General features: G+C 60.2%; 56 protein-coding genes and 2 pseudogenes (1 of these 58 running past the window's edge). 10 read left to right on the top strand and 48 right to left on the bottom strand.

Annotation, left to right across the window (positions count from 1 at the left end):
• Positions 1 to 364 precede the first annotated feature (364 nt).
• The 10 genes from JCM12178_RS04290 to JCM12178_RS04330 form a co-directional block, all read right to left on the bottom strand.
• A complete protein-coding gene (locus JCM12178_RS04290) occupies positions 365 to 718 on the bottom strand; it encodes a NirD/YgiW/YdeI family stress tolerance protein (RefSeq protein WP_054649068.1) in 354 nt (117 codons plus the stop codon).
• A 319-nt stretch (positions 719 to 1037) separates the two neighbouring features.
• Positions 1038 to 1475: a BLUF domain-containing protein gene (locus JCM12178_RS04295; RefSeq protein WP_054649070.1), complete on the bottom strand. Its 438-nt coding sequence runs from the start codon at positions 1473 to 1475 to the stop codon at positions 1038 to 1040.
• A gap of 28 nt (positions 1476 to 1503) precedes the next feature.
• A complete protein-coding gene (locus tag JCM12178_RS04300; RefSeq protein WP_054649072.1) occupies positions 1504 to 5577 on the bottom strand; it encodes a PAS domain S-box protein in 4074 nt (1357 codons plus the stop codon).
• A 195-nt stretch (positions 5578 to 5772) separates the two neighbouring features.
• A complete protein-coding gene (locus JCM12178_RS04305) occupies positions 5773 to 6447 on the bottom strand; it encodes an HD-GYP domain-containing protein (protein WP_054649074.1) in 675 nt (224 codons plus the stop codon).
• A 75-nt stretch (positions 6448 to 6522) separates the two neighbouring features.
• Positions 6523 to 7350 (bottom strand): DUF4198 domain-containing protein, encoded by an 828-nt coding sequence (locus tag JCM12178_RS04310; protein ID WP_054649076.1) that lies wholly within the window; start codon positions 7348 to 7350, stop codon positions 6523 to 6525.
• A 90-nt stretch (positions 7351 to 7440) separates the two neighbouring features.
• Positions 7441 to 7758 (bottom strand): hypothetical protein, encoded by a 318-nt coding sequence (locus tag JCM12178_RS04315; RefSeq protein WP_054649078.1) that lies wholly within the window; start codon positions 7756 to 7758, stop codon positions 7441 to 7443.
• Between the two features lies 1 nt (position 7759).
• Entirely contained in the window at positions 7760 to 9445 is a 1686-nt protein-coding gene (locus JCM12178_RS04320; RefSeq protein WP_369404455.1) for a nucleoside recognition domain-containing protein, read from the bottom strand.
• Positions 9385 to 10272 (bottom strand): FeoB small GTPase domain-containing protein, encoded by an 888-nt coding sequence (locus tag JCM12178_RS20650; RefSeq protein WP_369404456.1) that lies wholly within the window; start codon positions 10270 to 10272, stop codon positions 9385 to 9387. Before JCM12178_RS20650 ends, JCM12178_RS04320 begins: the two co-directional genes overlap by 61 nt.
• Entirely contained in the window at positions 10269 to 10460 is a 192-nt protein-coding gene (locus JCM12178_RS04325) for a FeoA family protein (RefSeq protein WP_245628608.1), read from the bottom strand. Before JCM12178_RS04325 ends, JCM12178_RS20650 begins: the two co-directional genes overlap by 4 nt.
• Positions 10461 to 10544: 84 nt before the next feature.
• The gene (locus JCM12178_RS04330) at positions 10545 to 10769 is read right to left on the bottom strand and encodes a FeoA family protein (RefSeq protein WP_054649080.1); all 225 of its coding nucleotides are present in this window, start codon (positions 10767 to 10769) and stop codon (positions 10545 to 10547) included.
• Between the two features lie 248 nt (positions 10770 to 11017).
• Between JCM12178_RS04330 and JCM12178_RS04335 the strand changes: the two genes are divergently transcribed.
• From JCM12178_RS04335 to JCM12178_RS04345, 3 genes are all read left to right on the top strand, one after another.
• Positions 11018 to 11503: a Fur family transcriptional regulator gene (locus JCM12178_RS04335; RefSeq protein ID WP_054649082.1), complete on the top strand. Its 486-nt coding sequence runs from the start codon at positions 11018 to 11020 to the stop codon at positions 11501 to 11503.
• 33 nt (positions 11504 to 11536) lie between these two features.
• On the top strand, positions 11537 to 12373 hold the full coding sequence (locus JCM12178_RS04340) for a DUF4198 domain-containing protein (RefSeq protein WP_054649084.1): 837 nt from the start codon (positions 11537 to 11539) through the stop codon (positions 12371 to 12373).
• Between the two features lie 91 nt (positions 12374 to 12464).
• A complete protein-coding gene (locus tag JCM12178_RS04345) occupies positions 12465 to 12704 on the top strand; it encodes a hypothetical protein (RefSeq protein WP_054649086.1) in 240 nt (79 codons plus the stop codon).
• Positions 12705 to 12780: 76 nt separating this feature from the next.
• On the opposite strand, the pseudogene JCM12178_RS04350 reads toward JCM12178_RS04345, so the two are convergent.
• From JCM12178_RS04350 to JCM12178_RS04435, 18 genes and pseudogenes are all read right to left on the bottom strand, one after another.
• Positions 12781 to 14855, bottom strand: a pseudogene (locus JCM12178_RS04350) (heavy metal translocating P-type ATPase).
• Positions 14855 to 15271: a Fur family transcriptional regulator gene (locus JCM12178_RS04360; RefSeq protein WP_245628609.1), complete on the bottom strand. Its 417-nt coding sequence runs from the start codon at positions 15269 to 15271 to the stop codon at positions 14855 to 14857. Before JCM12178_RS04360 ends, JCM12178_RS04350 begins: the two are co-directional and overlap by 1 nt.
• A 45-nt stretch (positions 15272 to 15316) precedes the next feature.
• Positions 15317 to 15958: a FeoA family protein gene (locus JCM12178_RS04365; protein ID WP_157054740.1), complete on the bottom strand. Its 642-nt coding sequence runs from the start codon at positions 15956 to 15958 to the stop codon at positions 15317 to 15319.
• 67 nt (positions 15959 to 16025) lie between these two features.
• Positions 16026 to 17933 (bottom strand): heavy metal translocating P-type ATPase, encoded by a 1908-nt coding sequence (locus tag JCM12178_RS04370; RefSeq protein WP_245628610.1) that lies wholly within the window; start codon positions 17931 to 17933, stop codon positions 16026 to 16028.
• Positions 17914 to 18174: a hypothetical protein gene (locus JCM12178_RS19290; protein ID WP_245628611.1), complete on the bottom strand. Its 261-nt coding sequence runs from the start codon at positions 18172 to 18174 to the stop codon at positions 17914 to 17916. The genes JCM12178_RS04370 and JCM12178_RS19290 overlap by 20 nt, the downstream gene beginning before the upstream one ends.
• Entirely contained in the window at positions 18171 to 18416 is a 246-nt protein-coding gene (locus JCM12178_RS04375) for a hypothetical protein (protein ID WP_054649094.1), read from the bottom strand. Before JCM12178_RS04375 ends, JCM12178_RS19290 begins: the two co-directional genes overlap by 4 nt.
• Before the next feature lie 2 nt (positions 18417 to 18418).
• The gene (locus tag JCM12178_RS04380; protein WP_157054742.1) at positions 18419 to 18817 is read right to left on the bottom strand and encodes a YtxH domain-containing protein; all 399 of its coding nucleotides are present in this window, start codon (positions 18815 to 18817) and stop codon (positions 18419 to 18421) included.
• A 12-nt stretch (positions 18818 to 18829) separates the two neighbouring features.
• Complete coding sequence (locus JCM12178_RS18930; protein ID WP_054649096.1) at positions 18830 to 19342, bottom strand: magnetosome protein MamC family protein; 513 nt, start codon at positions 19340 to 19342, stop codon at positions 18830 to 18832.
• Between the two features lie 22 nt (positions 19343 to 19364).
• Positions 19365 to 19907, bottom strand: a complete 543-nt coding sequence (locus JCM12178_RS04390) for a hypothetical protein (RefSeq protein WP_054649098.1) — start codon at positions 19905 to 19907, stop codon at positions 19365 to 19367.
• An 11-nt stretch (positions 19908 to 19918) separates the two neighbouring features.
• On the bottom strand, positions 19919 to 20242 hold the full coding sequence (locus JCM12178_RS04395; RefSeq protein ID WP_054649100.1) for a hypothetical protein: 324 nt from the start codon (positions 20240 to 20242) through the stop codon (positions 19919 to 19921).
• Between the two features lie 12 nt (positions 20243 to 20254).
• Complete coding sequence (locus JCM12178_RS04400) at positions 20255 to 22453, bottom strand: heavy metal translocating P-type ATPase (protein WP_054649102.1); 2199 nt, start codon at positions 22451 to 22453, stop codon at positions 20255 to 20257.
• Positions 22454 to 22592: 139 nt separating this feature from the next.
• The gene (locus tag JCM12178_RS04405) at positions 22593 to 23954 is read right to left on the bottom strand and encodes a methyl-accepting chemotaxis protein (protein WP_054649104.1); all 1362 of its coding nucleotides are present in this window, start codon (positions 23952 to 23954) and stop codon (positions 22593 to 22595) included.
• 23 nt (positions 23955 to 23977) lie between these two features.
• Complete coding sequence (locus tag JCM12178_RS04410) at positions 23978 to 24364, bottom strand: DUF1987 domain-containing protein (protein WP_054649106.1); 387 nt, start codon at positions 24362 to 24364, stop codon at positions 23978 to 23980.
• An 11-nt stretch (positions 24365 to 24375) separates the two neighbouring features.
• Positions 24376 to 24924, bottom strand: a complete 549-nt coding sequence (locus tag JCM12178_RS04415) for a SiaB family protein kinase (RefSeq protein ID WP_054649108.1) — start codon at positions 24922 to 24924, stop codon at positions 24376 to 24378.
• Between the two features lie 11 nt (positions 24925 to 24935).
• Positions 24936 to 25685 carry a PP2C family protein-serine/threonine phosphatase gene (locus JCM12178_RS19295; RefSeq protein WP_054649110.1) on the bottom strand — a complete coding sequence of 250 codons (750 nt, stop codon included), beginning with the start codon at positions 25683 to 25685 and terminating at the stop codon, positions 24936 to 24938.
• Entirely contained in the window at positions 25685 to 26113 is a 429-nt protein-coding gene (locus JCM12178_RS19300; RefSeq protein WP_054649112.1) for a hypothetical protein, read from the bottom strand. Before JCM12178_RS19300 ends, JCM12178_RS19295 begins: the two co-directional genes overlap by 1 nt.
• Positions 26114 to 26166: 53 nt before the next feature.
• A complete protein-coding gene (locus JCM12178_RS04430) occupies positions 26167 to 26715 on the bottom strand; it encodes a GGDEF domain-containing protein (protein ID WP_157054743.1) in 549 nt (182 codons plus the stop codon).
• Entirely contained in the window at positions 26712 to 27329 is a 618-nt protein-coding gene (locus tag JCM12178_RS04435) for a PAS domain S-box protein (RefSeq protein ID WP_172677067.1), read from the bottom strand. The genes JCM12178_RS04430 and JCM12178_RS04435 overlap by 4 nt, the downstream gene beginning before the upstream one ends.
• A gap of 203 nt (positions 27330 to 27532) precedes the next feature.
• On the opposite strand from JCM12178_RS04435, the gene JCM12178_RS04440 reads away from it, so the two are divergent.
• Genes JCM12178_RS04440 through JCM12178_RS04450 form a run of 3 tightly spaced genes read left to right on the top strand, consistent with a single transcriptional unit; the run spans position 27533 to position 30357 of the window.
• Entirely contained in the window at positions 27533 to 28417 is an 885-nt protein-coding gene (locus JCM12178_RS04440; RefSeq protein WP_054649118.1) for an ABC transporter ATP-binding protein, read from the top strand.
• A gap of 9 nt (positions 28418 to 28426) precedes the next feature.
• Positions 28427 to 29095 carry a hypothetical protein gene (locus tag JCM12178_RS18595; protein WP_054649120.1) on the top strand — a complete coding sequence of 223 codons (669 nt, stop codon included), beginning with the start codon at positions 28427 to 28429 and terminating at the stop codon, positions 29093 to 29095.
• Entirely contained in the window at positions 29095 to 30357 is a 1263-nt protein-coding gene (locus JCM12178_RS04450) for a DUF4857 domain-containing protein (RefSeq protein ID WP_054649122.1), read from the top strand. Before JCM12178_RS18595 ends, JCM12178_RS04450 begins: the two co-directional genes overlap by 1 nt.
• A gap of 83 nt (positions 30358 to 30440) precedes the next feature.
• On the opposite strand, the gene JCM12178_RS04455 is transcribed toward JCM12178_RS04450, so the two are convergent.
• The 9 genes from JCM12178_RS04455 to phnF all read right to left on the bottom strand — a co-directional run bounded on the left by JCM12178_RS04455 (position 30441) and on the right by phnF (position 40058).
• Positions 30441 to 31625, bottom strand: a complete 1185-nt coding sequence (locus JCM12178_RS04455) for a saccharopine dehydrogenase family protein (RefSeq protein WP_054649124.1) — start codon at positions 31623 to 31625, stop codon at positions 30441 to 30443.
• 2 nt (positions 31626 to 31627) lie between these two features.
• Entirely contained in the window at positions 31628 to 32740 is a 1113-nt protein-coding gene (gene phnW / locus JCM12178_RS04460; protein ID WP_245628615.1) for a 2-aminoethylphosphonate--pyruvate transaminase, read from the bottom strand.
• Positions 32625 to 33470: an aminotransferase class III-fold pyridoxal phosphate-dependent enzyme gene (locus tag JCM12178_RS20200; RefSeq protein WP_250635931.1), complete on the bottom strand. Its 846-nt coding sequence runs from the start codon at positions 33468 to 33470 to the stop codon at positions 32625 to 32627. Before JCM12178_RS20200 ends, phnW begins: the two co-directional genes overlap by 116 nt.
• Positions 33407 to 34096 carry an aminotransferase class III-fold pyridoxal phosphate-dependent enzyme gene (locus JCM12178_RS20205; protein WP_218185626.1) on the bottom strand — a complete coding sequence of 230 codons (690 nt, stop codon included), beginning with the start codon at positions 34094 to 34096 and terminating at the stop codon, positions 33407 to 33409. The genes JCM12178_RS20200 and JCM12178_RS20205 overlap by 64 nt, the downstream gene beginning before the upstream one ends.
• Positions 34097 to 34141: 45 nt before the next feature.
• Positions 34142 to 34981: a phosphonoacetaldehyde hydrolase gene (gene phnX, locus JCM12178_RS04470; protein ID WP_054649128.1), complete on the bottom strand. Its 840-nt coding sequence runs from the start codon at positions 34979 to 34981 to the stop codon at positions 34142 to 34144.
• Between the two features lie 178 nt (positions 34982 to 35159).
• Positions 35160 to 36905, bottom strand: coding sequence for a putative 2-aminoethylphosphonate ABC transporter permease subunit (locus tag JCM12178_RS04475; protein ID WP_083465730.1), 1746 nt, complete (start codon positions 36903 to 36905; stop codon positions 35160 to 35162).
• Between the two features lie 2 nt (positions 36906 to 36907).
• Positions 36908 to 38005 (bottom strand): putative 2-aminoethylphosphonate ABC transporter ATP-binding protein, encoded by a 1098-nt coding sequence (locus JCM12178_RS04480; RefSeq protein ID WP_054649130.1) that lies wholly within the window; start codon positions 38003 to 38005, stop codon positions 36908 to 36910.
• A gap of 255 nt (positions 38006 to 38260) precedes the next feature.
• A complete protein-coding gene (locus JCM12178_RS04485) occupies positions 38261 to 39100 on the bottom strand; it encodes an extracellular solute-binding protein (RefSeq protein ID WP_218185627.1) in 840 nt (279 codons plus the stop codon).
• Positions 39101 to 39332: 232 nt separating this feature from the next.
• Positions 39333 to 40058: a phosphonate metabolism transcriptional regulator PhnF gene (gene phnF, locus JCM12178_RS04490; RefSeq protein WP_054649132.1), complete on the bottom strand. Its 726-nt coding sequence runs from the start codon at positions 40056 to 40058 to the stop codon at positions 39333 to 39335.
• Positions 40059 to 40207: 149 nt separating this feature from the next.
• Here phnF and JCM12178_RS04495 point away from each other — a divergent pair, with 149 nt between their 5' ends.
• A complete protein-coding gene (locus tag JCM12178_RS04495; protein ID WP_054649134.1) occupies positions 40208 to 41356 on the top strand; it encodes an alpha-D-ribose 1-methylphosphonate 5-triphosphate diphosphatase in 1149 nt (382 codons plus the stop codon).
• A gap of 101 nt (positions 41357 to 41457) precedes the next feature.
• Here the strand turns inward: JCM12178_RS04495 and JCM12178_RS19310 are convergent, their stop codons facing one another.
• Positions 41458 to 43425: a methyl-accepting chemotaxis protein gene (locus tag JCM12178_RS19310; RefSeq protein ID WP_245628612.1), complete on the bottom strand. Its 1968-nt coding sequence runs from the start codon at positions 43423 to 43425 to the stop codon at positions 41458 to 41460.
• 438 nt (positions 43426 to 43863) lie between these two features.
• On the opposite strand from JCM12178_RS19310, the gene JCM12178_RS04505 reads away from it, so the two are divergent.
• Genes JCM12178_RS04505 through JCM12178_RS04515 form a run of 3 tightly spaced genes read left to right on the top strand, consistent with a single transcriptional unit; the run spans position 43864 to position 45123 of the window.
• On the top strand, positions 43864 to 44490 hold the full coding sequence (locus JCM12178_RS04505; RefSeq protein ID WP_054649138.1) for a cysteine hydrolase family protein: 627 nt from the start codon (positions 43864 to 43866) through the stop codon (positions 44488 to 44490).
• The gene (locus JCM12178_RS04510) at positions 44490 to 44942 is read left to right on the top strand and encodes a MarR family winged helix-turn-helix transcriptional regulator (RefSeq protein ID WP_054649140.1); all 453 of its coding nucleotides are present in this window, start codon (positions 44490 to 44492) and stop codon (positions 44940 to 44942) included. The genes JCM12178_RS04505 and JCM12178_RS04510 overlap by 1 nt, the downstream gene beginning before the upstream one ends.
• Entirely contained in the window at positions 44932 to 45123 is a 192-nt protein-coding gene (locus JCM12178_RS04515; protein WP_054649142.1) for a hypothetical protein, read from the top strand. Before JCM12178_RS04510 ends, JCM12178_RS04515 begins: the two co-directional genes overlap by 11 nt.
• 166 nt (positions 45124 to 45289) lie before the next feature.
• Here the strand turns inward: JCM12178_RS04515 and glgP are convergent, their stop codons facing one another.
• From glgP to JCM12178_RS04545, 10 genes and pseudogenes are all read right to left on the bottom strand, one after another.
• Positions 45290 to 47710, bottom strand: a complete 2421-nt coding sequence (gene glgP / locus JCM12178_RS19315) for an alpha-glucan family phosphorylase (protein WP_245628613.1) — start codon at positions 47708 to 47710, stop codon at positions 45290 to 45292.
• On the bottom strand, positions 47635 to 48390 hold the full coding sequence (locus JCM12178_RS19320; protein ID WP_369404458.1) for a hypothetical protein: 756 nt from the start codon (positions 48388 to 48390) through the stop codon (positions 47635 to 47637). The genes glgP and JCM12178_RS19320 overlap by 76 nt, the downstream gene beginning before the upstream one ends.
• Positions 48288 to 48731 (bottom strand): hypothetical protein, encoded by a 444-nt coding sequence (locus JCM12178_RS20210; protein ID WP_369404457.1) that lies wholly within the window; start codon positions 48729 to 48731, stop codon positions 48288 to 48290. The genes JCM12178_RS19320 and JCM12178_RS20210 overlap by 103 nt, the downstream gene beginning before the upstream one ends.
• 80 nt (positions 48732 to 48811) lie before the next feature.
• Positions 48812 to 49528 (bottom strand): annotated as a pseudogene (locus JCM12178_RS20215) (glycogen/starch synthase); the annotation flags it as partial.
• A 9-nt stretch (positions 49529 to 49537) separates the two neighbouring features.
• Entirely contained in the window at positions 49538 to 50740 is a 1203-nt protein-coding gene (locus JCM12178_RS04525; protein WP_054649144.1) for a glycoside hydrolase family 57 protein, read from the bottom strand.
• Positions 50737 to 52023, bottom strand: coding sequence for a glycosyltransferase family 4 protein (locus JCM12178_RS04530; protein WP_054649147.1), 1287 nt, complete (start codon positions 52021 to 52023; stop codon positions 50737 to 50739). The genes JCM12178_RS04525 and JCM12178_RS04530 overlap by 4 nt, the downstream gene beginning before the upstream one ends.
• Positions 52024 to 52025: 2 nt before the next feature.
• The gene (locus JCM12178_RS19330; RefSeq protein ID WP_245628617.1) at positions 52026 to 53129 is read right to left on the bottom strand and encodes an amylo-alpha-1,6-glucosidase; all 1104 of its coding nucleotides are present in this window, start codon (positions 53127 to 53129) and stop codon (positions 52026 to 52028) included.
• Complete coding sequence (locus tag JCM12178_RS19335) at positions 53054 to 53980, bottom strand: glycogen debranching enzyme N-terminal domain-containing protein (protein WP_245628614.1); 927 nt, start codon at positions 53978 to 53980, stop codon at positions 53054 to 53056. Before JCM12178_RS19335 ends, JCM12178_RS19330 begins: the two co-directional genes overlap by 76 nt.
• A 776-nt stretch (positions 53981 to 54756) precedes the next feature.
• Complete coding sequence (locus JCM12178_RS04540; RefSeq protein WP_054649149.1) at positions 54757 to 56082, bottom strand: TolC family outer membrane protein; 1326 nt, start codon at positions 56080 to 56082, stop codon at positions 54757 to 54759.
• 116 nt (positions 56083 to 56198) lie between these two features.
• Positions 56199 to 56804: the end of a calcium-binding protein gene (locus JCM12178_RS04545; RefSeq protein ID WP_054649151.1), read on the bottom strand. Its footprint extends 1209 nt past the window's final position; the window shows 606 of its 1815 coding nt (coding positions 1210-1815); its start codon lies beyond the right edge, outside the window; it ends in the stop codon at positions 56199 to 56201.

The following is a 56804-nucleotide window of genomic DNA, read 5'->3' on the forward strand; positions in this document are numbered from 1 at the left end:
CCAAACGTTACCAGACGCTGCAATACCTCGCCGCAGCCGACTACTTCACGCCCGAGGCGCATGAGCCGAAAGCCGGAGAAGTTGCTGAAGAGGCTTGCACCACGGTCGATACGCCCGAGCACGCCCGCCCGGACGGAGGCGAACCCTGCGACGACGGACGCGCCGGGAAATAGCATGAAGAAAGCAAGAGGTCCGGCTGTTTAGAACCGCAACAATGTTGATCCCAGCCACAAAGGATACCGGACCTCATGCAGGGCTTCCCGCTTCGGCGGGAAGCCCGTCATCCCGGAGTCGGATTCCGGGATGCCATAAAAAAGGGGAGCCTCGACGAGGCTCCCCTTTTTACGTGCGCTATACGAATCGGTTAGCGAAGAACCACGGCCTTGGCCTTCACTTCGGTAACCATGAAGGTCTCGGCGATGGTGCCGATAACCTGCACCTGGGCGTCCTTCATTTCGCCGTTCATCAGCGGCTTGGTGTCGGTCAGGACAACCAGTTCGCCGGTGCCGTCGGTGAAGAGGAACTTGCTGTCGCTCATGACGCGCACCACGCGGCCGCTCAGGGCCACATTGGTGTCAACGCCGGAGGCGTCAGCATCGGCGACGGTGGTTGCTGTGTACGGCGTGGCGGCTGCCACCTGATAGTCGGCCTTTTCGGCGGAGACCGCAGCCGTGGCAACAGTCAGCATGAGAACCAGAACGAGTGCAATCTGTTTCATGACAAATATCCTTATTGGGGTGTTTTCTAATTATTGAACCGAACCCCTCTGCTCGGCTCACGGCGGCTTGATAGCACACTCTCCAGAAATGTCCAGAATTTCACAATCTCGCATATGCTTATAATAATTTATTTTTTAAAAAAAGTTGAAATTTATTTTGATTGGTCAATCAATCAAGAACCGTTGTCATTCCTGCATCTCCGGCTGTTACAAAAGAGAAAGCGGACCATCTTCGAAGATCCGCTTTTCGTGTGGAAATTCCACTTGTGTATGACGTAAGAACTCTCTGGCCTGCGCCCAGCCTCCGGAAAGGCACAAATCAATCAATCGTTCGCCGCCACTTGCCTTGCTTGAAGCCGGAAAGAAGCTGCTTCACCCGTTCGTTGTCGCCCTCCAGATCGGAGAATCGGCTGCCTGACTGCACAAGATCAAAAAAGCCTTCGAGCTCGCGCCGCTTTCTTCCGGCATTGACATACCCCATGGCCCAGTCCCCGAAGGCTCGTTCATCCACGAAGCGCCTCAGTAAAAGCACCACCTTGCCGTGCCGTTGGTCGAGGGAGATGCGTTCGTACAACTCCTCTACGGCGCTCCTCGCTCCTTCAAGCACCTGAAGGAAGGAGCCTTCCATAAAGAGGAGCACACCCGTAACCCCTTCTTTGGCATTGTTTTCCCGGCTTATTGCGAGGAGATCACGAAGCTCCTCGTCGCTGAAATTCACACTCGCCGCGCTTGCGTAGACGAGTTGCAGGTAGGCCATGCCGACACGCTCCCCTGTTTTCGCTTAGCTATTGTAAGGCTTGTTCCTCACCAAAGACTTCGGCCACGGCGTTCAGCAGCCTGATGCGCTCCACGGGCTTGGACAGATAGGCGTCCATACCCGATTCAAGCATCATGGCTTCGTCTTCAGGCAAGGCATAGGCGGTCAGGGCGATGATTGGGGTCGCCTTTCGGTCCTCGCCAGCCTTGCCCTCCCGTATGGCGATGGTGGCGGCAAGACCATCCATCACCGGCATCTGGATATCCATGAGAATCAAATCCACCGGGGCATTCTTGAGGGCTCCCAAAACCTCGCGCCCGTTTTCAGCCGTGAGGACTTCGTAACCAACATGGGTCAGAATCCTGCGGATGGCGAACAGGTTCACTTCATCGTCCTCGGCAACAAGCACCCGCTTGCCGTCCGGATTGACCTCAACCAGAGGGCAGACGCTCTCTACCGGCTCCTGTTCTTCAGCAGCAACCTTGAGCGGCAGATGGAAGTCGAAACTGGTGCCCTTGCCGGGCTCGCTTTCGACCTCGATGTTACCGCCCATCATCTCCGCAAGTTCCTTGCAAATGGTCAGGCCGAGTCCGGCACCTTCGAACTGGCGCGTATACCCGCCGCTGACCTGCGAAAACGGAGCAAAAATATGCTCGATATCTTCTCCGGGAATACCAATACCGGTGTCGCTGACCCTTATGTGTAGCCGCTTTTCGCCGGTTTCCTCCGACTTCACTGAAGCAGACACGTCCACCCGGCCCTCGAACGTATACTTGACCGCATTGCCCACAAGATTGCCGACAAGCTGGCGGACCCGGTTCGGATCGAACACCACTCGTCCGGGCACGTCTTCGGCAATGGCGAACCCGAGCGATATGTCCTTCTGCTTGGCCGCTCCCCGGTAAAGCCCTTGCAGGTGACTGAAAATATCATGCAGACTGGAGGGCTTCTCATCCAGACAGAGGCTTCCCGCCTCAATGCGGGAGTGGTCCAGAATGTCACACAGCAGGGTAGTGAGACGACGCGAGGACTGGATGGCCGCATCCACGAGTTCCCGCTGGTCGCTGTCCAACCCGGTTGCCTCCATGAGCTGCAGCATTCCGAGAATGCCGTTGAGCGGGGTGCGAATCTCATGACTCATGTTCGCAAGGAAATCCGACTTCACCCGACTGGCCGTTTCCGCCTCGCGCCGGGCCTCCACCAAGGCCGTCTCGTAGCGTTTCTGCTCGGTGACGTCGGTGACGATGGTGGCGAACTGTCCCGGCGCGTTACGGAACGCGGTGACGAGGAAATGGCTGTCCAGCTCTCTGGAGTAGCTGTCAAAGGAATCCGGCTCACCGGTCTTCACGACCCGCCCGTAGCGTTCGATCCAATTCTGCTCGGTACCGGGCAGGAGCTCCAGCACGGTTTTGCCGATGATGTCCTCGGCCGACATGTGAAGAAAATCCTCGAAAGACGGATTCACCGCAATGAACCTGTAATCCACAGGTCGTCCCTGATCATCGGTGATGAGCTCATGGATGGCGACGCCTTCAAGCATCTGCCGGAAGAGTTCCCTGTAATCCTGCGAGAGTCGCTGACGCTCGGCCTCGGCCGCCTTGCGCTGGGAGATATCACGGGCCACGCTCAGAACAAACGTTCGGCCCCGGTTCTCAAAGGTCCGGCTGGAAACTTCCACGGGAATAACCTTGCCATCCTTTGTCACATGCTCCACCTCGACAAGGCTGGAGCCCTTGCTCAACAGGTCGCGAAGGGCAATGCGCGCGTTTTCCCTTCCACCTTCGGTATTGATGTCCATGGGCCCCATGCTCAACAGTTCGTCGCAGGTATAGCCCAGCCGTTTACACGCCACGTCGTTGACGTCACTGAACTTCTGGAACCCCTCGCTACTGAGCGGGTGCACAAAAATCGCGTCTGTGCCGCTGTTGAAGAGCAGTCTGTACCGGTCCTTGCTCTCCTTGAGTTCCGCCTCGGCTCTGGCGTATTCGGAAATATCCTCGAGAATGGATACGAGGAAGCTGTTCTCGCCAATATGAACCAGTTCCCCGCTGTAGATCATATCGACGCTTGCGCCGCTTGCGTTCTCAATCGGCAGACGGAACGGCCCACTCTTCCCGCCGTGCTCGATTTCATCAAGAATTCTTGCACGCTGGGCCTCGGTCATCCATCCAATGTCTTCAGGAGTCTTGCCTATGAGTTCACTTTTTGCCTGCCCCGTGAGCAGCTCGAACCTGTCGTTCACATCCACGATCCGCCCGCTTTCATATTCCGAAAGCGTCATGACGGCCGGAGCGAGGCGGAAAACGGTCTCGAACTTGCCCTCGCTCTCGCGCATGGCCTGATGTGCCCGCTGCGTATCGGCAATGAAGCGCGCCTGCTGGACGTTCTGATAGGCCATGGCTGAAATCTGCGCGGCAAACGTCTTTACGGCCTCGGCCACGGCATCGAACTGCCGGCGGGACATCAAAGGCAACTCGTGAAAGGCTCTGCGGGCAGCAGCGACATCGCACCCGATCGATTCGGCATAGGCCATTGCCGCATCTTCATCCACATTCTCGTCCCGCACCTGCCCGACCATCCATGTGGCGATATGCCGCCCCCCGACCATTATGGGCGACGCAGCGCCAAAAAGCCCGGCATGACGGCAGGTCCACACTTTCTTTTCCGACTCCAAATCTCTGGCCGCCGCGAGCGTTGAGGCATTGCACTTCGCAGCTCCCTCATCGCAGCCGAACATAATATCACCGCAAAAACTCGACACATTGCTCGGAGTGGTTACGAGCGATCCGTCCGGCTTGATGATGAATGACGTGATTCCCATCGCTGCGGCGAAGTCATCCTGCAACTGCTGGAGCTCTTCAATGTTGAAAAGCTCTTCAACATCCAGCCGGGCCTCGTCGCTCAAAGGACGCGTCAGGGCAAGCACCTTTTTGGAAACGGCTTCCTCGGCACGCTTTCTGGCCGACACGTCCCGCGTCGTCCCGACAATGACCGTTGCACCGTCCTCGTCCATCAGCGACGCGCTGCACTCCACCCACAGGATGGAGCCATCCTTTCTCCTTACCTTCATTTCCCTGCTCAACACGCTCTGCTCTTCATGAGCAAATGAACGCAGTGCGGCACGCACCATCTCGTGATGTTCGGGTACGACAAGCTCCCTCCATCCCTTTCCGAGCAACTCTGCGGGCGTGTACCCCAGAACGCGCTCCACGGACGGGGAGAAGAAGGTGAAGTTCATCTGCGAGTCCATGGTCCAGATGAAGTCGGACATGCTGTCCGCAATGAGGCGATACCGTCTCTCGCTCTCCTTAAGGAGTTCGGCCGCCCGCCTCTGCTCGGTAACGTCTTCCACGAAACCGCAGAGATAGCAGTCGTCACAATCCTTCTGTTCAAAAATCGAAAACGTCAGCAGGGCATCGATCTCGCTTCCGTCCTGACAGCGATATCGATTCTCGAAGACCTTCCAGCGCAGACCGTCCGGTTCCACCTGCTCAAGAATCTCTGTCCGCTGGGACGGATCAAGATACAAGACCTCCTGAATCGAGGACTTGTTCACCTCGGCGATCATGCTTTCCGGGGAGTCGTACTTGAGCATCCGGGCCAGAGCCACGTTGACGTATAGCAGCTTGCCTTCGGGCGTGGACTCGAACATGCCGATGGGGACGTTGTCGAACATGCCCCGGATTCTGAGCGTACTCTGCTCAAGGGCTTGCTCGGCACCTCGCCTGTCGGTCACATCGGTAAGGAAATTCAGGGTTGCAGGCTGCCCTTCCCATTCAACCAGCACGCAGGACATCTCGACAATCAACGTTTCCCCTGCGGCGTTTCTTACCCGAAACTCGACACGTTCCGGGGCCGCTTCGCCAGCAAGGCGAGCTGTATGTATCTTTTGTATTTTATCGAGATCTTCAGGGTGGATGAAGCGAGCAATATCCAGAGAACGCATCTCGCCGTCCTCGTAGCCGAGCAGACCGGACAGGGCGGGGTTGAAGAAGCGCACGCGACCATTTTGAAGGATCGCGATGCCCTCGCGGGCGCTCTCGACGATCAATCTGTAGGTTTCCCATTGCGCAGCATGCGCTTCAGGCTTCATTGCGTTCATGCCCCCCTCCAGCCGATATCGTACACTTAATAGTAATCCATACTCGAATAGAATCCTTATTTCCATTATTTTGGTTGGTACATCCAAAAAAGAACCATTGGGCTCAAAAAAGACAGAGGACTTCGACAACGGTCGAAGCCCTCTGTTCCATGGGCGGATGAGCCCCGTAGGGACAAGTCGAAGTTGAATGTGTCGTTAGGCCGCGCCGACTTCCCGCATGGATTGGAGGTAGCCCCTGATGGAATCGCGTGCCTCAAGGAAGGCTGCGACAACCAGAGGATCAAACTGTGTTCCTGCGTTCCTCTCCAGTTCCCGCGCGGCTTCGTCAAAGGTCATGGCCTTGCGGTAGGGCCTGTTCTGAAGCATGGCGGAGAGGCTGTCGGCCACGCAGATGATGCGCGCGCCAAGGGGGATGTCGTGGCCGGAGAGGCCGTGCGGATACCCGCCGCCGTCAAATCGCTCATGATGATGCAGGATCATCTTCACGATGCCGTTGTTTCCGGCAAAGCTCGTCACCGGAGCGATGATCTCGGCCCCGATGACCGGATGACGCTGTATTATCTTGAACTCCGAGCGCGTGAGCGGTCCGCGCTTCTTGAGGATGGCGTCAGGAACGCCGATTTTTCCGATGTCGTGCAGATGCCCCGCAACATGTAGAATATCAGCCTGTCTGGAAGAGAGCCCCAGCTTGATGCCGAGGCACTGGGACACCACGGCCACCTCCTCGGAATGGGACCGCGTGCAGTGGTCCTTGGCATCAATGACGTTGCTGAGTGACTCGGCAAACTGGTGAACCGTCATCTGGACGGCGTCGATGATCTGAAATTCGCAAATGTCGTCCAAAACCAACCGCCCGTCGTTAGTAGCCATGCCTGAGTATCCTTTTCCGAAACGGCGCGGCGGGCACCGAATAAGGCCCGCCGCGCCTGATTACGGAACCCTTTGCTATTTCATGTCAACGGCTTTGACCCACAGAACGGCGTCCTGAGAGAGCTCCTTGCCCTTGTATTCCGTGTCCGGTCCCACACCGAGAGCGGCAAAGCCCCACCAACCGGCCTTGGGAATGCCGAAGGTGATGTAGCCCTGCGCGTCGGAGAAGATGGTCTGGGTCACGAAGGCGTCATGCGGGTACTCGACGGAGGACTTCTCATGCATGGCGTTGGCCTTCATGTCCGGCATGTGGCTGAGGAATTCCACTTCCACTTCTGCGTTTGCCACGGGCTTGCCCTTCGAGAGCACGCGACCCTTGAACACGTTGCCGGTCCACAGGCCGTAAGGCTTGATAAGCGGAACGATTTCGCAAGGCAGGCCTGCGGGTTCGGCCCAGTTTCCGGGGATGCCGCCCACGTTGGCAACGAGCTTGGTGATCTGCTGCATATAGATGCCCTCTTCCTTTTCAAAGTAGTAGCCGGGCTTGAACACGAAGGTGTAGTCGCCCATGGAGCGGACGTCTTTCTTGGGGATCATGGCTTCATAGCCCTTGCCCTTGGAGTGCGGGTTGCTCCAATCGATCTCCTTGAGGTAGTTTTTCAGGTCGATCTTCTTGGCCTTGTTCTCGCCGCGCTGGTACAGGGCGTAAAACTCCTGCACACCGCCGATGTCCATGGTGTGGCCCGCTTCAGCCGGGTGGGTGAAGACGATGCGGAAATCCATCTCGCCACCCTTTTCCTTGGCGATCTCGGGGGTGTACAGCATCATGAAATGCGCGGATGCAGGCAGCGCCATGGCCATGACGGCCAGAAGGCAAAATGCGGCGATAAGTCCTTTTTTCATCTGATTCTCCTTTTTGAATTTGACAATCGATTTCATCTACATGGTTTTAAAAACCGCCGCACGGCAACGCGCCGCACGGCGGTGAATCACTTATTCGACGATGTCGGCGCCCTTGACTTCCACAATGTGGCCTTCACCGGCGTCGAAGTAGACGTTGTACTCGCCTTCGGGCTTGTCGAAGGTGAACTCGCTGAATTCACTCATCTTGCCGTCCAGCAGCACTTTGCCGCCGCCGTCCTTGACGCTCATCTTGACACCGGAGGCCGAGGAGCCGTCCGAGAAACCGCCTTCGCAGGTCACGGTACCGTCGCCATTATCAAAGCAGTCGCACAGCGGGGTGTGGGCAAAGGCCTGTCCGGCGAAGGCAAGCATTGCGGCCAGCGTCATCATCAGCATCAGTCTTTTCATCTTACGCTCCTTCAGGACAGCTGGTGCTGCCCGCTTTCGTTAATTCTTCTCCCTCATCACAAATGCTCCTCTCCGGGATCAACGCCATGACCACCGTTGCGGTAACGCACAGGCCGTAGAAGACCCACATGGTCTGGAAGCCCGACAGGCCCAGAAGGGTTCCGCCGGTGAAGACCAGCGAGGCCACGCCAAGGCCCAGAAGGGTCTGGTAGCCGATGGAGAAAAGCATCCACTTTGTCGAGTTGGACTGCATCCGCACCATGATGGACGTGGGCACGCACGGCGGATACAGGGCCATGAAGAGCATCAATGCCAGCGCGTGAAGCGGCGTAAAACCGACCTCGCCCGCCTTCATGCTCTCCTGCACCGAGGCTTCGTCGCCGTCGATGCCGTAGATGGCGCCCAGCGTGGCCGCGCTGTTTTCCTTGGCCGCAAAGGCCGAGAGCAGCGCGATGTTGATACGCCAGTTGAACCCGGCGAACTGCGTCACCGGCTCCAGCGCCCGCCCTGCCATGCCGAGGAAACTGTTCTCGAAACGCTCGGAACGAATGTCTCGGCGCAGCGCCTTGCGGCTCCGAATGACCGTTTTCAGGGCACGATTGAGCTTGCGACCATCTGCCCCCTTGCGCTTGACAACTGCGTAATACAGGGGATTGGCAGCTTGAAACTCGTCGTTTATGGCGCTTGCCGCAGCCTGATCGCTCACGCCGCGCTTGGCGTCCTTGAGCGCCTCGCCGAAGAGAATCATCGGCGTGATGTCAGCAGGCAGGATCTCGCCACGATACTCCGTCTTTTCCACGGCCTTCATGAACTTCGTGATTTCCGCGTCGCGGCGGGTCTCGTAATGCTTCATGCGCTCCTCGGACAGCCCGGGGAAGTTGATGAGCACAAAGACAACCACGGCCACGGCCACGACCACGGTGACGATCTTCTTGACGAAGAGCCAGACACGCTCCACGGCGCGGCGCAAAACGCCTTGTACCGTAGGCAGGTGGTACGGCGGCATCTCCATGATGAACGGGGCCCTGTCGCACTTCTTCAACACGGTCAGCGTGAGCGCCTTGGCCACCGGAAGGGCCATGAACAGCGTGACCGTGGCAATGAAGAACATGGCCATGCCCGCCTGTTCCGCAAAGTAGGCACCAATGAGCAACAGGTAGAGGGGCACTTTTGCGAGGCAGTTCATCATGGGCGCGATCAGGATGGTCGCCAGCCGCGCCCGTTCGTCCGGAATCGCCTTGGTGGCCATGACCGCCGGGATGGCGCAGCCGCCAACGTACACGCCACCAAGAATGAGCGGCAGCGTGGACTGCCCGTGCAGGCCGAAACGCCGGAACAGCCTGTCCAGAATGAAGGCCATGCGCGGCATGTACCCGCTGTCCTCCAGAATCGCGATCAGCGAGAACAGCAGAAAGAAAATGGGCAGGTAGTTGAGGATCGCGGTGACGCTCTTGACCGTCCATATTCCAAGCGAGCGCAGGAGCGGGTCCTCAAGAAACCCGGCCTGAGGCAGCACGTTGGCGGTAAAGCTCTCAAGGCTGCCCCAGATGGGCCACGCCTTGAGCGCGAGCCAGTTCCCGAAAACGATGGACACCTCATAGAGCACGAAGAGGATGCCGATCAGGATCAGCGGCCGATGAACCGGTTGCAGACATACCTGTCTGCCCGGTCCGAGAGGGTCTTGCACTTCTCCTCGGGATGCTTGACGAACTCACGGGCGATCTCCGCGCAGACACGGTGCCGCGCAAAAGCGACATGCCGTTCGGCCGCAAGCCCGGCTTCCTCCTGAAACTGCCCGCGCAGCTTTTCCACGAGCTTCAGCACGCCGGGCGCGTCGTAATGACTGCGCTTGAGCAGCACATTGGCCTCGGCATCGTCTTCCATCAGCTTCACCGCCATCCATCGGGCCGGATACGTGGCGGCCAGCCGCTGGTCTTCGGCAAGCGCGGCCGAGAGCTCTTCGAGCATGGGCTCCATCGGACCGTAGTCGATGTGAAAGCCCGGGCGCGCCTCGCGGGAGGCGAGGTCGAAGATGGTTTCCTTAAGCGCGTCGCCGCCCACGTTCTGCTTGCCCACGGTCGGCACCACGGCCACGCCGAGGCGCTCGGCCAGCCCTTCCTGATTGATGGTAATGCCGCGGCGCTTGGCCACGTCCATCATGTTCAGGTTGAGCACCATGGGTATTTCCATTTCAAGAAGCTGAAGCGTCAGGTACAGGTTGCGCTTCAGGTTTGAGGCGTCCACCACGTCGATGACCGCGCCGGGGCCGTCGTGCAGCAGGAAATCCCTCGCCACCCGCTCTTCCAGCGAATAGGAGGTCAGGCTGTACGTTCCGGGCAGGTCGACGAGCTCGACGCGCGTCTGGCCTTTCCTGTAATGACCGGTCTTTTTTTCAACGGTCACGCCGGGATAGTTGGCAACGTGCTGCCTGGCCCCGGTGAGCATGTTGAAGACGGTGGACTTTCCGCAGTTGGGCTGACCGGAAAGCGCCACCAAAAGATTGTTGCCGCTCATGCCGCCTCGACCTCCACGTGTTTCGCCTCCTCGTGGCGGATGCTGACATGGTAGCCGTCGAGTTCGAGCTCAACAGGGTCCACGAGCGGCGCGTTGCGCACCACCCGTATCGTCGCCCCGGGGTAAAACCCGAGATCCATCAGTCGCTGGCCGAGCGCCCTGTGGCCCTGAGGTCGCGCATGACGCATGAAGCGCCCGGACCCATTTCATCCAAAGTCATATCCTTATCCCTTCCTTAATGATTACCGTTCGGGCGGCAGCGCCCCGGGCGGCTAGGCCACCAGAACCTTTCCGGCCACGCCCCGTTCCAGCATGAGCCTGCCCTCACCGAGAGAGATGATCAGCGGCCCCCTGCCGTTGTTCAGCACGTCCACCTGAACGCCGGGCATGATACCCAGCGACTCAAGGCGCGCCCTGACCTTCAAACCGCCCTGCACGGCCAGCACCAATGCGGTCTCGCCGCTGGACATGGCTTCAAGTGTTCTGTCTGTCTTCATGGATCCTCCGGGTCACTTGCAACATCCAGTTGCAAATGAAAATGAATTTCGCTATCAGAGATAAACCCCGTCACACGGGGAGTCAACGAAAAGCAAAACTTGAAAACGAGTGTCAATATCGTTCAAAAAACACTGTTTTCCGACCCCGGAAGTGACAGCGAAAGTCAACAAGGGCTGCAAGGGGGCCTCAGCCCCGTCAGAATCCTGCTGAAAACAGGCGTCAACAACCGAAAACAGACTGAATTACAATGAAAGACCCCAGAGACATTTTCAAAACGTACCTGACATCCAACGGCCTGAAGCTGACCTCCCAGCGCAAGCTCATTCTCAACGTGTTCATGACCCTCGACAGGCCGGTCACGTCCGAAGAGCTCTTTCAGGAGGGGCACAGCATGGACGAATCCATCAGCCTCTCAACCGTGTACCGCTCGCTGAAACACTTGCAGAACGCCGGGATTGCCCGCTGCGTCCGCCTGACGGACGGCGTCACCCGCTACGAATGCGTGCGCGGGCATGACAGCCATCTCATCTGTGAACGCTGCGGCAAGCGCATCCCGCTGGACAACCCGTATCTCGACTGCGTGCAGCGCGAGGCGGCCCGGCAGGAAGGCTTCCGCGTGTACCACTGCTGCGTGGAGCTGCACGGCATCTGCCACGACTGCGCCAAAGGATGCGACTGCGCCCGTTGCCACGCTTCGCAAGAAAACTGGCGGGACTTCTCTCCGTCCAGTTGACCACTCACCTTCAACACAAAGGATATGAACGCAATGCTTCGTCGAATCGCCCCGTTGCTGATCGCCCTCGTGCTGTTCCCGGCACAGGCTTCGGCCCACTCGCTGTACATCCAGTCCGGCCGCTATCTGGTCTCGGAAGGCAAACAGTCCCCACTATTCTTCTGCTACGGCCATCACATTCCGGTGGATGATGCGGTGCGAAGAAAGAAACTCGCCTCCGTGAGGGTCATGGACCCGCTAGGGCAGTCCAAAGACATTACCCTGCGCGACGAGAAGTCCCTGCACTCCTACCTCGTGGACTACTCCATGCCCGGCACCTACGTGCTGACCGCCGAAACCACGCCCGGATTCTTCACCATGTGGACTGACAAAAAGGACCGCAAGCGGCACGCCATCAAGCCCATGAGCGCGCTGAGGGACAGGGCCAAGTCCATTGAATCAAGCCTGCGCAGCAGCCAGTGGACCAAGACCTACGTTGTCTGCGAAACGCCCTCGCCCGACTTCCCGGCCCACGTTGGCCTGCCGCTGGAGTTGGTGCCTCAACGCGACCCGGCAACGGTGAAGAAGGGCGAAGTGCTGAAGATGCGGGTCTACAAGGACGGTAAACCCTTTGAGGGAGAAGGCTTCTGGGACGCGACCTACAACGGTTTCTCCACCGAAGCCGAAGACATGTACCACCCTCGGACCGCCGTGACGGACGGGGTCATCACGATGCCGGTGGAGCACACCGGACGCTGGTTCGTGCGCTTCTACTCCAAGACACCCCCGTCTGAACAATTCCGGGACGACTGCCTGCTCGAAAAGCGCACGGCCACCATGGTCTTCGAGGTCCCGAACGAGCGCAGGCGGCCAAAAAACGACAGCCACTAGCCTGCATGAATGATAGCCGTTTTCACGGTTTGCAGCTTTTTCGCGCCAGCGTCATAGACTAGGGAAAAAGCAGAAACCAAGGAGGATCGACATGAGTCTCTACCTGCGCAGCACCACCGCCGCCACGGCCGGCATCGCCCTTGCGGGAGCAGCCGCCTACGGCCTGTACAAGACCGGCGCTCTTCGCCCGGTGGCCGTGGGCGCCATCCGGGGCGGCATGAAGGTCTCCGACTGGGTGAAAACGAAGTATCAGTCGGCAGGCAAGGAGCTGAAGGGGATGATAAAGGAAGCCAAGGCCACTCCGGCACCAGCCGAAAAAGTGACCGAATAGGGCATACCATCCCCAACAGAAAAGAAGGGCCCGGCACATATGCGCCGGGCCCTTCTCCTTTCATGCTTGCAGAAAATCAGGCCGCGTCCTTGGTGGCGAGGGCTGCACCGCCCAGAATGGTAAAGGTGGTCAGATTATGAATGGCCGCCGCGCTGGTGGGCGTCAGCATCCCTGCCCCGGCAGCGAGCAGCAGACCGGTATTCACGGTCACGCCCGTGCGGAAGCAGTTTCCGAGCACCTGCCCGGCCCGCTGTGCGATGCGCCGCACCTGCACCAACCCTTCCAGCCCGTCGCGCATAAGCACGATCTGGGCGGACTCCCGGGCCAGCCCGGTCCCCGTGGACATGCACACGCCCACGTCTGCGGCCACGAATGCTGGCGCGTCGTTGATGCCGTCACCGACCACGGCCACGCGGGAACCGCCCCTTTTGAGATCATGCACGACCCCGGCCTTGTCCTCGGGCATCAATCCGGCGCGGACCTCGTCAACACCCTGCAGCCGCCCGAGCAGATGCGCGGCGGTCTCGGGATGATCGCCGGTCAGGACCACCACCCGTTTCACACCGCGTTCCCGGAGCGCGCCGATGACGCCTTCGGCCTCCTCCCGAACCGTCTCACGAAGCGAAATGACGCCAAGCAGCCGTTCACCGGAGGAGACATACACCAGACTCGTCCCGCCGGCGCGAAGCGACTGGGCGGTTTCAGCCAGCGCGGAGCAGTCCACGCCGCAATCCTCGGCGATATAGTGATGGCTTCCGACCCGCACACGCTCACCGCCCAGCAGCGCGCTCACGCCGTGGGCCACGCTGAAGTCCACTTCGCGCACCGGGACCTGCCGCAGTCCGCGCCGGGAGGCTTCGCGCACGATGGCGCGCCCGACCGGATGACCGTAGCGATCCTCCACGGAAGCGGCCAACCGAAGGAGTTCATCCGATTCCATGTCGGGGCATGGAAAGACTTCGCCCACGGTCAGCGTTCCGGTTGTCAGGGTCCCGGTCTTGTCGAAGACCAGCGTATCCACCTCTGCGAAGGCGTCCAACCCGGAGCCGCTCTTGACCAGCACGCCCTGCTTTGCCGCGGCGTACATGGAGGCCTTGACCACCACGGGCGCCGGAAGCTTGACCGCACAGGCGTAGTCAACGGCGAGGACGGAAAGCGCACGGGCCGCATCCCCTGTGGCGGCATACAGAGCGCCGCCCATGGCAAGGGTGATGGGTGCCAGCATGTCCGCCAGCCGGTCGCTCTTGCGTTCCGGCTCGGACTTCTCGTTCAGCACGGACTCCATGAACCCCGCGATACGGGCCATGACCGTATCCTGTCCGGTCCGCCGGGCCAGAACACGCAGCCGTCCCTCGGTGACGCACGACCCCGACGTGACCTGCTCTCCGGGCTCCACGTGGCGCGGATCGAACTCGCCGGTTATGGAGCTTCGATCCACCATGCTTCTCCGTCAAAGACCTCGCCGTCCACGGAGATCAACTCTCCTGCTCCAACGTGCACCAGATCGCCGGGCCGGACTTCGTCATACTCCATGGCCCGCTCCTCACCGTCACGCTCCACCCAGACCGCACCCACCGGCGCGGCCATGAGGCTTTTGAGCAGCCCGTTGGAGCGGTCCTCGGTCGCTTGGCGCAAATACTCGCCCACAACGATCATGGCCGAGATGGATGATGCCGCCACATAGTCGCCTCGAAGCAGCGAAAAACCGACAGTGGCCATATCCAGCACCCGGACCTTCAGCCCTTCGCGAAAAAGGGTTTCCGCTCCCTGAAGTATGGCTGGCGCCCCCATCGCCGCTGCCACGGGCAGTTGCGCCTGCGGAGGCAGAAACGGCATGGCCCCGGCAAGCCCCCCGTGCACAGCGACGTCCATGAGGCGGCGTCTGGGCGGCGCAGGTTCAGCCCTGCAAAAGGCATTTTCCGGCACTGCACGCATTGCCTTGAATATCTGGTCACGAACACGCTTGATGCCGTTGTATTCAAGGACCATGCTGCACGCTCGCGGATTCACTCTCGCGGAGGTCACGCCGGGCAGTCCCTCGAACCACGCTTCCAGATAATCCGGGGCAAGGTCCGGGCTGAGCAGTCGTCGCCAGCGGAACCGCAACCGATTCGGCGTCTCATGCACCACTTGGGGAGTGCTGGCTGCCATCAGGACTCCTTGCCTTCAAGGCACTGCGGGCAGGTGCCGAACAGGAGCATGCGGTGCCGGGTCAGGGTGAAGCCCTGCTCCTCGGCCAGATCCTCCTGCCGCCGCTCGATGACCTCGTCCACTATCTCGACCTTGCGCCCGCACTTGGTGCAGATGAGGTGGTCGTGATGGGCGTGGCCGTAGCCGTGTTCATAAAGGGCAACGCCTTCGCCAATGTCGAAGGTCTCGGCCAGTCCGGAATCCACCAGCAGCTTGAGCGTGCGATAGACAGTGGCCTGCCCGATGGACGGATCGGCCTTGCGGGCCTTGATGTAAAGCTGTTCCGAAGTGAAGTGCCCTTCCTCGGCCAGAAACGCCTCCACGATCAGGGCGCGCTGCGGAGTCAGGTTCATGTCGCGCTCACGGAGGTAATCCATGAACACTTCCCGTGCCGATTTCAACATGCCGTCCCCCTGTCCGATTCATGTTCCACAATGACCACATCCGCCTGATCGCGCCGGAGAAAGAGACGAAGCTTCGGGGCTTGTGACCACGAACCGCTCTCCCCCGGTCATGCGGTAACTGCGGGCCTTTTCCACGGCCTCCAGCCGCAGCGTGCTGCCATTTTCGATACCGAGCGAGGTTATGGCGCGGATGGCGCGCTTGCCACCCAGCAGCCGGGTCACGGTGAAGTCGGCCCCGGCCTGTGTATTGGCAAACTGGCAAACCACCTCGCCCATGCTCCCGAGAACCTTGGCGGCCGTGCCTTCGGCCATCCGGATGCGCCTGCCGCCGTTGACCAGTACGATGTACTCCATGGCAGGGAGCCGACGAACCAGTTCGATCTCGTCGTCGTTCTTCAGCCCCAGTACGGCAAGTGCTTCAATGAGCGTCTCCCCTGCGGTGATGGCCTCGATGTGTCCGGTCTCGCCGGGTTGCATCTCAGCCACCGGGATCATGCGACCGTCCGGCAGGTGGGCGACCACCTTGCCGCCCATGCCGCCGCCGAGCACGACCTCTCCTTTTGGCCCCCTGAGGCGCACAGCATGCAGCGCCACTTCCTCGTCAAGACGTGTCACAACGCTGTCTGGGAAGATTCCCATGGACGCAAGGCGTAAGCGCATGTGTTCGTCGGCGATGCGCACCACCCGCAGCGGTTGGCCGCAGGCGCATCGGCAAGACTTGAATGCATCAGGCAACCTCCTCGGTCTGCCGTTTGGAACGGATGAATTCCTGTGATTTCGGCACCCTGCCGCCCGATGCGGCGGCGTATCCGAGGATGCCGAGCGTACTGGCGTTGTGCAGAAACGCCGAGGCAACCGGAGAAAGCAGGCCAGCCGAGGCCATGAGCAGCACTGCGGAGTTGATGCCCACCGCGGCCTGAAACGACCGCTTCAGCACCTTCTCGTTCTGTGTCGCGATGTCGCGGGCCACGGCAAGCGCCTTCAGATTGTCCTCCAGAAGCACTACCTGCGCGGCTTCGCGGGCAAGGTCGGCCCCGCCCGGCATGCAGATGCCCACATCGGCGGAAATCAGCGCCGGGGCGTCGTTGACCCCGTCCCCGGCAAAGGCGAGAAAATGCCCGTCCTTCTTCAGCCGGTTCACGATGGCGGCCTTGTCCTCGGGCCGCTGCTCCCAGTGCAGCTCGTCGATGCAGCCGAGCGACTCGGCAATGGCGTTGGCCGTGTCGCGATGGTCGCCGGTAAGCATGACGATCTTGCTGATGCCGCGCTCCTTGAGCAGGCCCATGGCTTCCACGGCTTCGGGCCGCAGCTCGTCGCGCATGGCGATGACCCCAACAAGCAGGCCCTCGCGCGCCACGTACAGGAGCGACTTGCCCTGCGAACGAAGCTCCCTGCCGAGCTTGACCGCCGCAAAGCAGTCCACGTGCTCGTCGTCTTCAAGAAAATGCCTGCTTCCCACAAGCACCCGCTCGCCCTCGACAAAGGCCGAAACGCCGTGCGCCACGATGAAGTCCACCTGACTGATGGGCGGCAGCTCAAGTCCGCGTGATTTCGCTTCGGCAACCACGGCCCGGGCCACCGGATGCGAGTAGTGCTCCTCGGCCCCGGCAGCCAGCGCCAGCAGTTCTTCCCCATCCATGCCGTTCAGGGGGATCAGGTCCGTGACCTTCAGGTCGCCCTTGGTCAGCGTGCCGGTCTTGTCGAAGACCACGGTATCGATACGGGCCAGATTATCCAACGCCTGCCCGCCCTTGAGCAGCACGCCGCAGTGGCCCGCCGCGTACATGCCGGATTTGACCGCAACGGGCGCGGCCACCTTGATGGCGCAGGAGTAGTCCACGGTCAGCACCGAGGCCGCCCGGCGCACGTCACGCGTCAGCGCGAACAGCCCCAGCCCCAGCCCGAAGGTGACGGGCACAAGCTTGTCGGCCAGCTCGTCGCTTCTGGTCTGTGACACGGACTTGGTGCGCAGGGAGTTTTCCAGAAACCGGCCCATGCGTGCCATGCTCGTTTCCGCCCCGACGCTACGGGCCGCAATCTTGAGCCGACCATCCTCGACCACCGTGCCGGAAAGCACGGAGTCGCCGGGCCGAACATGAACAGGCAGGGATTCGCCGGTTATGGAGCTCTGGTTCAGGGCAGCCTCGCCATCGGTAACAACACCGTCCACCGGCATCAGTTCTCCCGCTCCGCAGATGACGATGTCGCCCACGCCGAGCTCCGTAAACGGGATGCTCACTTCGCGGGCATCCCGCTCGACCCAGACCGTCTCTACCTGCGGGCGGAGCAGGTTCTTGAGCAAGTCGTCAGACTTCTGCTCGGTCCACTGCTCCAGATATTCCCCGAGGCCGAGCATGGCCACGATGGCGTTGGCCGTGGCGTAATCACCCCGTGCCAGCGAGAAGCCCACGGCGGCGGCATCGAGCACCGCGACCTTGACCCCTTCGTTCAGAAGCGTTCCCGCACCTTCCAGCATGGTTGGCAATCCGAGCGCCATGCTCAGGGGAGCCTTGACCGGTTCGGGCAGAAACGGCGAGGCAAGCGCGGCCCCGGCTTGTGACAGCACGCTGGGCAGTGTCACCGAGGCCGTGCGGTCTACCTCGGGCAGATAGGCCTCACGAGGGATGTTTTCCAAAAAACGCGAGTACGCGACTGCGTGTCTCCGGCTTGCCGTCATATTCGATGACGATGCAGGAGGCCGCCGTGTTCACCGTGGCTGAATCCACACCGGGGAGCGCCTCGACCACGGCGCGGAGGTAATCGCGGTCAAGGTTCGGGTCATAAAGCCTGCGGCTTCGCAGCCGCAGGCGGCGAGGCAGCTCGTGGACCACGCGGAAGGCATGCTTGCGCCTTGCAGCGCACGCGGCTGCGCTCATGTCCTGTCCCCGCTCTTGGCCGTGGGTGTTTTGTACAGGGAATAATGCCAGTAGGAGAAGCCCACCAGCGCAAACCCCGACCAGAGGTGCAGCTTCTTGATTTCCGGCTCGCGGTCCGTCTCCAGCAGGCTGGTGGCCACGAGCGTACCGAGGGAGGCGGCCATGCCGACCTTGGCCCAGGTCCGTTTGGTCTGCATGTCGAGGCCGCCCTTGACCGGCGTTGTTTTCTTGGCGTCGGCCATGGTTACTCCTGCTGGCTGAGTTCGGCTTTCACGTCCTGAATCTGTTCCTTGATCTCCTCCACCCCGCCCTGCACGCCAGCCCAGAGCTTCACTGCCCCGGAAACAACGGCTTGCTGCACCTTGGGGTTGGTGACGACGAGCGCGACCCCAGCACCGAGCGCAAGGCCCTTGAGATAATTGGGATCGGTAAAATTGACCCATGAAGTCAGCGTGCCGGTGGAGTTCTGCTGCGGCTGGGCCGGAACAGGCTGCCCCGAAACCGGAGCCTGCATGCCGGGCTGCGCGGCTGCGTACTGGTTGCCGTCATGGAAATAGTAGGAGGGCTGCTGCGGATTGCGCATGTACGCGCCTTCCTGAGAAGAGTTGCCGGGGGCGGGCTGGTATTTGTACTGATCGCTCATGATGGTGGTTCCTTATTGCACCGGATCGCTGGAATCGGTGTCGGTTTTCTTGGTGGTCTTTTTCGCGGAATCCTTTGTGGACTTCCTGGCCGAGGTTTTCTCGGCGGGTTTTGCGGAAGCCTTTTTGGATGCATCCTTTGCCGGTTTTTTCCTTGCCGTTTTTGCCGTGGCTTTTGCGGCAACCTTTTCAGGAGCTTGGGCCGGAGCGGGGTTCAGTGCGGAATCGAGCGCATACTTGGTGCCCGTGGCAACGGCAACGATACCCACGAAAGAGAGGATTCCGCCGAGTCCCAGCGCGCCGGCCACGCCCACGGCCGCTCCTGCGGCAATGCCCGTTGTTCCGGCTTCGCGTGCAACGGTCCTTGCGGCCTCCTGTTTTGTCATCTCGCCGGATTTGACCTTGCCGAGAGTGCCCGCGGCTGCCGCGGCTCCGCCAACGACTGCGCCGAAGAGCGTTGCTCCGAGCGCTGCGCCGCCCGCAGCGGCCCGAGGGTTGGGCCGAGGAGTGGTAGAATGCTTTGTCATGTTGTGCTCCTTGTACTTGCGGCTATTCGCCCGCGTCTTCCGTTTCCTCGCCGCCGAGGAAGGCACCGAAGGTTCCGGCCACGGCACCCTTGACCGCGTCGTTGTTCAGAAGAAACACGGCTGCCGCCCCCACGAGCGCGCCTTTCCAGAAATCGCCGCCCGTGCTAGTGAGCATGCCGATCAGTTTTGAGGCGTCGGCCTCACCGTTCATGACGTCGTTGACCATGCCGTAGACCTCACCCATGCGGTTCTGGTCGAACTTGGGTTCAGCCCCTTCGGGCGTGCCGGGAATGCCCGCACCCGGAGCCTGTCCCTGCCCCATGCCCGGCTGGGCCGAAAAGCCCTGTGCGGACTGTTGGCCCTGAGGCTGTCCCTGCGCGGCAACAAAACCGACGCCGGGCTGGTACTGATAATACGCACCGGGCTGCGGCGCGGCCTGCTGGTACCCGTACTGTGGCGGCGCCTGCTGGTATCCCGGCTGCGATCCACCCTGTTCCGCGTATCCCTGATTCTGACCTTGATCCTGTCCGGGCTGGACAAAGTGCATCTGTTCCTGATGGTCCATGAATGTCCTCCTTATACCTGCTCGGGGAGCAGGACTTTCTTCAGTTCTTTTGCAAGTTCTTCAAATCGTGCGTTATCCGAGGTCGTCAGCAATTCGGCCAGCGCATTGGGGTCCACCGCTTCAGGGTCGTATTCGATGACCACCGAACGGCCGAGGGGGTTCAGCCGCGTGCTATAAATAGCCGGGGGCAGATCCCTGGTCCCGGCCTGATCCATTGCCTTTTTGGCTCTCGGGTCGCCAAGAAGCTTCAGGCTGAACTTGACCCGGATGCGTCCCGGCACGTGATGCGCCACGGACAGATATTGCCGAAGCTCCATCAATAACTTGAAATCCATATCTTTCTCCGTTTATTGATCCTCGGCGCCAGTAAGCGCCGGGATGTCGTACCTGAGCAGCCTCGACGAGTTGGCCATGACGCCCAGCGAATGGACGATGTGCAGCAGCCCGGCCATGACCGGCGAGAGGAGCCCGGTCGCGCCGAGCACCACGCCGACAATGTTCGACCCTGTCGCGATCCAGAAGTTCTGGTGCACGACGCTGAGGGTATTGCGGCTGAGGGCATGCACGTAGACGAGGTCGCGCAGGTCGTCGTTGACCAGAGCGATGTCAGCGGCCTCCACGGCCACCTCGGACCCGCCCGCGCCCATGGCCACGCCGACGTCCGCCTCGGTAAGGGCCAGCGCGTCGTTGATGCCGTCGCCGATCATGAGCACGGACGCGCCGCCCTGTTGCAGCCTGTCCACGATCACGGCCTTGTCCTCGGGCATGACCGAAGAGTGGCAGTCACGGATGCCGAGGCGGTCCGCCAGTTCATTGGCAGTATTCTTTTCATCCCCGGTGACGAGCACGGTGTGCTTCACCCCGGAATCCAGGAGACGGGCAACCACGGCCGCGCTTTCGGGCCGGATGGTATTGTCAAAGGCAAGAAGCCCTTCCACATTGCCCTCGCGGGCCACGTAGAGAACGGTCAGCCCGCGCTTCCGAAATGCCGAAACCCGCGAGGAGACACCCCCGACGCGCACCCCGTAACGCTCCATGAGTTTGCGGTTGCCCACGAGCACCTCGGCTCCGGTGATCTCGGCGCGCATGCCCATGCCGAGGAAGTATTCGCAGACGGTATGCGGCACCGGGCTCACGTCCCTGCGGTCCGCCTCCATCTTCACGGCCTGCGCCAGCGGATGGTGGTTGTGGACTTCGGCGGAGACCGCCAGTTGCAGCAGCCGCTCCTCGCCGATTCCGCCCACGGGGACCACGCTTTCCAGCACCGGCTCGGTGGTGGTCAGGGTGCCGGTCTTGTCGAAGCAAACCGTGTCGACCTTGCTCAGTTCCTCAAGATAGCGGCCGCCCTTGATGAGAATGTTTCTGCGGGCAGCCGCGCTCATGGCCGCGCTGATGGCCGTTGATGCAGAGAGCACCGTGGCGCAGGGGCAGGCCATGACCAGCATGACAGTGAATGCGCGCCAGAGGCTGCCGGTGAGCAGCAGGGTTCCGCCGGTGACGACGAAACCGACCTTGATGAGATTCGCGGCCAGCCTGTCTGCCACCCCTTCGATGGGGGCGCGGTTCTCCAGTGAATCCTCCACGAGCTTGAGCACACGGGCCAAGTAGGTCCTGTCGCCCACCTCGCGGGCCCGAACGTAGATGACGCCCTGACGCACGAAGGTTCCGGCCAACACTTCATCGCCAGCCATGCGGGGAATGAAGTCCGGGCGGCCTGTAATGGGCGACTCGTCCAGAAGGGCCTCCCCGTCGACGACCTCGCCATCCACGCAGACCTTTTCCCCGGTATGCAGGACCACTACGTCCCCGACCTTGAGATCACGGACCTCGGCCTCCACTTCCACGCCGTCCACCAGCACGAAGGTGTGATGCCCGGTCTGATGCAGAATCTGCGAAATGGATTTCCGGGACCGTTCGGTAATCCATGCCTTGAGCAGCTCCGCGCCCGAGTTGATCCAGAGGACCTCGAACGCGGTCAACGCTTCGCCCGCCGCGACAGCCGCAACGCAGCTTGCGCCGAGGAACGCCTCCAGCGTGAACCGACGCTGGCGTATCTGCCGCAACGCCTTCTTGAAGAGGGGCACGGACGCGCCGATGGCGATGATCCCGAGGGGGCTCAGGGCAGTCTCGGCTACGGCAAGGCCCAGAACAGACCGCCGCACGAACACGCCGCCCATGACCAGCGAAATGGCCGTGAATCGCCGCAGTGCGGGCCTGACCGGATCGCAGCCGCGCTCCGTGACCTTGCACGCCGTGCATTCGCACAGCGGGGAGGCGCAGGAGGGCGCGGCGATCAGCCGGGGCTTCGCGTTTGAGTCCACAAGCAGCTCGGAAACACGGGCCACCTCAGCTTCATTGGTACGCTCGGAATCGTACCGGACAATCAGGGTCCCGGCCCGCGCGTTGGCCCGCACCAGCTCGACGCCCTCAGACTCTGCCAGCTCCGATTCAAGGCGGGCGGCCAGTTCATCGTTTCGCCGCAAGGAGCGAACAAGGAAACGGACCCGCCCCGGAATGGAGTGTCGTATTTTCAATGTCTTTTTCACGCTGCCTTCTATGTCTTCATGAGCACATTCCCCGCAACCTCGGGAAACGAAAGTCTTTTTCACAACCGAAAACGAAAATGGTCTTCATTTTCAGCGACACCACGCACGCCTCAGGCAGATGGGTCAATACTGTCCGCAACTATGCGGCTCGCCGAAGCGGTTCAGCCTCACGACGCAGCCCGTCAACGAGCCGCTGCAATTCGGTGGCGTCGGCGACCATACGCATGAGCACATCGGACGCGCTCTGCGTGGCACGAACTGTTTCACCGGAAATGTCGCAGGTGCCGCGAATCACATCGCGCGTGGCGTCCGCCGTGACGGCCTGTTCTCCGGCAGATGCGGCGATGACCTCAACAAGCTCCTCGGCAGCGCGGGACAGCTCGACGATTTCGCCCAGCGAAGCCCCGGAGTCACGTACCAGACCAACGAGCCGCTCAAGCGCGTCACCGGCAGAGCGCATTCCCTCTGCGTTCATGTCCGCCACCTTGCGAATGGAGGAGATCATGCCTTCGACTTCACCGGTGGCGTTCATGGTCTTTTCGGCCAGCTTGCGGACCTCGTCGGCCACCACTGCGAACCCCCGCCCTGTTTCACCGGCGCGCGCCGCCTCGATAGCCGCATTGAGCGCCAGAAGGTTGGTCTGGTCCGCGATGTCGTTGATGACGGAAATGACGCTGCCGACGTTTCCGGTTTCCCGTCCGAGCCGGTCCATGTTCCCCGCCAGATTCTCGTAGGACTGCTCCAACCGCTCCATGGCCTCCACGCTCTCTCCGGCCACACGTGCGCCATCGCGGGCGCGCGACGCCGTGGCGTGTGCCGTCTCCCGCGCCTCTTCGGCACCCTTGAGCACCTGTGACGCGGCCTTGCTCATGCCGTCCACAGCCTCGTCAGCCTGCTGAAGGTCCCGCTCCTGAGCCATTGCAGCAGCACCGGAGTCGGCAACCATGGCCTGAACGCTCTCGGCAGTACCTCGGACGGAGGAGACCACCCGCTCCAGCTGCGATGCCGCCTCTTCAAGCCCTTCGGCTCTGGCACGACGGGCGCGCTCCGCCTCTTTCTCAAGACTGCGGACCGCCTTTGCCGCCTTGCGTGATTCCCTGAACGCCTCCTTGCGCATGACATCCGCGCTCTCCATGCGCTCCTTCACGCCGTTGAACACGCTGCCGAGCGCTCCGCTCACCTCGCCCATCTCGTCGGGCGCATCGCAGCTCGGCGGCTGGTCGAAGTCGCCGGAGGCGGCACGATTGCAGGCTTCGCAGATTTCGTTGAGTGGGCGGCAGACATGGCGACGGACCATGAAGGCAGAAACACCGCCGAGCAGCAGTCCCCCGAACACGGCGGTTCCCGCCAACAGCCACGGCGCGTGTGCGATCCCGAAAGACGCCACGGCATGCCCGCCAAACAGCGCCGCCGCAAACAGAACCGCAGCGACGGGTGCGGTCCAGAGCATGATTCTTCGTCCAAGTCCGCTCATGCTGCAAAGAGTGAAAAGGTTGGCCATATCTCCCTCCCCCGGTTAACGGCCTAGCCGGTGATCTCGACCAGATTGAAGCGGACGTTCTGCACGTCTTCCATGAACTCCTCGCCGCACTCCTGCGCGGTCTCGTTGTCCTCGTGGTACCGCCAGTTGACCTCGATGGCCTTGCCGCGTCCCGCGTGATCGTCGAGCATGTCGAAGAGATCCATGAAGGTCTTGGACGTGGAGCTGTTGAAGTAGATCATCTCCATGTTCAGCTCCACGCGCTTGGCATCGGCCTCCGTGAAATACCGGTTGAGCCAGTCAAACATGGGACCGTAGAAGGTCGAGCAGTTTTCCGGGTAGGATTCGCCCCGGATTTCCAGCACGCCGGACTTGGGATCGAACTCTATGCGCGGCGAAGACTTGGTGGGTTGAACTGAGAATTTGGTCATTGTGTCCTCCTTTAGGCAACGACTTTCATGGAAAAAAAGGCGGTCTCGCCGTCCACGGGACGGATGTGATAATCAAGGGGCCCCTCGGCTTTGCGGGCCATCTCGATGAATCCCAGACCCGCGCCCTTGGAGTCCGGGTCCGGCCCCCTGCGGCGGCAGTCCTTGTAATAGCGCTTCAGCTCCTCCTTGTTCATGGAGCTGACACGGTTGAGCTTCTCGCTCAGGCGGTCTCCGTCGGCGGCCGCTATCCTGTTGCCGCAGGCCACGAAGTAGCGGCCATCATCCTCACGCCCGACGATGACCTGCCCGTTGGCGATGCTCTCGCCATCCACATCCACCGGCTCACGCTCTTTCGAGTACCGGACGATGTTCTGCATCTGCTCCACGAGGATGGCAAAGATGCGGTGGGAAAGCTTCATGCCTGCCTCTTCATTGCGCAGGCGCTGGCGCATGAGGTCGGCCACGCCCTCCACTACGCCCTGAGAGACGGGGCCGTTGAAATACAAAATGATTCCATCGCCCATGAGTGATTCGTAGCAGTCGTACATTTTCGGCGTCATGCCGTGTCCTCCTAGATTTCAAACCCGAGTACGGTGATGTCGTCGCGCCGGGGCTCGTCCCCCCGGTAGGCGTCAACGACTCCCTTGAGCATCCGGTCCTGTCCGCGCAGGGAGAGGTCCCCATGCTCGACGATGAATTCCTTGAAGCGACGCTTGCCAAAGGGGAAGCCTTTGGCACCGCCGACCTGATCGATGATGCCGTCCGAGGTCATGAAGAAACGCATGCCGTGGCGATGTTCGATCTCGTGGTCCGTGAAGACGAAATCCCTGTCGGAGCGCACATAGCCGATGCCGCAGCGGTCTCCCTTGACGGTGCGGACCTCACCGGCTTCCAGAATGAAGAGAGGATTGTTGGCCCCGGCGTAGGTCACGGCGGCATTGTTCGTGTCCACGAAGCAGAGGGAGCAGTCCAGACCGTCGTCGGACATGCCGCCCGGCTCATTCTGGCCGAGTGCGTCCTTGACCAGCCGGTTCAGATTGCCCAGCACTTCTGCCGGGCTATTGCCCGCTGCCCTGGAAGCGGCCTCCTCGAAAAGAGAGTGCACGATGAGCGTCATGAACGCGCCGGGAACACCGTGCCCGGTGCAGTCGATCACGGCCACGAAGAAGCCCCCGGAGGTCTCGCGAAACCAGTAGGAGTCGCCCCCGACCTTGTCGCGCTGGTCCCAGAGCAGGCAGTGATCATTGAACATTGCGTCGAACCGTTTTCTATCCGGCAGGAAGGAGCGCTGGATCAGGCTGGCGTAGTCGATGCTCTCCACTATCTGCTTCTGGCGTCGGCAAGACTGTCCATGGCGCGCGACAGGCGCTTCTCGCGGGATGCGATGGCATAGCCCATCCAGTGCAGGTTGCGCTTGAGGAGCATGAAATCGTGCTCTTCGCCGCGCTCGGGCGGCAAATCCTCCAAGGTGTATTCGCCCAGCTTCATGCGCTGGCACTGCTCATCCAGTTCCCTGATGCTGCGCAGAGCCAGCATGTGGCTGAACCCTTTGGATATTGGAACGAACAAAATCACCGAAACAGTGAGGAAGACCACGAGGACGTTGTTGACGGTTCCGGTCCCGCTGGCGTGCCCGACAATGAGCAGCCCGAGCGGCAGGAGCACGAGCACAAGAAAGAGGATGAGGTCCATTTTGCGGCGGATGCTCATGGATTGCATTCGCCCGAAGGTTCCGGCCAGCCGTGTCATGCCGCGCTCCTGTGGATTATGAATTTCATTTTCAACCAACTCCGAAAAAAATATCAGCAGCGATGCTCGCCGCGAAAGACTTCCAGCCGGTCTCGACCATTCTTCTTGGCAGCATAGAGGGCGATGTCGGCCAGCTTGAGCAGCGAGTCCATGCTCTCGGCCCCGCCCTCCCCGGTGGTGACGCCGAGGCTTACGGTCATGGAGAACACATTGTCGCAGCAGCGAATAGGCTTGGCGCGCACGGTTTCAAGAAGCCGCTGGGCAGCGCGGCAGGCTTCCCGGCGGGGGGTGTCCGGCAGCAGGACCACAAACTCCTCGCCCCCGAATCGGGCCACAACGTCCACCTCGCGAAACGTGGTCTCAAGGATTTCCGCCAGCACACGGAGTGCCGTGTCGCCCGCGTCGTGCCCATAGGTGTCGTTCACGTTCTTGAAGTGATCCGCGTCCACCATGAGCAGTGAGAGCGGCCGTTCCATCCTGCGGCTTCGAGCCAGCTCGCGGCGGGCCAGTTCCATGAAGTAGCCCCGGTTCCAGAGTCCGGTCAGGGCATCGGTTCGCGCAAGGCGGCACATGTCCTCCATGGCCTTCCTGCGCTCGGTCACGTCGCAATGACACCGACAACGCCGCTGCAAGCGTCTGCGTCATCGCCGGAATGCAACGGCGTGGCGCTCACCTCGCACCACAGAGCCTCTCCACCCCGAACACGCATCTGCGCCTCCATCCGACGAAGGCCGCCTCGCTCCTCAAGGCCGTGCTCATATGCGGTGGCGACATCCCGGCAGAGAAAGAGGTCCGGGATTCGTTCAACGGTTTTCAGCATGTCCTGCGGCGATTCAAAACCAAGCATCGAGGCCATGGCGGGGTTCACCTCCACAAGACGACCATCAACCACCGTGCGGAAAATGCCCTCGGCAACACGCTCGAAGGTGGTGCGGTATTTTTCCTCATTGACGGCCAGCTCTCGGTTCAGATCGGCAAGGGAGCGCTGCATCCTGTCGCCCATGCCCACCAGTCTGCGGGCCTGTCGAAGCAGTTTTTCATACTCCCGAGTCAGCTCCCCGAACGCACCCTCGTCAGCCCCCGCTTTTGCGAGAGCCTTTCGTGCGCGCTCCAGTATCGCTTCCTCTCTGCTGAAATCCGCTTTTCCCACCACTACCAACCTGTGTTTGTCGTTCGTCGCCAGCCCGGAACACTTGATATTGAAATTCGTTTTCACCGTCAAGTACCAACTACACTTTTCGCGACCTCGAAGCATCCGCTGTTACAATTAAACACGCAAAAACTTGAAATATAATCACAATATCAAAGGATCCGCCTGCAAACCATATTGAGCCGTCCTCCCCTTCCCCGTATTGACACCGAGAAACGACGTGGATAAAAGGTGAGTCTGAAAATCATTATCACTGAGGTCAATCACTCATGGAACACGCCATTGAGGTCTGCGAACTGCGGCATTGCTACGGAAAACGAGTCATCTACGACAACCTCAATTTCAAGGTCCCCTTGGGCAAGGTCTATGGCCTGCTTGGAAAAAACGGTGTCGGCAAGACCACGCTCATCAAGATACTTATGGGGTTTCTGCGTCCTGTCGGCGGGAGCTGCCGCATCCTCGGCGACGACTCCCACACCCTGTCGCCTGAAACTCGGCGGCGCGTGGGACTGCTCTTCGAAGGACATCTGGCCTATGATTTCATGACCATCCAAAGCGCGGAACGATTCTTTGCCCCCTTCTATCCCAAGTGGAACCGCGACTATTACTACGCGCTCACCGACAAGCTCGGCCTGCCCGGGTCGCACCGCATCGGCAACATGTCCGAAGGCCAGCGCTCTCAGGTGGTCCTCGGCCTGCTCATGGCCCAGCAGCCGGACGTGATGATCCTCGACGACTACACCATGGGCCTTGATGCGGGCTACCGACGCCTGTTTCTGGATCATCTGGCAGAATACCTGAAAGACGGTGACAAGACCGTTCTCGTCACCTCCCACATCGTGCAGGACCTCGAACGGTTTGTTGACGACATCGTCTTTTTGGAGCGCGGCGGGCAGACCACACAGGTCTCACTGCGTCATTTCCTCGGCGAATTCAAACTCTTCACCCTACCCAGAAACGGTTCGGGAAACCCCACATCAGGCGGGCCCATCCGCAATGTCGAGATAACGGGCGAGGAATACCAGCTCTACACCTTTGAGGACAGCCGCGCCGTGACCCGCCATCTTGAGTCGCAAGGGTTTGCCTGCGACAAGCTGGAGCACCGGCCCATGAGCTTCGAAGACGCCTTCATCGGCTTTACCGGAAGATACTAGGAACACCTCATGCTGCGATCAATACTGCTCAAGGAATACCTCAAGTTGCGCGGCTCCATGCTTGCGGCGCTGCTGCTCAACCTCGCCGTTGTCGGCTACATCTATACGGCAATGCGAAAGCTCTTTCTCATGGATCATGCGGAAGTGGTCTGGTACCGGGTCATGCACCTCGGCACGCTCTATTACGACCCGTACACGTATGTGCCGGTGCTGACCGGTGCGCTCCTCGCCGCCGCCCAGTTCCTGCCCGAGACCGTCAGCCACCGGTTCCGCATCTCCCTGCACCTGCCGCTGTCACCGCACATGCTCGTGCTCGGCCATATTCTGGTCGGCCTCTCGGCCGTTGCGGCGATCCTCGCCATTGACGCGGCAGTCATCGCTGGAATGACCGCCATGCGCTTCCCGGCCGAAGTTGTCACTCGTACCATGCTGACCATCCTGCCGTGGACACTGGCCGGCGTCACCGCCTACCTCGGCGTAACATTGGTACTGCTGGAACCAACATGGCGGCTTCGCATGGTCAATGCCGCCATCGGCGCGGGGCTGACCAGTCTTCTGCTCTGGCAGGAGGCCCCCGGTGCCTACGAAAGAATCCTCCCGCTCCTCGCGCTCGGCATTCTGGCCTTTGTCCCGTCCGTTCTCTATCCCGCATACCGTTTCCGCTACCGGAGGTCCTGATGACGCGCCTTTCCAGATACGCTCTCGTCCTGGCTGCAATCGTGGTCATGGCCGTCTACGCGCCGCTCCTTTTCGACATGGCCTTTGGAGAAAGGGTCAAGACCACTCACCTGTTCTACAGCCCGGTCATCAAGAAATTCGTCTGGCGCGACAAGCTCCTCGAAATGCCCGATGGCGCCACGGAACACCATGCACGCTATGTGCAGATGGACGAGGACGGCAACCGCTACACCCGCCAGGAATTTGAAAAGCTGCTGCCGTTCATCTACTACCGAAACATGGAGCTCTGGGGCCTGCTGCCGCTTGAACTAAACGGCCAAAACTTCGACAGGGAGACCATCAAGGCCCGGCGTCAGGTGAGCGAATTCAAGCCGGAACAGATCGCCGGACGCTCTCCGCAGGAGCAGCTTCTGCCGCTAATCGAATCGGTCCCGGGGAACGCGCGCCTCGTCTTCCCTGAACAGCGCTTCCGGCTGGGTGACGAATTGGAGTTCATCAACGCCGACTTCAACCGACGCGACCCGGAACTGACAAAGACATACACAAAAGCCCTGAAGCGGAAGGGTTTCGTCTTTCCGGGGCGCATGGCTTTCTCCAAGCCGACCATCCTCAAACCGTTTGACGAAGGCGCGTTCCTTGTGGACGCGGAAGGCTCGGTCTTTCACCTCAAACGCGTGGAAGGCAGACCCAAGGCAGTTAAAACGCCGATCAGTCCGAAAAGCGGCGTGCGCAGCATACGGGTTTCGGAGAATACCCGGCAGGAATACTATGGCCTGCTGCTCGCAAATGACGACACCCTGCACCTCATCGGTTATGACGGGTACAAACTGACCCCGCTGCCGCTGGAGCATTATGATCCGGACACCATGGACTTCAAGATGATCGTCAACCCGCTCTACCGTACTGCGGTATATTCTGATGATGAAATTGTTCGCGCCGTGGTCATGGACCCGAACTACAGGCCGCTCGCCCGTTACGAGCACGTCATGCCCGGTGCCGGAAAGACCTTTGCCGAACGAGTCTTCAACACTGTCACACCGTTCGGGCTGAAGCTCAAGGACGGCACATCAGGCTACCTTTCCCCCGGATTCGTGTTTCATGGCCCGTCCGGATTCATCTCCATTGGCCTTGCGCTGACGACCTATCTGGTCATAGCCCGCAGGAAGGGGCACACCACAGCGAGAACCTGTGCCGACGGGGGGCTCGTGGCCCTGACCGGCATGTATGGTCTTGTGGCAGTGCTACTGTTGCCCGCAGACTGATTCATGACCACACAAAGGCGAACCGCCCCCCCACCGGACGAACGGTGCGGGGGCGGCCGTGTCGAGCCGAGGGGGCAGGCGCGCTAGTCGCCGCCCTTCCAATCGAATTCGTCTATGCGGTCCACCTTCTCGTGAATGTGGATGTCGCGCGCGGCAAGCTCGCTGAACACGTCCTCGGGGTTGAAGGCATATTCAGGGATGACCGCCCCCGTACATTCGGTGCGGCCCTCGGCAATGAGCTTGACGCCGATGCCCATGGGGATGCCCACGTTGCGGGTATAGGCACGCAGCCCTTCCCAGCCCGGAACGGAGCCGTCCGAAGCCGGATGGGTGTGCGTCAGGATGTGGCGGTATTTTTCGCCGTCGCGCTCCCCTTCCACCTCCACATGCAGGGCGTACCCGTAGAGCTCGGTGTTTTTGCCTGCCTCACTCTGCATCAGGTAGCTCCCGATGACGTCCATGACACCTGCTTCGCTGCCGTTCACCGCGACCGGTTCGTTCTTCATGAAGCCCCACTCGTACAGCGCCTTGACGAGCATCATGTTCTTCGGCGGCCATGTCCCGCGCACTTCAATGAGCTGCACGCCCTTGTCCTTGAGGTATTCCGCCAGCGTCACGGTCTCCGAGTGCGGAATAATGTACTGCGGGTGTGTGCCGTACGGTTCTGGCAACGCGATGTCGCGGGGCCGGGCGAACGGCGGCACCTGCTTGAATTCTCCGGCCTCAAAGACAACGCGGCCCGGCAGGTCGGGGTCGTACTCGTAGGTCGTGGTTTCGGTAATGGAGGCCGAGAAGGCGATGGGACGGAACGCCCCGTGGCTCACACGCACGGAGTGGACCGTGTCGAGCCTGTCACACGCGTGCTTGGCCATCATGTTGGTCGTGCCGGGCGTCATGCCGAAACCGGGCACATGGACCTTGCCCTGTTCGCGGAACACCGGATCGTACTCATACTCGTCGCCAAAGCCGTTGAGGTTGATGCCGTGGCACCCGGCCCGGGCAATGCAGCGGGTGGAACGGTCATTGAGCGAGATGGTGGTGCCGTCCATGACCACGTCGTACCCCGAGAGGCATTCAATGGCGGCTTCCTCGTCGAAGAGATCCACCTTCATGAAGTCGGCGCGGCCATCGCCCATGGAAGCAGCCACCTCTCGCCCGGCACTCTCGTCGATGTCGGCGATGGTGAGTTGGAAGTCGGTATGTTCGGCCACGTCGAGCGCGGCTTCGCGGCAGATGCGACCGGCGCCGCCCAGACAGATGATTTTCATGGTTACTCCTTGTGGTTCCAATACATTGACTCACCTACGGCATGGATCAGTTCTCCCATGCCTTGGGGGGTCACATCGCCGATGTTGCCGATGCGGAACGTGTCCGCCGAGGTGACTTTTCCGGGGTATATGACCCAGCCCCGGGACTTCAGCTCCCCGTAAAAACGGCGGAAATCGTACTCCGGATGATCCGGATTCATAAACGAGGTAATGACGGGCGACTGCCACTCGTCCGGCAACAAACAGGAAAAGCCGAGCTTTCGCATCCCGTCCACCAGCGTGCGATGGTTGTCGGTGTAACGCCTGAAACGGGCTTCAACACCGCCCTCCTCCTCCAGCTCGCCAAGCGCCTGTGCAAATGCGCGCACAACGTGCGTCGGCGAGGTGTAGCGCCACTTGCCGTTCTTGTGCTCCATCTCGTGCCACTGATGATAAAGATCAAGACTGAGGGAGCGTGCGTTGCCCTCGCACTTCTCCAGTTCCGCGCGGCGAGCCACCACGAAACCGAAACCCGGCACCCCCTGAATGCACTTGTTGGCGCTGGAAACGAGGTAATCGCAGCCAAGCTCGTCCAAATTCATGGGGATTCCACCGAAGCTGCTCATGGCGTCAATGATGTAGGTCAGGCCGCGGCGCTTGACTTCCGCGCCGATCTCTCGAACCGGATTGAGCATTCCGGTGGTGGTTTCGCAGTGAACCACCGCCACATGAGTGATTGCGGGGTCGGCATCGAGAGCTTCGCCCACGGCGGCGGGTTCGGCGCGACCGACCTCGCCCAGGTCAAGCAGCGCGTGGTTCATGCGCAGCCGTTCGGCGATCTTGGCGATGCGGTCGCCATAGTGACCGTTTGCCACCACCAGCAGTTTTCCGTCCGCAGGCACCACGGTTCCCACGGTGGCCTCCACGGAAAAGGTCCCGCTGCCCTGCATGAGTACGGCGGTATAGTCGCCGCCTCCGGCAAGTTCCACGAGCCGGGCGCGGATCTGCTGAACGATGCCGTTATAGTCGTCGTCCCAGGTACACCAGTCCCGGAGCATGACGGCCTTCACCCCTTTGGAGGTGGACAGCGGGCCGGGGGTCAACAAAACATACGGGTTGTCGGGAAGAGTGTTCATGTCCATGAATCAGTCCTCGTTGCGGTTGATGTCGCGATCCGCCCCGACTTCGGCGAGGGACTCGTCGAGTGCGGCGAGGGCGCGGCGCATTTCGTCGTCGCTGACGGTCAGCGGCGGGGTCAGGGTCAGGAAGTTGCCCGCCCGAGACCTTGAAGCTCAGGCCGCGGCGCAGGCAGGCATAAAGAGCACGGTCAGCCTCGGCCTCGGCGGGCGTGCCGTCCTCGCGCACCAGCTCCAGCCCCATGGCCAGCCCGATGCCGCGAACGTCACCCACCAGCGGATGTCGACGCTTAAGCGCATTCAATGAGTCGAGCGTTCGCGCACCCAGCTCACGGGCGCGCACCAGCAGATCGTGTTCTTCAATGTATTCGATGGCGGCGAGTCCGGCCGCACAGGCCACCGGGCTCTTCTCGTGAGTGTAATGACCGAGGGCCACATCGCCCGCGCAGTCGAGTCCGCGACGGGCCACCACGGCGGCCAGCGGGAAGACACCGCCGCCGAGCCCCTTGCCGAGGGTCACAATGTCGGGCACCACTCCGAAATTCTCGAAAGCGTACATGGTACCGGTCCTTCCGAGACACACGGCTGTCTCGTCAAAAACCAACAGCACGCCATGTCGGTCACAGGCCTCGCGCACCAGCTGCCAGTAACCTTCTGGCGGCGGGTTCACCGTGGTGCAGCGCACCGGCTCGGCCAGAACGCAGGCGACGTCGCCCTCTTTTTCCAGCACGTAGTCGATGTATTTGGCGCACCGGAGATCACAGGCGGCGCAGTCTCCGCCGGGGTTCCAGATGCAGCGGTATGCTCCGCCGGGGGAACATGCTCCGCGCCGGGCAGCAGCGGCCCGATGCCCGACCGGAATAGCGCCTCCCCGCCCACGGAAATGGCGTCAAGCGACGCGCCGTGAAATGAGTCCCACATGGAAACAGTCTTGAATCGTCCGGTGGCCTTTCGCGCCAACTTTAGAGCCATGCCAACGGCAGAGGTTCCTCCGGGCGCAAACAGGACCTTGTCCAGATCGCCCGGTGCCAGCTCGCCGAGTTTGCGCGCCAAGTCCACGGCCGGACGGTTCGTGAAACGGCGCGGCGAAAACGCCAAGGTCTCAAGCTGGCGCCTGACGGCATCCAGAACGCGGGGGTTGGCGTATCCGACCTGATGAACGGAGTTGCCGTGAAAATCCAGAAACTCCCGGCCGTCGAGGTCAGTCAAGGTACTCCCGGAGCAGGACTCCAGCACATCAAGGCATGGCGTGGACAGGGACTGATGCAGAAAGCAATCCGCATCCTCATCCAGCAGCCGCCGCGTCTCGGGACCAAGCTCCTCGCGCCACCCAGTGCGGTTTGGCGAGAGGTTCACGTCCTTCGATCAGTCTCGGGCTGTTTCCGGGGCTCATGCCGCCTCCTAGGGCGCGGGGGTTTCGCCGCGCGCCAGCCGTTCGTTGATGGTCCGCACCAGCGCGGGGATGTCGGCCAGCGAACGGGCTACGTAGTGCGCTCCGGAACCCATGAACCGCTTTTCTATGGCCTCGGTCCGGGCGACAAGTTCCGCTTCGGAAAGTGCTTCAAGCTCAGCCAGCGTCAGCCCCATTTCGTTGCCGGTGCGGCTCAGGCCCACCGTCCACATCCCGGCGTTGAGCCCTTCCTGCACGTCGCTCACCGAATCGCCCACCTTGACCATGGCTTCCATGGGATAGACCTCAAGGTTGATGGCGTTCCGGAAGCACATCCATGGGTACGGGCGGCCACGCGGCACGTCGGTTGAGGTGACGATGCAGTCCGGGACATAGCCCTTCCTGGCGGCCACGGGCGCGAGCACCTCCATCATCGGGCCGGTGTATCCGGTGCAGGAGCCGATCTTGAGGCCCATTTCACGTAGCTCGGCCACCGCATCCAGCACACCGGGAATAGGGTCTGAATGGCGGGCGATGCAGGCGACCATGAGCCGCTCGGTCTCATGGTACATGACGTCGATGTCGGCCTGCGTGGGATCGGCACCCTTGGCGGCGCGCCACTTTTCCAACACGGACGGGTCCGCGCACATGGACTCGATGTGATCGCGCTTCATCAGGCCCATGGGCTTGCGGGCCTCGGCCCATGTCACGTCAACACCCTGATGGGCGAACACTTCCACGAACACGGCCACCGGACCGACCGAGCCGTGGTCCACGGCAGTTCCGGCCCAGTCGAAGACCGCAGCCTGCAAGGGTCCCGTGTACGGTTTATTGCGAATGAAGGCTTGCATCTGTGTTGCTCCATTGTCTCCCGGGAGAGCCGGGGTAGTTGGTTTTTCGGACAGGGGCGGCCGCTTTCCACGACCATGGAAATCATACCCCCTCTGCCGGGAAGTCGAACGGACAAATTCCTCGATTTGTCCGTTCGGCTTGTTACATTTATGCGTCGTTGCGGAAGATCGGTTCCGGCTAGCGAACGGCCCAGAGCTGGGTGCGGCGCTTCACGCCCTTGGTCAGCAGGCTGTAGAGCAGGCGCACGACCACGTTGATGAAGACCACGAGCACGCCCATGGCGCAGGCCGGGGCAATGTCACCCGCGTCGTCCATGTTGGCGATGGCAACCGAGGCCAACGGGATGTCGGCCGAGTACAGGAAGATGACCGCCGAGACCGTGGCCATGGAGTTGACGAAGTAATACATGGCCACTTCAAGGACAGCGGGAAGGCACACCGGCACCGTGACCCGGAAGAAGGTCACGTAGAACGGCACCCCGAGGGATTCGGAGACGGTCTCGAATTCGCGGTCGAGCTGTTTGAGGGCGGTGGTGGCCGTCAGGAAGCTCACCGAGTAGAAGTGCACGATGTTTGAGAGCACCAGAATGGCCATGGTGCCGTACATCCAGTTGAGCGGGTTGGGCACGGTGATGCCGAAGAACTCCCAGCCCGGTGCGTTGAAGAAGAAGATATAGGAAAGGCCGATGACCAGCCCCGGCAGGGCCAACGGCATGATGGACAGAAAGTAACTCGCCTGTCGCAGCCCGTTCATGCCCCTGCTCTTCTCAATGAGATAGGCGCTTGCAAAGGTGATGGCCGTACCGATGACCGCCGAGTAGAGAGCCATGCGAACGGAGTTGAAGAGCGCCTCGTAGCCGCCGCCACCGGTGCCCCGGAACTCGTAGTGCCAGAAGCCCAGATCCAGCGTGTACGGCCAGACCTTGACCAGCGATGCATAAATGGCCGTGGCGAAGAACCCGAGGATCAGCAGGGCGATGAATGTGCAGAACCCCTGATATATTCCGTCCTTCAGCTTCTCCGGCTTGGGCACCAGCGGCACGGATTTGGCCTGAATAAGGGCCACCTGCCGCCGCTGGGCGATGCGGTCCACAATGAAGGCCAGAACCGTTGGCACCAGCAGCACCACGCTGACCACTGCACCCATGACGAAGTTCTGCTGGCCGATGACCTGCTTGTAGATGTCCGTGGCGAGGATGTTGAAATTGCCGCCAACGACCTTGGGAGCGCCAAAATCCGTGAACGCAAGGATGAAGCACACGAAGACCGCGCTGATGAGCCCGTACTTGATGCCCGGAATGGTCACGGTGAAGAAGGTGCGGACCTTGGACGCGCCAAGAGAATCCGAGGCCTCGTAGAGCCGTGCGTCGGTCATGCGCAACGCCACCGAGAGAATCAGCATGGCCTGCGGGAAGGTGAAAATGACCTCGGAGATGATGATGCCCGTGGCACCATAAAGGCCGATGTCAAATCCCGGAATGGCCCCGAAAAATCCCTGTGTGATAAGTCCCTTGCGTCCGAAGAGGTAGATCAGCGCGATACCGTTCAGAAGCGTAGGCGTGAAAAGCGGCATCATGGCTATGCTGCGGAACGCTCCCTTGAACCGGATATTGGTCCGGGTCAGGGCGTAGGCGAAGAGAAACCCGAGGCTGACCGAAATCACTGTGGTGGTCAGGGATACGAACAGCGAGTTGCCGATGGAGTCGCGCAACGCGGGGGTCCGGAAATACTCGATGTAGTTGACCAGCCCCACAAAGTTGCCGTCGTTGTCCAAAAGGCTCTTGGAAAGGAGCTGAAAGAGCGGCAGAACCACCACCGCCACCAGCCAGGCCGAGACGATCAGAATAAGCGCGCGCTTGAGCCAGAGCTCGGCATCGACCCCGCCCCGGGCACGCACCACGGGAGTCATTGTGACATCCGCCATGACTACACCTGCTCCGCGTGGAAGAGCCGCACCCGCTCGGAAGGCAGAATCACCTTCACCCTGCTGTCGGACGTCATGTTCAGCCGCCGCACCTTTTCCGCAGGCATCTCCGCAATGAGCGGCGCGGTCTCGGTGTGTCCGAGCGGCAGGTCGAGTGCCAGACGGTAGATGGGGCCTCGGTACTCAACATTTCGGACATCGACCTCAAAAACGTTCGGGCCCTGCTCTCCGTTGGTGCTGACCAATACGTCCTCTGGACGGATGGCCGCCAGCACCTCCCCTTTCAGGCTTCTGGCCTGGCGGTCGACGCGCACGCGTACTGACCCCTTGGAGAAGGTTCCCGTATCGCGGTTGTAGCTGCCGCGAATGAAATTCATGGAACCGATGAACGAAGCCACGAAGGGCGACTCCGGCTCATCGTAGATTTCCGAGGGCGTGCCGTTCTGAACCAGCTCGCCGTCTTTCATGACCAGAATACGGTCAGCCATGGTCAGAGCCTCTTCCTGATCGTGCGTGACCATGATGGTGGTCAGCCCCAGTCGTTGCGTCATGGCACGGATTTCGGTCCGAAGCATCACCCGAACCTGCGCGTCCAGGGCAGAAAGCGGCTCATCCAACAGGAGCAGATTCGGAGAGAGCGCCATTGCCCGCGCGAGAGCGACGCGCTGCTGCTGCCCGCCCGAGAGCTGTCCCGGATACTTGCTGCCGAGTCCCTTGAGGCCCACCAGCTTGAGCAGTTCATCTACGCGCTCGTTCACTGCACTGCGGCTCTTCATGCTCCGCTTCAGGCCGTATGCGATGTTGCTGCGGGCCGAAAGGTTGGGAAACAGCGCGTAGGACTGAAACACGATGCCCACGTGCCGCTTGGACACGGGCAGGTGCGAGACGTCCTGCCCGGAGAGGAGCACACGCCCTTCGTCCTGCCGCTCCAATCCGGCCACGGCGCGCAGCATGGTGGTCTTTCCGCAGCCGCTTGGCCCGAGGATGGAGATGAATTCGCCCTTCTTTGCGCCGAAGCTGACGTTATCGAGGGCGGTAAACGTGCCGAAGCGTTTGGTGACGCCTTCGACGCGGAGATAATCCTGGCTTGCGCTGGTCATGGGTATCGTCGTCCTTATGCATGTCCGGGCCGGCAGTAAACCGGCCCGGACGTTTCATATCTTCTGAGGTTCGGTTACTTGGGGTCGCTCTTGCCGTCGTAGCGGCGGGTCCATTCCTTGAGGATGCGCTGACGGTTCTTGGCGGCCCATTCAAAGTCGTTCTTGATCATCTGGCTTCGGGGTCGGCGGGGTACCCTTCCGGAACCGGGTTGCCGCTGGGGTAGGCGGTGACGGGGTAGATCTTGCCGTACGCCTTCATGACTTCAGGACTGATGGCCCAGTCGAGGAAGATTTTGGCTTCGGGCTTGATGGTGCCCTTCTTGATGAGCGCGTTGGCTTCAACATCCCAGCCGGAGCTTCCTTGGGGAAGGTGGTGGTCACGGGCTCGCCTTTTTCCTTCTGCATGAAGCCACGGTAGCCGAAGGAAACGCCGATGGGCGCTTCACCGGCACCTGCCAGTTTGGCAGGCTTGGAACCGGAGTGGGTGTAGCGCATGATGTTGTCATGCAGCTTGTCGAGGTAGGCCCAGCCTTTTTCCTCGCCCATGAGCTGCAGAATGGCGGAGACTGTCAGGAAGCCGGTGCCGGAGGACGCCGGGTTGGGCATGATGATCTGCCCCTTGTACTCGGGCTTGATGAGATCGGCGTAGGACTTGGGGGTGTCGAGGCCGAGGTTCTTGGCCTCGATGGTGTTGGTCACGATACCGGTCATCCACGCCTTGATGCCCACCCAGTGAGGCACGGAGCGGCTGTCGCGCATGGCTGGTACGACCTTGTCGAGATACTTGGGCGCATAGGGTTCGACCATGCCGGCCTGATCGCAGAGCATCAGGGAGGTGGCGGCGGTGCCCCAGACCACGTCGGCCTGCGGGTTGTCCTTTTCAGCCAACAGCTTGGCAGTGATGATGCCCGTGGAGTCACGGACGATGTTCACTTCGATTTCAGGATGAGCTTTCTTGAAAATATCAAGGTAGATGGGGATTTCGTCGTCTTCCAGCGCGGTGTAGACAAGCACTTCGCCGGCAAACGCGGCAGTGGCGGCCAGAATCATCAGGGCCGCCAGCATGGCGGCAACTATGGCTTTACAGCGGTACATCTCATCGTCTCCTTATTGGGCGTCCGTTTTGCTCCCCCGGACCGCAGCCGGTCCGGGCTCTTCGTCAGTCCATGCATGCAGGGCTTTCGGGCCAGCCCCGAAAGTTGATTCATCATATGCCGCCGGGCGTTTTTCAGAACATACAACCACTGGCAGTTGTCTAAGCTTTCCGTCACGTTTGCGTGAACCTCGGTTCCGGATCAGTGACAGCCAAACGGTGCTCCCGGACGCCTCATATCCCCTGATTTCCGGGCACCACAATCTCCAGCCGATCACCGCAGAATCGCGTAATGCCGAACTCAATGGGCCGCCCTCGGCGGTCCACGTTGACGTATTCCACCACCAGCAAGGGCTGCTTCTGGCGCAGCTTGAGGTGCGCCGTTTCCTCTGCGTTGGACATGCGCGTGGTGATGCGGCTGTCCTTGCGGAAGTAGTCGTGAATCCCGTAGCGGGCGTAAGACTGCGTCATGGAGCCGGTTTCGCGGAAGACGCGGATCAGGTCTTCCATGTCCGGATACGGGACGTATTGCGACGCCACAAAGACCCGCTTGCCCTCGGCCTCTCCATACATTTCGATATAATTCACCTTGCTGCGAACCGGGATTTGAAGATGCTTCGCCACCACCTCCGAGGCGGAGATGACGTCTCCGTAAAGAAAATGACTGCGGGCCTTCAGACTGTTCAGACTCATGTTCTCGCTGAATCGGGTGCGGCGGCCCATCTTGTATTCAAACGGCTGCTCCAGCACCACGCTGCCCCTTCCCTGTTCTGTCCTGATAAGGCCCAGCTCCCTGAGCTCCTGCAACGCACGACGGATGGTATGGCGATGAACCTCGAAGCGGTCGGAAAGCTCCTTTTCCGTCTGCAGCAACTCACCGGGCAGGATTCTGCCCTTGCGGATGTCGTCGCTTAACGAATCACGCACGTGCCGCCAGAGCGGCCCTTTTGTCGACGTCATTTTGCAACCTCCTGAATCCGTACAAATAGTCGGAACATGTACGCACCGAAACCAAGCGGTGCAGACAGCCGCGTTACAACTCTGCGACATCTGCAAAGGGCTGTTGGCGGATGACGGCCAAGGCCATAGCGTGTGCGCCGGAGGAACGAATGCCCGAAACCATCTTCACCAACGCGCGAATCGTCACGGAAACCGAAATCATTCATGGCAGCCTCACGGTTTACGATGGCCGCATAAGGCGCATCGACGAAGGCACGTCATCCCTGCCCGGCGGCACCGACTGCGACGGGGACTACCTGATCCCCGGCCTCGTGGACGTGCATACCGACAGCCTCGAACGCCAGTTCACTCCCCGGCCCGGCGTCTACTGGCCTTCACCACTCTCTGCGGCCACGGCCAACGACACCCTGCTCTGCGGCTGCGGCATAACCACCGTGCTGGACTCCATCTGCGCCGAGGCATTTCCCGAGGAGGAAACGCGGCGACGCATGTTCAACGACTGCATAGCCGCCGTGACCGAAGGGGAGCGCCGGGGCCTGTTCCGCTCGAACCACCTGCTGCACCTGCGCTGCGAGACAGCCGATCCCAAAACCCCGGGCATCCTGAACCACCACCTCGACAATCCGCTGGTGAAGCTGGCCTCACTCATGGACCACACGCCGGGGCAGCGCCAGTACCGGGATGAAAACAAATTTCGGGAGTATTACTCGAATGAAGGCTGGACTGACGAAGAGTTCGCCAAGGTTGTCAGCCGCCTCAAAAAGGAACAGGCAAAGCACGCCGAAGAGCAACGGGCAGCGATAATCGCCCAGTGCCGGAAACGCGGCATCCCCATGGCCTCCCACGATGACGCAAGCGAACCCCACGTCCGACAGGCGCTCGAAGAGGGCATCGGCATCTGTGAATTTCCCACCACATACGAGGCCGCCTCAACGGCCCACGCGGCCGGGATGGATGTTGTCATGGGCGCTCCGAACGTGGTGCTTGGTGGTTCGCACTCCGGCAATGTCTCGGCGCTGGAAGTTTTTAGGGCCGGGCTGCTGACTGTCCTGACTTCGGATTACGTGCCCGGCAGTCTGCTGCTGGCCCCTTTCCGCCTGCACCACGAGGAGGGTCGCCCCCTTCCGGAGTGCATAGCACTGGTAACGGCCAACCCGGCCCGGATGCTCGGACTTGAAGACCGTGGGCGCATCGCCGAAAATCTTCATGCCGACCTCGTCCGGGTCCGCCTCGTAGAAGGCCAGCCCGTTGCCGCCTCGGTGCATGTCTCCGGTCGGGCCGTACTGTCTGTAAAATAAGACAAAGCACCCCACCGGACTCAAAAACAATCCGAGCTCAAACACCACAACAAAGGGCGACCCGAAGGCCGCCCTTTTTTTGTTATTCTAATTCAAGCGCCCTAAAAGCGTTCGAATTCATCGTCATCCATCGACAGGCTCACGCCCGTTCCCGAGCTCGGCTCAGTCGGGGCCTGCTTCTTCTGCGGCTTGGGCTGCGGTGCTCCGGAGCCGAGAGCCTTGGGCTTGTTCTGCACTCTGGGTGCCTGCTTTCGCATCTTCGGCGCTCGTCCGCGATCAGAACCGACGTTGAAGAACGACACGGTATCCTGAAGGTTTTCCGCCTGACTCGAGAGCTCTTCGGAAGTCGAGGACATCTCTTCTGACGCGGAAGCGTTCTGCTGTACCACGTTGTCGAGCTGCTGAATCGCGCTGTTGATCTGCGACGCGCCGGAGTTTTGCTCCTGTGTGGCACTGGTTATTTCCTCTATCAGCTCTGCGGTGCGCTGGATGTCCGGAACGAGCTGCCCAAGCATCTCGCCCGCTCGGTCCGCGATATCAACACTATTCCCGGCGAGTTGGCTGATCTCGCCCGCAGCCACGCCGGAACGTTCGGCCAGCTTGCGGACTTCCGCGGCGACAACCGCAAAGCCCTTGCCGTGCTCTCCCGCACGTGCGGCCTCAATGGCGGCATTCAGGGCAAGCAGGTTCGTCTGCCTTGCGATCTCTTCGATAATGCTGATCTTTTCCGCAATCTCGCGCATGGCGGTCACGGCCTCGCCCACGGCGGTTCCACTGTCTTCCGCCTGCGTCGCGGCACTGCGTGCCAATTGCTGCGTCTGGGTGGCGTTGTCGGCATTCTGGCTGATGTTCGAGGCCATTTCCTCCATGCTTGAAGATATCTCTTCGATGGATGCGGCCTGTTCGGTCGCCCCCTGCGAGAGCGTCATGGAGGTGGAGGAAAGCTCATCCGCCCCGCTCGCCACACTGTCTGTGACGCTGCGAACCTCTCCGACCACCCGCTTGAGGTTCTGTCCCATCTCCGAAAGTGTGTGAGCCAGCAGGCCGACTTCATCACGCTGATCGATGTCGAGCCTCGCCGTAAGGTTGCCCTTTGCAATCTCACGCGCAAATTCAACGCTGCGCACCAGCGGTGTGGTGATGTTTCTGGCAATGAGGAAAACGACCGCCGCGATAATCAGCAATGCACCTATCGCAAGGCCGACACTCAGATACAGGAATTTGTTGGAGTCCTGATAAATGGTCTCCTTGGGAATGACGATACCGATGCTCCACGGCGTCTTGGTTCCCTGAACACGGATGGGCTGGAACAGGAAGAGTGACTCATTGCCAGTTAACGGCGAAGTCATAAATGACTCAAATTCCTTTCCATCCTCAATGGATTGCATGATGGTCTGCGAATATTCCGGGTTAAGGAACTGTCCAAGCTCCTTGTTGACCAGATCGGGATTCGGGTGCGCAACGACCTTGCCTTTGTTGGATACGATGAGCGCACGGCCTGTACCCATGGGCTGGACACCGTCGACCATCTCCTGAAATGCCGCAAGGCTGAAGTCGATACCCACGATGCCGATGAAACGGCCGTCGGACTTGATGGGCACGCTCATGGTGGACATGTTGATGTTCGCCACATCAGTGTAGTACGGTTCCGTAAGGTACGGTCCGTTCGTATCGCGCGGGCCCTTGTACCAGTCACGGGTATTCGGATAGTCATACTTGGTCAGGTTGACGACCTTCAACTGTCCGCCCTCACGCCACCAGTAATTCCCGTACGCGCCGCCCATGTGTTCCCACATGGGATCGCCGGTTGCCTTGTATTCGGCATCCCGACCGTCAAGCGCGTTGGGTTCAAAACAGCTTTGTATTCCAAAAAACGTGTCGTCCGAAAGAAGAACCTTCTTCTGAATCTCATCGACCATGGTGCGTTCTATCAGGTCCTTGCGCTGTACCATGGCCTCAAATATGGCAGCGGTCGTCACGCTTGCATCCAGCGCCTTCTCGATATCGTTTTTAACCTGATTGCCGTACCTGTTAGCCATTTCGTAGGCAATCTTTCTGGCAGATTCCACGGAAATGGTTTCTGTTTTCGTAAACACAATCACTGTGTAGACGGTTAGAATCACAGCCACAGCGAGACAGACACTTGCCCCGATTTTCAAACGCAACGGTAGATTTTTGTATGCCATGCTATTCCCCTTTTGCCATTTAGTTAACCACATGAGCCGGAGAAGATGCAATAATAATCAACACAAAGAACAAGACAAAATGCAAGAACGCACGATCACTCCTTCTATATTTGCAAATAGGAAATCATCGCAACCCTCGCGCTCCCTAACACCTACAACAATACGATCATCACTTTCTTTCATCTCTATTTCACACGGAATGAAACACACCACCTGCGACCATGCCATTTATTGCCAGAACCGGGTTGACAAGAGCCCTCCCACAATATACTTATCATGATAAGCATATTACCAGAACCCACATATCAAGGAGCGCTTGAAATGCTGCACGATGTCAAAAAAGATCAATCAGCACTTGTATTCATTGAATTCCAGAACGAATGGCTTGCCGAGGATGGAGTCCTGCAGACCCTCCTCATCAAGGACAAAAAACCGTTCCGGGATGCCGTTCGCAATGCTGCAAGCGTACTGGAAACGGCCCGAGAACACGGATTCCCCGTAGCCCACGCCGGGCTCAACCTCAGTGCAGACCCGGGCTACAGGCTCTTTAACGGCGGACAGAACGTGCTGGGGCTGAGAAAAGCCATTCCAAAAGCCAAGACCTGGCAAGAACAGGGATCACGTTTTGTGGAACCGTTTGTTCCTCGCAACGGGGAATATGTCGTTTCGGGGCGATCCGGTGCGAGCGTGCTGAAAAACTCAACGCTTGATCCTTTCCTGCGCAACAATGGTATCAACACCCTCTTTTTCATGGGATTCGCCACGCATGTCTGCGTGGAATCCTCCATGAGGGAAGCGCACGACCTTGGGTACAACGCATATCTCGTCGAAGACGCCTGTGCCGCTTTTGAAGAGAGTCAGCATGAGCACGTTCTGAAGCACGTGGTCCACCACTTCGGCGCGTCAATCACTTCCGACTCCCTCACTTCATTCATCAAGGACAGCTGATGTTTTTTCTGAAGGAACTGCCGACGCGTGAGATTCTTGAGCGCTACCACGAGCGCTTCCCGGAAATGAATGTGGACATGGTGGGAGACGCTCTGCTGCTGATGCGGCAAGCGAGCCTGCTTCTGAGACAGCTTGACGAGTATTTCTCCGGGCACGATTTTTCCCAACTCCGGTTCCTGATCATCGTAATCATCGACCGCGAGCAGGAAACACTTCTGACGGCCAGCGAAATACTCAAAAAACTGGATGTTTCGGGCCCGGTCATGGCTCGCACGCTGAAGGCGCTTGAAGCATCCCAAATGATAGTCTTCCATGAACATGAAAGCGACAAGCGGGCAAAACGCATCGCCCTCACTCCAAAGGGCAAGGCCAAGCTGCAGGCCATCCTTCCGGGGTATTATGAAACAATCGAACGATTCATGAGCACGTTGGGGCAGCACGATGCGTCGTAAGCTGTCGTTCACGTTTCAGGTCTGGCTGTGCGTGTGGCTGCTGGTGACTTTCCTCAGCTATGCCATCAGCTGGACGGGCATCACGATTCCCTTGCCGGGGAAGACATTGATTATCAGCACGCTAATGGTTCCGGTCATGCTCTTCATCATCATTCCCTGCCTGAAACGGCGAGAGCCTTGAAGCCTTCGGCTGGTTCCCGTCAGACCGGGAAACGCATGAAAGGCGTGCCCACATTCGGCCAGATGACCGAGGGCCTTTGCTCATATTCCTGCCCCACAAGACTCCCCAGCCCTCGAAAAGAGCCGCCGGAGGCGGATTCATCCAGCTCCGGCGGCACAATGTTTCGTCAGCTCCAGCGAATGAGACGCGGTTCGTGCTTGTTGGTCAGCCCCGGATGTGTCGGGATGACGCGAACTCCGTAGCGCACAGGGCCGGAGTGGGTCGGCGAGAAGCTGGTCCGGTACTCCAGCATCGAGGCTTCGGTATGCTTGAGCTCCATGCGGATGCACTCCACCACTGTCTGTTCATCCGGGGTGGCGGCGATGAACTCCACCTGCATCTCCTCTTCAAGGAGTTGGCCCCTGTCGATTCTGACCTTCACTGACAGGTCGTTGCCGAGCTTGAACACGTCGCCTGAGATGCCTTCCACATGGACCTCCTTTATGGTCAGGGTGGCGAACCTGCCGGGGATGCGCTTTTTCCACTCGCCCAGCTCCTGCGCCATTGCGTAGTCGTTTCGACAACGCCGGTCGGAAGACTCGATGACCGGGAGATACATCTGCTGGATATAGTCCTTCACCATCCGGTGCGTGCCGTACTGTCTGAAGCCGGTCTTCATCACCGACTTCATCCGGCCCAGCCAGAGATGCGGCACCCCGTCTCCGCCGCGCTCGTAGAACTCCGGAACAACCTGTGACTCAAGGGTTTCGTACAGGTTCTCCGCGTCCACGATATCCTGGTTGACCTGACTCTCGTACACAAGCCCGCTCCCCACGGCCCAGCCGTTGTGGCCGTCGTAAGCCTCGTCCCACCAGCCGTCCATGATCGAGCAGTTGGGCACCCCGTTCACCGCAGCCTTCATGCCGCTCGTGCCGCTGGCCTCCATCAGCCGCGTGGGCGTGTTGAGCCAGACGTCCGCGCCGGAAACCAGAAGCCGGGCCAGCCGGATATCATAGCCTTCGAGGAAGATGACCCGGCCGAGGAAGTCGTCCTGCTTTGCCAGACGGCAAATGAGGTTGATATAGCTCGCGCCGATGGTGTCTGCCGGGTGCGCCTTGCCCGCGAATATTATGTTCACGGGCCGCTCCGGGTTGCACAGGATTTCCTTGGCCCGCTTGAGGTCATGGAACAGCAGGGTCGTACGCTTGTACGCAGTGCAGCGCCGGGCGAAACACAGGGTCAGGTGGTCGGGATTGAGCGTTTCGCGGAAGGCGCGCAGCCGATTCGGAGGCTCCCCTTCACGGGTCCATTGTTCGGAGATGGACCGCAATACCTCGTCGTACAGCCGATGCTTAAGGGAAACGTGGGTCTCCCAGAGCCGTCCGTTGTCGTAGTGATCAAGGCAGTCCCAACCGCCACCCTCCAGCAGCGTATCATGAACATTCAGGTGGCAGCAGCTCTCGATGTCGCGGCGCACACGCTCGTCCAGCCACGACGGGATATGCACGCCGTTGGTGATGTGGCCCACCGGGACCTCGCTCAAAAGGAATCCGCGCCAGAGGTCCATCCACATGCGCCGGGACACGTCGCCGTGAAGTCTGCTGACACCGTTGCGGCTGCATGAAAGCTGAAGCGCGAGGACCGTCATGTTCAGATGGTCCGCCTCTTCCGCGTACATGTGCCCGAGGTTCCAGAGGGCATCCCACGAAAGCCCCATCTCCTCGGCATAGCGGCGGAAATAGTTCTCCACCAGAGACCGCTCGAACCGCTCGTTCCCTGCCGGGACCGGGGTGTGCATGGTAAACGCCGTCGAACCCCGGACCACTTCCTTGGCCGTGGCAAAGTCAAGCCCCTCGATGAGCATGAGGTGCCGGAGGCGCTCGAAGAGCAGAAACGCGGAATGACCTTCGTTCAGGTGATAGATGCACGGCTCGATGCTGAGCGCCCGCAGCATTCTGACACCGCCGATACCCAGAACGATCTCCTGCTCGATGCGCCCCTTGGAGGACGGCTCATAGAGACGCGAGGTGATGTCCCTGTCCGTGCGGGAGTTTTCCACCACGTCAGTATCGAGAAGGTACAAGACGGCGCGCCCCACCCGCACTTCCCAAATCTGTGCGTAAACGGTCCTTCCGGGCAGGTCCACCGTGACCAGCGTCTTTTCGGTGTCCCCGTTGTGCAGCGGCGATATGGGCATGGTGGCAAAGTCGTTTTCCGGATACTCCGCCACCTGATCGCCGTTGCCGTTTATGCGCTGGTGGAAGTAGCCGTTCTTGTAAAGCAGCGACACGCCCACAAACGGCAGGTTCAGGTCGCTTGCGGACTTGATATGGTCGCCCGAAAGCAGCCCAAGGCCGCCGGAATAGATGGGTATGGCCTCGTGCAGTCCGAACTCCATGGAGAAGTACGACACCGGGTTCTTCCACGTGATACCCTTGTAATCGGCGTGTTCACGCTGGGCCATGTAGCCATCGAAACGCTCAAGAATTTCCGAAAAACGGCCCATGAACTCGATGTCGCCCGAAAGCTCGTTCAGGCGCTCGCGGTCCATGGTGTCGAGGAACAGGACCGGGTTGCCGCCGCAGTCCCGCCAGCGGGCCGAATCCATCCACTCGAAGAGTCCTGCGCCTCACGGTTCCAGACCCACCAGAGGTTGTCGGCCACTTCGCGTAGCCGTGCAAGCGCCTGCGGCAGCTCCGTCACTACAGTGAAAGACCTGAGCCTCGGCTGGGTGGTGTTCACGCCAGAAAAGGATATCTCCACCCCGCGCTGGGCGGCCATCCGCTGCACGCCCGCAATGCGTTCGGTGCGGATTTCCGCCGCGTGCGCGTAGGCTTCCAGATAGTGCCGGTAGAAATCATGCCATGTGGCTTCCTCGGCCACCTCTCGCGCGGCCTGACTCCTTCGCGCCCAGTCTTCCCGTGAAAGCGAGAGGTATTCGCCCAAGTATTCCGTCAGCTTGTCCCGGGCCATGGCGTAGTCATGGTCTAGGCGATTGAGGACATGCACCCCGAGGTGTCCGTCCGGGTGCTTTTCCATGATCCACTGCCCGAAGCCCGCGCGGTCCGCAGTTACGGTGGGCACCGCAAAGGCGGCGCTCTCCATGGGCGTGTAGCCCCACGGCTCGTAGAATGAAGGAAAGACCGTCAGGTCCATGCCTGCGAGCGCGTCGTAATACTCAAGGTTCAGGATGCCGTCATGTCCGTCCAGATAGACCGGAATGAAAATGACGCAACAACGCTTTTCGCGGGCATTGTCCAGATGCAGCTCCCGGCAGCGCTTGACGATGGGGTCCTCGTCGCGTTGCCCAGGTGGTGCGTGGCGATGCCCGCATACTTTTCGATGTCGGGCCGCTCTTTCTGCAGCCGCTTGCGGACGTCGTCGCTGAAGACAGCGTATCCGCAGGTTACGAGCAGGAAGGCCACCACCGTGGTGTCGGACTCCGCCTCGGCAAGCTGGCGGTCGATGTCCGAGAGGCTGTCAAGCAGCAGGTCGATGCCCTTGTTGTGAAACTCGTACCGGCCGCTTGTGGCCACCAGCAGGGTCTTGTCCGAGTCCAGCTTGCGCTCAAGGAACCGCTCTGCCAGATCCACAAGCTGCCTGCGCGAAGACCCCCGCTTTTCGGCCACGTACTCCGGCTCGGCAAAGCCTCAAGGTTGAAGCCGTTGGTCGTGACCACGGCCGGGTTTGTGCCGAGCAGGTTGGAAGCCTCCCTGCGGGTGATGTTTGAGACGGTGGTGAAACAATCTGCCTCGCGGGCAGAGACCGACTCCATGGAATGTTTGGCGCTGACACCGAACGCCTTGGCCTCCTGCGTGGGTTCGATCTCCTCCAGTGCGGCATAGATGTCCACGCCGGAGCCGGACATGGACCGGCCGAGCATGGTGGCGTGCGTGGTCAGCACGGTGGACACGCCGGGAGCGTGCTTCTTGAGATACAGGACGCCAGCGCCGGACATCCACTCGTGGAAATGCGCGTACACGTCGGCCACGCCTTCCATGTCGTCGCCAATCTCCTTGATGGCCATGGCCGAGGCCGTGCTGAACAGCACCGGCTCGATATAGTCCCACGCACCGGCCATGGAGTCGACGCCGTAGTCGTTCCAGAGCTGAAAGAGCAGCTTGTCGGGGTCCTTGAACACGTCGCGGAAGCCGATGAGCATCGCCCACGGCCTGCCGGGGATGTCCCATCTCCCCACTGAAACCTCGACATGCTTCGCGGCAAGCCGCTCCAGCGCTGGCACTATTGACTCGGGCGGGTCGCACGGCTCAAATCCCGGATTGCTTTTCAGCAGCGGCCCCATGGCCACATAGCGCTCACCGAACTGCGAGACAGCCTGCGCCGCCTTGCTGCTGATGACCGTATGGATGCCGCCGACCTTGTTGCAGACCTCCCACGACACCTCGAAAAGCCAACTGGTTTCCATAGCGTTCTCCTAGTCCGACGCCGTATTTCGGGCGTCTATCCGCAAACCCAGATCATTGAGCGCGTTCATGTAGGTAATGAAGGCCTGATGCGGGGTCTCGTACGGGTTGAAGTACTTGTGCACGTCGCCGTCGGAAAACCACTTGGTGCACATGTAATAGAAATGGTCGCTGGTGAGCATCTCGCGCCATGTGGCGATCATGTCGTCGTCATGGGTGGCGAGCACCTTTTCCTCCAGCGCGTAGGCCAGCTCTGCGGCCTGATCCTGCATGGGATTGCCGAGCCATGCACTGACGTCGCGCTCCAGATCGGCCCATGAGGTGAAATACGGCACGTCGATCTGAGCCATGGGGTCGAGCCGGGACGCGGCCTCTGCCGGGGTCTCGAACGCGTAGTCGCCGTGGTCGAGAATCCTGTCAGGCAGCTTGTCAAAAAACTCGAAGATGCCCGTGTCTTTCCACTGGTGCTCGCCGATGGTCTCGTAGTCCATGAAGAGGTTGATGACCTCCCCGCTACCCGCAACGGAATGCAGCCAGCTTGCGTATCTCTCTACGCTGATGGGCCACTCGCTCCAGTTGCGGTCCGAAAACCGGAAAGCGATGTCATCGGACAGGCGGTAGTTCTTCAGCAGCGCCTTGAGCTTGGTGCAGCCTGCGGGTTGGTAGATGAAGTTGGGCGATCGCCAGCCGAGCACCTGATCCGCGCCCTCGGCCAAAACAACCTTGTAGCCCATCTTCTCCACTTCATGCGCCAAATCGTTGTTATAAATAAGCTCGGTATTACGGAAGGTTTTGGGCTTGGCGCCGAAAAGCTCTTCCAGCGCCCTTGCGTGCATCTTGACCTGCCGCCGGAACTCGTCGCGGGAAAAAAGAAACGCCAATGAGTGGTAGTAGGTTTCACCGATGAACTCGACGCACCCGGTATCGGCCAGACGCCGGAACGACGCCAGCACCTCGGGGCTGAACTCCTGATACTGCTCCAGGACCACCCCGCTCACTGCGTACGAAATGCGAAAGCGCCCCTTGTGACGTTCGATGAGATCAAGCATCAGCCTGTTGGCGGGCAGATAGCACTTCTCGGCCACCTTGAGCAGAATCTCGCGGTTGGCCGCGTCGTCGCGGTAGACATGGCGGTGGCCTATGTCGAAGAAGCTGTAACGCTGATCCAACCGAACGGGCTGGTGCACCTGAAAGTAGAAACACACCGAAATCATGTCATCCTCCCCGCAAGCTCGCGGTACACCCCGAGCACCTTCTCCGCGGCAAGCTCCCACTGCACCTTGCGCAGTGTCTCCCGACCGCTTTCCACCAGCTTGAGCCGTCGCTCTTCATTGTCCAACAGGTCGAGTATTTCCGCAGCGAGCCGGTCCACGTCCCAGAAATCCACCTTGACCGCGTCGTCGAGAATCTCGGCCACGCCGGACTGTTTGGAGACGATGGAAGGCACGTCGTAAACCATGGCCTCCAGCGGCGTGATGCCGAACGGCTCCGACACGCTGGGCATGACGTACAGGTCGCTCATGGCGTAGATGCGCTCCACGTCCCGGCCCCTGACAAAGCCGAGAAAATGGAACTTGTCCGCCATTCGCAGCTCGGCCATACGCTCCACCATGCGCGGGAACATGTCCCCGGACCCGGCCATGGCGAACCGGACGTTCGGGTTCTTCTTCAGAACCTTTGCGGCAGCCTCCACGAAATAGTCCGGCCCTTTCTGGAAAGTGATGCGTCCGAGAAAGAGCACCAGCTTCTCATGAAACGCCTTCTCCATCCGAATCTGTCCGAGCCTGCGCTCCTGCGAGACCGCGTTGTGCACCACGGATATCTTGCCCGAGTCGATGGAGTAGCGCTTGACGATGGTGTCTTTGGTGAAATGACTGACCGCGATGATTCGGTCAGCCGCTTCGAACCCGGCACGCTCAAGGTCGTAGACCTGCTGGTTCACGTGCTCGCCGCTGCGGTCAAACTCCAGTGCGTGGGCATGCACGACCAGCGGCTTCCCGGACACCCGCTTGGCCTCTATGCCTGCCGGAGCGGTCATCCAGTCGTGGGAATGGATAACGTCGAATTCCTCGGTCTGGGCGACATGCGCACCCACAAAGCTGTATCGTACGATCTCCGCCATCAGGTTCTCGCCGTATCCGCCCGAAAAATCGCTCTCCAACTGCCGGATGATATCTTCGGTGTGGAGCTGCTCGTGCTCCTCCACCACGGCTTGGTACTCTTTCTCCGTAAGATACGGGCGAAGCGGGGAAAGCACCTCCAGAACGGAGACCCGCTCACGCAGCTCCCGAATCTGCCTGAGCCCCACGGACGCGCGCACGCGGTTTGCGCCCATAAGCGTCAGATGCCTGCCCTCTTCGTCCGAATCGAGCCTCGGCAGCACGAACAGGATGTCGGTTCCGTGCTGGGCCAGCCCTTTTGTAAGCCCGAGGCAGGCGGTACCGAGACCACCTGAGATGAAAGGTGGAAATTCCCACCCGAACATGAGCACGCGCATGGCTACCGACCTCCCAACAGCTTGTTGAGGCGGATGGCCTCGGCCACGCTCCACGCCTGCGCGATGGTCCCCTGCGGCCGGTGCGGCGGATTGCCGGTGTACAGCTCGGGTATCGAGGCAATGCCGTGGTCCTTGGGAAACGCCTTCAGGATCGGCTTCAGGTAGCTTCTCAAGTACTTGATCGTTTCCTTCCTGTCCGCGCTCTGGCGCAGCATGGCTTCGCCAAAGTGCCCGGCCAGCCACGGCCAGACCATGCCCTGATGATAGGCGGCGTCGCGCGCATCGGCGTCACCCCGGTAGAAAGGAGAATACAACGGATTGCGCGGCGAAAGCGTTCGCAGGCCATACGGCGTCAGCAGGTGGCTTTCCACAGTGGCCATCACCGCCCGCATCCGTTCCATGTCCAGCATGGAATGGGGCAGCGACACCGCGAATATCTGATTGGGCCGGATGCAGTGATCCTGCCCCCTTTCGTTGACAACATCGCTCAGGCAGTTGTCATCATGGTTCCAGAACCGCTCCATGAAATTGGCCGCAAGGGTGTCCGCCGCCCGTTCCGCACGTTCGCGCAGGTCGTCGTCGCCGGATGCAAGCTCCAGATAAAACCGCAAGGCGTTGTACCAAAGGGCATTTATCTCGACAGCCGCGCCATGTCTGGGAGTCACGGGCCTGCCGTAGGCCTGCGCGTCCATCCACGTAAGCTGGGTGTGCTCGTTTCCGGCATGGAGCAAGCCGTCCTCGTCCAAACGGCAAAGAGGCACCCTGCCGTCGAGGTGCGCGGCCACGATGCCCTTCATGGCCGGAAGCAGCCGTTTGGTGACGAACCGCCTGCTCCCCTTGGCCCTTAGATACTCTTGAACAGTCCAGAAAAACCAGAGCGAGGCGTCCACGGAGTTGTAGGCCAGATGCTCCGAGGACTGGTCAAGATAGTTCGGCAACAGACCGTCACGCTCCATACCCGCGTAAGCAGCGAGCACCTCCTCGCCGAACGGCAATCGCCCGGAATGGAAGGTCAGGCCCGGCAGCGCGATCATGGTGTCACGCCCCCACTCTCCGAACCAGTGATACCCGGCGATGACCGAAGCCTTGTCCGAGGCGTTACGGATGAGGAACTGGTCGGAATAATACTTGAGCCAGCGGGTGTGCTTGCCACGGTCCTGCTGCGGGAAAACTCCTGTTCGCGCCGCTCCACTTCCTTCTTGCGCACCCTTTCGAGATTGCTGATCGGATCGGTGGACGCGGCGAATATGACGGGCTTGCCCTTCTTGAGCGGCACGTCGAAAACACCGGGGCAGAATAGGTCCTCCTGATACTTGAAACCGCGCTCGCGCTCTTGAAGGTACTCCACGTTCAGATGCCATTTTGGGCCCGCGTAGAATTCGGAGGAACGGTTGGTTCCCATATAGAGCGGCGGCATGCCGTCGTATGGCTGTATTTTACGGCCGTTCTTTTCCGGATAGGTGCGTGGACGCAGAAACATGTTCTCCTGCGTGAGCCGGTGCACGTCCCGGTAGGCAAGCATCGGGCGGATGCGAAGGGTCGGGCTGACGCGCCCTTCGAGCAGTTCATAGCTCAAAAGGACGGTGTTCTCGCCGTAGACCATGAGGATGCTCTTGCGCAGCAGCATGTCCCCGATGCGGTAGGTAACGGAAGGATGCAGCCCTTGCTCGAAACCATCAAAAAACTGGTGTCCGGTGGGATGGTAAACGCCCGGATACTTATTGGTTGAGAGGGCGAATTCAAGGTCGTCGTGCAGGAGTGAGGTCTCAACCTTGGAGAGCAACACGAACCTGCCCTTGGGCTTCTTGAGGGCGGCAACAAGCAAACCGTGGTACTTGCGGGTGTGGCAATTGATGACGGTACTGGACGCGTAGCCGCCGATTCCATTGGTGTCGAGCCACTCTTTCCGGGTAGCCCGTTCAGTGTTGACGCATTCTTTTCTGCCGATTCGAATCATGGTTTCCACCTGTCCTGAGAGTGAACAAAAGGGTTTCCCCATGACTGCCTTAGATAGAAAACCGCGACCGCACGCAAGGAGAAAATGAGCACCGGATGTTATTATTTCACCCCAACACAAAACAACCGCACGGACGTAACGGCTTGGACACCGGAAGACGCCAAAGCGACACTGGAAAACACGAGATTAAAACGACATACACCGTCAAGAAATAGCGCACTGAGGGCCCTTCCTCGTCCATGTAGATCAGCACACATCCCTACGGCACAGACTGGCCCATCGGTTTGAATCACGCCGGTAATTTTGATTAGTTCACATTTGGACACAAACCGGGTTTCCGATGTCTGGCAACAAAAAAGGCTTCGGTAATCTACCGAAGCCATTAAATAGAAATTGGGTAATAAGGCGGACATCTTTGCGGCCTCTTGAGTGGCATTCAAGAGGTCACAACCCTTTTTGGGGAATGAAACTCTTAGTAATAAGGTTACGGCGAAGGTACCCACTTTCGCGTCTACGCCGTGTCCTCAGCCATAACAAATGTAACTTTTATACAAACAATGCCATTTTCAAGCCCTTGAAATGACGAAACGAGCGGCCTTCAAGCTCTCGTTATCTTGCCATTTACACCGATGACAGAGGTTCAAATCCCCTTGGGGACGCCAACGAAATCAAAGCCCTCCTGCTTTAAGCAGGAGGGCTTTTTTGATGGACCACTCTCGTAAAAAAAGGGCGCAACCAAATGGTGCGCCCCTTTGAATCCGATACGAATCGAGAGGTTACTTCTCGGCCATTTCGTACGCCTTGTCCGAGACTTCCAGTTGCTGCACAAGCTCGCCTTCGAGGGTCAGAAGCTTGTAGACGCTGAAGCTGCGGTTCATGCGCGCCGTTTCAAGCAGCACGCTGTTGCTGAACACCTCGTTGATGGAGTCAAGCACGTCAAGCAGGGAGCGCTGGCCCACGTTGAACTGCACGAGATACATGTCGCGGGTTTCCTTGCTGTAATCGAGCGCCTTCTCGTAGTTGGCCACCTGCTTGACGGCAATCTCGTAGTCGCTCCAGGCCGTGGCGACCTCGCGGCTGAGTTCGTCGATGGTGTCCTGCAGTTCGGCCTGAGCCTCGTTCACGCGGGATTCGGCAGCCTTGGCCTCGTTGTAGTCCGTACCGCCACTGAACAGGTTCCAGGACATTTCGAGCATGGCCCGATTGTCCTGAAGATGCGTGGTCGCTCCGTCAAGACGGTCTGTGTTACGGGAGCTGACCACCACGTCCACGTTCGGATAGTAGTCGGACTCGGTAACGTTCTGGTCTTTCTCCGAGGCGGCGAGGTCTGCCTTGCGGACCTTGATCTTCGGGTTGTTTTCCAGCGTGCGGTCAAGAAGCTCACGAAGCTCGCCTTCAATGTAGTCCGGATGGAATTCCGGCTTGGACAGCGCGCCGGGTTCGGTACCGGTCATGCGCCTGTAAGCGGCTTCGGCATTATTCAGGTTGCCCTGATAGGTGATGTGGGTGGTCTCGGCACGGGCCAGACGGCTCATGGCCTGCGTCTCGTCGGCACGGCTGGTGGCTCCGGCGAAGACCCGCTCGGAAATGGAGTCAAGCAGATCGCGGTGATCCTGCACATTGTTTTCGGCCAGCTCGAGCAGTTTGCGCTCACGCACCACGTCGTGATGAGCGCGAACCGCGTCGAGCGCGATGGCTTCGACGTTGTCCATCAGCAGATACTCGGCAGACTGCAAGCGGTCCTTGAACCCCTGATAGGTGTAGTAGCGATCCATGCCGTCGAACAGGTTCAGGCTCAGGGCAACCGTGGTGTCGCTCGCGGTACGCGTGCGCTGGTCAGTGCCGAGTCTGCGGGTTGTGGAGCTGTCGTACTGCTGGAATCCGTAGTTGGCGGAAACGTCCAGCGAAGGGAAGAAACGTCCCAGCGCGGCAGAAAGGTCGCGGGCGCTTGCTTCGCGGTTATACAGAATGGACTTGATCTTCGGGTGGTGCTTCACGGATGTGACCACGCTCTCCTTGAGCGAAGTGGTTCCGTCGGCACCGGCCTGTGCCGTGACGGCGAACATGAAAATGAGAAGTATGGAAAGAATCGCGCGTTTCATATTTATCTATTGGTTGAATGTTTCTATGAAGGTCTCCTAGCAGGCGGCCCCTGACAGCGCAAGCAGTAAGACATATTAAGGCCCGGCCTCCTGCGAGGCCGGGCCGAACGTATTTGTTAGGGCTGTTCGTTGCCGGAGTCGATGATCTGCTGGATGAGATCGTCCACGGCCTGTCCTGTGTCGATGTGGTGATTCTGGGCGAACTCCGTGAACTCGGCCCGGGACACACCAAGCATCTCCACCACGGTGCTTTCAGCGTTTCTGCCGCCCACCAACAGATGGGTCACGTCGGACGCCTCGTCGTAGGACGCACCTTCGATGACAAGTCCCCGGCCCAGCTGCAGCGTATCTTCGCCGAGAGTGTATTCGGTATTGCGCTGTGCGCCGGTGCCGGTAACCACCCTTGAGGAGTCAATGATGATGGTATCCGCACCGTCGCCGGTTGCGATGGAATCCATACCTTCGCCGGTGTAGACGTACACCGTGTCCGCACCGTCTCCGGCATGGATGGTGTCGTTGCCCTCGCCACCGCGGATGGTGTCGTTTCCGTCACCGCCGAAGAGGATATCGTTGCCGTCACCGCCAACGAGCAGGTCAACGCCGTCGCCGCCAACGAGCAGGTCGTCGCCGTCATTGCCATGCAGGGTGTCATCGCCGTCGTTGCCGTAAGCGATGTCGTTTCCGGAACCGCCTTCGAATATACCGTCCTCGGTGCCTTCGAC

Origin of the sequence: Salidesulfovibrio brasiliensis JCM 12178, from assembly GCF_001311825.1 — a bacterium.
Classification (GTDB): domain Bacteria; phylum Desulfobacterota; class Desulfovibrionia; order Desulfovibrionales; family Desulfovibrionaceae; genus Pseudodesulfovibrio; species Pseudodesulfovibrio brasiliensis.

Excerpts from the sequence above, each read along its gene's own strand:
- JCM12178_RS04380 (WP_157054742.1), bottom strand. The coding sequence starts at position 18,817 with ATGAGCGATCAGTACAAATACCAGCCCGCCCCCGGCAACTCTTCTCAG.
- JCM12178_RS18930 (WP_054649096.1), bottom strand. The coding sequence starts at position 19,342 with ATGACAAAGCATTCTACCACTCCTCGGCCCAACCCTCGGGCCGCTGCG.
- JCM12178_RS04290 (WP_054649068.1), bottom strand. The coding sequence starts at position 718 with ATGAAACAGATTGCACTCGTTCTGGTTCTCATGCTGACTGTTGCCACG.
- JCM12178_RS04450 (WP_054649122.1), top strand. The coding sequence starts at position 29,095 with ATGACGCGCCTTTCCAGATACGCTCTCGTCCTGGCTGCAATCGTGGTC.
- JCM12178_RS04510 (WP_054649140.1), top strand. The coding sequence starts at position 44,490 with ATGTTTTTTCTGAAGGAACTGCCGACGCGTGAGATTCTTGAGCGCTAC.
- JCM12178_RS04455 (WP_054649124.1), bottom strand. The coding sequence starts at position 31,625 with ATGAAAATCATCTGTCTGGGCGGCGCCGGTCGCATCTGCCGCGAAGCC.
- JCM12178_RS04395 (WP_054649100.1), bottom strand. The coding sequence starts at position 20,242 with ATGGATTTCAAGTTATTGATGGAGCTTCGGCAATATCTGTCCGTGGCG.
- JCM12178_RS04305 (WP_054649074.1), bottom strand. The coding sequence starts at position 6,447 with ATGGCTACTAACGACGGGCGGTTGGTTTTGGACGACATTTGCGAATTT.
- JCM12178_RS18595 (WP_054649120.1), top strand. The coding sequence starts at position 28,427 with ATGCTGCGATCAATACTGCTCAAGGAATACCTCAAGTTGCGCGGCTCC.
- JCM12178_RS19300 (WP_054649112.1), bottom strand. The coding sequence starts at position 26,113 with ATGACACGGCTGGCCGGAACCTTCGGGCGAATGCAATCCATGAGCATC.
- phnX (WP_054649128.1), bottom strand. The coding sequence starts at position 34,981 with ATGCAAGCCTTCATTCGCAATAAACCGTACACGGGACCCTTGCAGGCT.
- JCM12178_RS04415 (WP_054649108.1), bottom strand. The coding sequence starts at position 24,924 with ATGACGCCGAAAATGTACGACTGCTACGAATCACTCATGGGCGATGGA.
- JCM12178_RS04530 (WP_054649147.1), bottom strand. The coding sequence starts at position 52,023 with ATGCGCGTGCTCATGTTCGGGTGGGAATTTCCACCTTTCATCTCAGGT.
- JCM12178_RS04315 (WP_054649078.1), bottom strand. The coding sequence starts at position 7,758 with ATGAAAAGACTGATGCTGATGATGACGCTGGCCGCAATGCTTGCCTTC.
- JCM12178_RS04295 (WP_054649070.1), bottom strand. The coding sequence starts at position 1,475 with ATGGCCTACCTGCAACTCGTCTACGCAAGCGCGGCGAGTGTGAATTTC.
- JCM12178_RS04525 (WP_054649144.1), bottom strand. The coding sequence starts at position 50,740 with ATGATTTCGGTGTGTTTCTACTTTCAGGTGCACCAGCCCGTTCGGTTG.
- JCM12178_RS04360 (WP_245628609.1), bottom strand. The coding sequence starts at position 15,271 with ATGGATTACCTCCGTGAGCGCGACATGAACCTGACTCCGCAGCGCGCC.
- JCM12178_RS04410 (WP_054649106.1), bottom strand. The coding sequence starts at position 24,364 with ATGACCAAATTCTCAGTTCAACCCACCAAGTCTTCGCCGCGCATAGAG.
- JCM12178_RS04475 (WP_083465730.1), bottom strand. The coding sequence starts at position 36,905 with ATGGCGGATGTCACAATGACTCCCGTGGTGCGTGCCCGGGGCGGGGTC.
- JCM12178_RS04540 (WP_054649149.1), bottom strand. The coding sequence starts at position 56,082 with ATGAAACGCGCGATTCTTTCCATACTTCTCATTTTCATGTTCGCCGTC.
- JCM12178_RS04440 (WP_054649118.1), top strand. The coding sequence starts at position 27,533 with ATGGAACACGCCATTGAGGTCTGCGAACTGCGGCATTGCTACGGAAAA.
- JCM12178_RS04515 (WP_054649142.1), top strand. The coding sequence starts at position 44,932 with ATGCGTCGTAAGCTGTCGTTCACGTTTCAGGTCTGGCTGTGCGTGTGG.
- JCM12178_RS04485 (WP_218185627.1), bottom strand. The coding sequence starts at position 39,100 with ATGTACCGCTGTAAAGCCATAGTTGCCGCCATGCTGGCGGCCCTGATG.
- JCM12178_RS04390 (WP_054649098.1), bottom strand. The coding sequence starts at position 19,907 with ATGGACCATCAGGAACAGATGCACTTTGTCCAGCCCGGACAGGATCAA.
- JCM12178_RS20650 (WP_369404456.1), bottom strand. The coding sequence starts at position 10,272 with ATGAGCGGCAACAATCTTTTGGTGGCGCTTTCCGGTCAGCCCAACTGC.
- JCM12178_RS04505 (WP_054649138.1), top strand. The coding sequence starts at position 43,864 with ATGCTGCACGATGTCAAAAAAGATCAATCAGCACTTGTATTCATTGAA.
- JCM12178_RS04365 (WP_157054740.1), bottom strand. The coding sequence starts at position 15,958 with ATGCGCTTACGCCTTGCGTCCATGGGAATCTTCCCAGACAGCGTTGTG.
- JCM12178_RS04345 (WP_054649086.1), top strand. The coding sequence starts at position 12,465 with ATGAGTCTCTACCTGCGCAGCACCACCGCCGCCACGGCCGGCATCGCC.
- JCM12178_RS04335 (WP_054649082.1), top strand. The coding sequence starts at position 11,018 with ATGAAAGACCCCAGAGACATTTTCAAAACGTACCTGACATCCAACGGC.
- JCM12178_RS04310 (WP_054649076.1), bottom strand. The coding sequence starts at position 7,350 with ATGAAAAAAGGACTTATCGCCGCATTTTGCCTTCTGGCCGTCATGGCC.
- JCM12178_RS04300 (WP_054649072.1), bottom strand. The coding sequence starts at position 5,577 with ATGAACGCAATGAAGCCTGAAGCGCATGCTGCGCAATGGGAAACCTAC.
- JCM12178_RS19335 (WP_245628614.1), bottom strand. The coding sequence starts at position 53,980 with ATGATTCGAATCGGCAGAAAAGAATGCGTCAACACTGAACGGGCTACC.
- JCM12178_RS04405 (WP_054649104.1), bottom strand. The coding sequence starts at position 23,954 with ATGGCCAACCTTTTCACTCTTTGCAGCATGAGCGGACTTGGACGAAGA.
- phnW (WP_245628615.1), bottom strand. The coding sequence starts at position 32,740 with ATGAACACTCTTCCCGACAACCCGTATGTTTTGTTGACCCCCGGCCCG.
- phnF (WP_054649132.1), bottom strand. The coding sequence starts at position 40,058 with ATGACGTCGACAAAAGGGCCGCTCTGGCGGCACGTGCGTGATTCGTTA.
- JCM12178_RS04480 (WP_054649130.1), bottom strand. The coding sequence starts at position 38,005 with ATGACCAGCGCAAGCCAGGATTATCTCCGCGTCGAAGGCGTCACCAAA.
- JCM12178_RS19290 (WP_245628611.1), bottom strand. The coding sequence starts at position 18,174 with ATGAGCGCAGCCGCGTGCGCTGCAAGGCGCAAGCATGCCTTCCGCGTG.
- JCM12178_RS04375 (WP_054649094.1), bottom strand. The coding sequence starts at position 18,416 with ATGGCCGACGCCAAGAAAACAACGCCGGTCAAGGGCGGCCTCGACATG.
- JCM12178_RS04495 (WP_054649134.1), top strand. The coding sequence starts at position 40,208 with ATGCCCGAAACCATCTTCACCAACGCGCGAATCGTCACGGAAACCGAA.
- glgP (WP_245628613.1), bottom strand. The coding sequence starts at position 47,710 with ATGGATTCGGCCCGCTGGCGGGACTGCGGCGGCAACCCGGTCCTGTTC.
- JCM12178_RS04340 (WP_054649084.1), top strand. The coding sequence starts at position 11,537 with ATGCTTCGTCGAATCGCCCCGTTGCTGATCGCCCTCGTGCTGTTCCCG.
- JCM12178_RS04325 (WP_245628608.1), bottom strand. The coding sequence starts at position 10,460 with ATGCGTCATGCGCGACCTCAGGGCCACAGGGCGCTCGGCCAGCGACTG.
- JCM12178_RS04330 (WP_054649080.1), bottom strand. The coding sequence starts at position 10,769 with ATGAAGACAGACAGAACACTTGAAGCCATGTCCAGCGGCGAGACCGCA.